Genomic DNA, 57,671 nt, shown 5'->3' with positions numbered 1-57,671 from the left:
AAGCGCTGGTCAACACCTATCAGGCATTTGGTCTCGGCAAGCCTACCGGACTGGGATTAACCGGCGAGAGCGTGGGCTACTTTCCGCTGCATCGCGAGCGCTGGGCGGACATTGAACGTGCAACCTTCTCCTTTGGTTACGGCCTGCGCGTGACGCCGCTGCAGATTGCGCGCGAATATGCCACGCTGGGCTCGTTTGGCGTTTATCGTCCGCTGTCGATAACCAAAGTCACGCCACCGGTGCTGGGCAAACAGGTAGCCAATCCGCAGATTGTACAGACCGTGGTGCATATGCTGGAGAGTGACGTGCTGCCGGGCGGCACCGGTATCAAGGCTGCGGTACCAGGTTATCGCCTGGCGACCAAAACCGGTACCGCAGAGAAGATGGGCAGCAGCGGCAAATATGATGGCGGTTACGTGAACTATACCGCCGGGATCGCGCCAGCCAGCCACCCGGAGGTGGCGCTGGTAGTGATGATCAACCATCCGACCGCGGGCGATCACTTCGGCGGCTCGGTGGCCGCGCCCATCTTCGGCAATATTATGGGACCGGTGCTGAAGCACATGAACATTGCGCCGGATGCGCTTTACAGCAAGCCACCGTCAGATAAATCCTAGCTAAATCAAAATGTAACCAGCAGGCTGCGCTGTTCATACCTGGTTGCATTTCGCTGAATACGGTTGCGTTTAGCCGCTGTTATTTCGCAGGGTGCTGCGCGACGATAGCGATCCCAGAGGTATGATTGGTGTGAAGATCGGCTGCTGCGGCAGCGATACCTGCACTGCAGGTATAACCCTGTTCGGTTGCACCGACCCACGCAGACGCGTGGGTTTTTTTATCTTTTTTTCCTGCGGCCCCGCGTCGCTGTTTGTCAGGGACTCCGCTTTAATTCTGCTCTGTACTTGTCGCCGCCCGGCAAATCCTGCAAGGTAATTACCATTTTTGACCTTGCTAAGGAGCTGGCATGCTATTTACCCTTTTGCGCACTCTCTGTCGCCTGCTATGGCGCGTGGAGCTGCGCGGCGATCTTACGGCGCTGCATAAAGAGAAAGTGCTGATCGCGCCTAATCATATGTCCTTTCTGGATGGCGTGCTGGTGGCGCTGTTTTTACCGATCAGGCCGGTATTTGCGGTCTATTCTGCTATCAGCACCCGCTGGTATATGCGCCTGCTGAAACCGATTATCGACTTTGTCCCGCTCGATCCCACTAAGCCGATGTCAATCAAACATCTGGTTCGCATGATTAATACCGGCCGCCCGGTGGTGATTTTTCCGGAAGGTCGTATCACCGTGACCGGGTCGCTGATGAAGATCTACAGCGGTGCCGGCTTTGTGGCGGCGAAATCGGGCGCGACGGTGGTGCCGATGCGCATTGAGGGAGCGGAGTACACGCCGTTTGGCCGTCTTGGCGGGGTGTTTAAGCGCCGCCTGTTTCCCCGGATTACGCTGAGCGTGCTGCCAGCGACCCATATTCCGATGCCGGAGGCGAAACGCGCCCGCGACCGGCGCGTGCTGGCAGGTGAACACCTGCACCATATTATGATGGAAGCGCGCATGGCGGTGCGCCCGCGCGAAACGCTCTACGAAGCTTTTCTCAGCGCGCGTACCCGCTACGGACTGACCAAAGCCTGTATTGAAGATGTAAATTTTCAGCCGGACAGCTACACCGGCCTGCTGAAAAAGGCGCTCGGGGTGGGACGTATTCTTGAGCGCTATAGCCAGCAGGGAGAATATATTGGTCTGCTGCTGCCTAATGCTACCGTGACCGCTGCAGCGATCCTCGGTGCATCCATGCGCGGGCGCGTTCCGGCCATGCTGAACTATACGGCTGGCGTCAGCGGCATGCGTGCCGCGCTGACCGCCTCGCAGGTAAAAACCGTGTTTACCTCACGCCAGTTTCTGGAAAAAGGCAACCTGTGGCATCTGCCGCAGGGGCTGACTGAAGTCGAATGGATTTACCTCGAAGATCTTAAAGAGACGGTAACGCTGCAGGATAAGCTGTGGATCCTTGGCCATCTGCTGCTGCCGCGCCGGGCACAGCTGGCGCAGCAGCCGGAAGAGGCGGCGATGGTGCTGTTTACTTCTGGTTCGGAAGGCCATCCTAAAGGGGTGGTGCATTCTCATAAGAGCCTGCTGGCTAACGTGGAGCAGATCCGCACCGTGGCCGACTTTACGCCGCGCGATCGCTTTATGTCAGCGCTGCCGCTGTTTCACGCCTTCGGCCTGACGGTGGGGCTCTTCACGCCGCTGCTCACCGGGGCGCAGGTTTTCCTCTATCCCAGTCCGCTGCACTATCGCATCGTGCCGGAGCTGGTTTATGACCGCAACTGCACCGTTCTGTTCGGTACGTCAACGTTTCTGGGTAACTACGCGCGCTTCGCCAGCCCCTATGATTTTGCCCGTTTGCGCTACGTGGTAGCCGGTGCGGAGAAGCTGCAGGAAGGCACGCGCCAGCTCTATATGGAGAAATACGGTATTCGTATTCTTGAGGGCTATGGCGTCACCGAGTGCGCGCCGGTTGTGGCGATCAACGTGCCGATGGCTGCCCGCACGCATACCGTTGGCCGTCTGCTGCCCGGCATGGATTCCCGTCTGATTTCAGTGCCGGGCATTGAGCAGGGTGGCCGGCTGCAGCTGCGCGGCCCGAATATCATGAATGGTTATCTGCGTGTTGACGCGCCCGGCGTGCTGGAACCGCCCGTGGCGGACAACGGCGAAGGTGTAATGGAGGCGGGCTGGTATGATACCGGTGATATTGTCAGTTTCGATGAAGGCGGTTTTTGTCAGATTCAGGGCCGGGCGAAGCGCTTTGCCAAGATAGCCGGTGAGATGGTGTCGCTGGAGAGCGTTGAACAGATTGCGCTGAAAGCCTCCGGTGAAAAACAGCATGCCGCCTCGCTGCGTCCGGACGGTAATCGCGGCGAAGCGCTGGTGCTATTTACCACCGACAGCGAGCTGACGCGCGAGCAGCTGCTGCAGGCGGCGCGTGAAACCGGTGCGCCAGAGCTGGCGGTGCCGCGCGATATCCGCGTCATGAAACAGCTGCCGATGCTCGGCAGCGGTAAGCCAGACTACGTCAGCCTGAAGCAGCTGGCTGAAGAGGAGAGAGCATGAGCCAGCATGGGGAGGCCCGCGCTCCGCTGCTGTCGCGCGGTATGATTGCCGTGATCGTGGCGCAGTTTTTTTCCGCTTTTGGTGATAACGCGCTGCTGTTTGCCACGCTGGCAGTGCTGAAAAATCAGTTCTACCCCGACTGGAGCCAGCCGGTCCTGCAGATGCTGTTTGTCGCCACCTATATTCTGCTGGCGCCGTTTGTCGGGCAGATGGCCGACAGCTTCGCCAAAGGACGGGTGATGATGCTGGCGAATAGCCTGAAGCTGCTGGGGGCGCTGACCATCTGCTTCGGCTTCAATCCGTTTCTCGGCTATACGCTGGTGGGCATCGGCGCGGCCGCTTACTCGCCAGCGAAGTATGGCATTCTGACGGAAATCACCAGCGGTGAACGTCTGGTGAAAGCCAACGGGCTGATGGAGGCATCGACCATCGCGGCCATTCTGCTCGGTTCGGTAGCGGGCGGGATACTGGCGGACTGGCATCTGCTGATGGCGCTGGCCGCCTGTGCGCTGACCTACGCGCTGGCGGTCGTCGCCAATCTCTTCATTCCCCGCCTCAGTGCGGCGCGTCCCGGTCAGAGCTGGCATGCGCTCAGGATGCTGCGCAGCTTCAGCGGTGCAGCACGCCAGCTGTGGCATAACGGCGAGACGCGTTTTTCCCTGCTGGGTACCAGTCTGTTCTGGGGAGCAGGGGTCACGCTGCGTTTCCTGCTGGTGCTCTGGGTGCCGGTGGCCTTAGGCATTACCGATAACAAAACGCCCACCATGCTCAACGCCATGGTAGCGATAGGAATTGTACTGGGCGCGGCGGCGGCGGCTAAGCTGGTGACGCTGCAGACGGTGCGGCGCTGTATGCCGGCAGGGGTGCTGATAGGAGTGATGGTGGTGCTGTTTTCGCTGCAAACCACGCTGCTGAACGCTTATCTCCTGCTGATGGCGATCGGCGCCCTGGGCGGTTTTTTTGTGGTGCCGCTCAACGCACTGCTGCAGGAGCGCGGTAAGGCGAGCGTGGGTTCAGGTAATGCAATTGCCGTGCAGAACCTCGGCGAGAATAGCGCCATGCTGCTGATGCTGGGTCTCTATACCCTGGCGATTAAGCTCGGTGCCCCGGCGATTGCCACCGGCACAGGCTTTGGCATAGCATTTGCCGCCGCAATCGCGCTGCTGTGGTGGAAATCGCGTCCCGTATCCCCGTAGGGGCCGCATTTATGCGGTCCTGGTGCATTCAAAGGGCGTCATTAATGACGCCCCTGCGAATTCCCATCGCATGATTCAAAATTCCCGTAGGGGGTCGTATTCATGCGGCCCTGGTGCATTCAAAGGGCGTCATTAATGACGCCCCTGCGAATTCCCATCGCATGATTCAACATTCCCGTAGGGTCGCATTTATGCGACCCTGGCATATGTATCGATGCACCTGCGTTTATACGATTTCACCGCAATCAAAAAGGGCGTCATTAATGACGCCCTTGCGTTAATCTCCGCCGTATTCATATAACCCTGAAAAATTACGGTGCGGGATAGGTATACTGCCGGTGGATGGTTTCCAGCGCTTCCAGCACATCGGCGTTCAGCGTCAGATTAAAACTCTCCACATTCGTTTTCAGCTGCTCCAGCGTGGTCGCGCCCAGCAGGGTACTGGCAACGAACGGCTGCTGGCGCACATAGGCGAGGGCCATTTGCGATGGATCCAGATTATGCTGCTTTGCCAGGTCGACATAGGCGGCGATCGCCTGTTGCGACTGCTCACTGCTGTAACGGGTAAAGCGGCTGAACAGCGTGTTGCGGGCGCCAGCGGGCTTCGCGCCATTCAGGTACTTGCCGCTCAGAGTACCAAATGCGAGGCTTGAGTAAGCCAGCAGCTCCACGCCTTCATGCTGACTAATCTCGGCCAGCCCAACCTCAAAGCTGCGGTTCAGCAGACTGTAAGGGTTCTGAATCGTCACAATCCGCGGCAGCTCATGTTTTTCAGCCAGCTGCAGATAGCGCATTACGCCCCAGGCGGTCTCATTCGAAACGCCAATGTAGCGGATCTTACCGGCGCGCACCTGTTCGGTCAGCGCTTCCAGCGTCTCCAGCAGGGTCACGGTCGCGGTACTTTCGCTGTACTCGTAGCCGAGCTTGCCAAAGTAGTTAGTCTGGCGCTGCGGCCAGTGCAGCTGATAAAGATCGAGGTAGTCGGTATTCAGACGCTTCAGGCTGGCATCCAGCGCTTCGCGAATGTTTTTGCGATCGAGCGCCTGATGCGGGCGGATCAGCGCGTCGCTGCCGCGAACCGGCCCGGCGACTTTGCTGGCGAGGATCACTTTATCGCGGCTGCCGCGCTTTTTCAGCCAGCTGCCAATGTATTGTTCAGTTAATCCCTGGGTTTCAGGACGCGGCGGAACCGGGTACATCTCTGCGGTATCGATCAGATTGATGCCCTGGCTCACAGCGTAATCGAGTTGTTCGTGGGCGTCGGCTTCGCTGTTTTGCTCACCAAACGTCATCGTGCCTAGCCCCAGTTGACTGACTTCCAGCGTACTATGGGGGATACGGTGATAATGCATTGCCGGCTTCCTTTTTTCATTATGAAACGGAATGTTCTGTCCTTTCGGACTATAGCCTGTCTGACACAGAGGAAGGAAGAGGGGAAACTCCGGGAAATCGCCTGCACGGAGGAAAACGCCGTGCAGGCGGGTAATCTGGCACTTAACGTTCAATGATGGTGGAAACTTCATCACCGTTGATCTGCATAACGTGACCCTGCCGATCGGTGTACTCAACCAGGCCGGTCTCTTTATCGATCGAGGGCTTGCCCTCGGTCATAATCATCTGGCCATCTTTTGTTGCCATCACATAGTCACTACTGCAACCGCTCAGCACTGACGCTGCCAGCAGTAAACCCGCTACACCCGCTAACCCTTTCATTATCCGCTCCCTGAGCTGCTCCAACTGCAAAAGTGTAGTAATAAATGCTTTTACCTGACGAAGTAATCGCATGATTCTTAAAAAAGCGAGAGATAGCGTGCATTAGCTTGACAAGCAGGCACGTTTCCTGCTGGTTGCTCAGCACACTGAAGAGTGTAACGTTAGCTGGCGGACGCTGGCAAAACCAGACGTCGGAAAATGTGCGGTATAAGAGAGCGTGTAGTGAATTACAGTAAAAAATGGCGCGCCAGCAGCGCAGCCGTAAAGTGCTTTTTAAGATAGAAGCCGCGCGGCAGCGTCATAATGCGTTCACCATGCTCACCTACGGCTTCCGTCAGCGCCCGGTTGTTGGCTGCTTTGGGACGGATTTGCAGCCAGGCGCCGTGGCGGGCGGTAATACGCTCGACCTGCCCCAGCACAATCATATCCATCAGCTCCTCCCAGTCGGCGCGCAGCTGCTGCTCCTCTTCTGCGTCTGGCTGCCAGAGCAGGGGCGTACCCACCCGACGCTCAGCCAGTGGGATCGTGCGCTCGCCCTCAACCGGGATCCACAATACCCGCGCCAGCTTATGGCGCACATGGCTTGACGCCCAGGTCACGCCGCTGTTACCCGTCAGCGGCGCCACACAGACAAAGGTGGTCTCCAGTGGCCTGCCCTGAGCATCAACCGGAATGGTTTTAAGCTCGATATCCAAATGCGCAAAATCCTGCTCCGCTTTACTGCCGGCGCTGGCACCCAGGTGCAGCTCCAGCAGCATGCCGACCCAGCCTTTATCGCGTTTAAGATTATCAGGTACCGGCAGGTTAAGCCGGGCTGCCAGGGTTTCCAGCCGCTCTCCGGCCAGCTGATGCGCACGCTGCAGCAACTCTTCTTCACTTATCGGGGAACCGGGCAAAGGATCGTGAAATGTCATGATCAATATCTGAGTTGGTTAAAAAATAATCAGTTTGCGGGCGGGCAGGTTGTCCACATCGCCTCTTTCTGAACGGGCGTCATAATAGCATGATTCACACTGCTTTTTTGAATGACTGCAGCAGCAGGTACGGTTCAGAGAGACAGTTTATCCCGATTTGTCCGCCACAATAAACAGGATATCAGTGTAAGTTATCCACAGATAAATGGGATAAGCCCGTCCTGAGCCGATCCCTGTTTCTATTTACAGGGCCTGCTGAACCGCAATGCGCGATTTTTTTGCATCATCTGACCAGGTTTAGGGCATTCCTTGTGGATAAAAACAACGGCGGTTGTTTTTTAATCACACGTCTCTCTTTGTCTGACCCGCGCTAAAAAAAGCCTTTCGGACTGACACCATTTTTTTAATTAAGTTATTAATTATAATCATATATTTATCAGGATAAGAATCCTCTGTTTTGCGCTGGCGTTAAACTGTCTGCAGTTAATTACCGCGTTCTGCACAAAGCTATCCACAGAAAAAGTGCATAAGATCGCACAACAGGCAGGGTAACTGTTTATAAGTTAAGTCATCTCTGTGGGTTAACTCTTTTTTATTCTGCGGAGGTCCGGCTTATCCAGTGGTTTACCGCCTGTAAGGAGTGTGAAACAATCAGACCATTCAAATTAAGCTTTGAGGTAGTCCAGTGATCGATGATGATGGCTACCGCCCGAATGTTGGTATCGTAATCTGCAACAGGCAGGGGCAAGTGTTATGGGCCAGGCGCTTTGGACAGCACTCCTGGCAGTTTCCTCAGGGAGGCATCAATCCGGGTGAAACCGCAGAGCAGGCGATGTATCGCGAACTGTTCGAAGAAGTGGGTTTACACCGCAAAGATGTTCGAATACTTGCTTCAACCCGTAACTGGTTACGTTACAAGTTGCCTAAACGTTTGGTGCGTTGGGATACAAAGCCGGTCTGTATCGGCCAGAAACAGAAGTGGTTTCTTCTGCAGTTGATGTGTAATGACGCGGATATCAATGTGCAACACAGCAGCACACCCGAGTTTGATGGCTGGCGCTGGGTGAGCTTCTGGTATCCGGTACGTCAGGTGGTCTCCTTCAAGCGCGATGTTTACCGGCGCGTCATGAAAGAGTTTGCTGGCGTGGTAATGTCGATGCAGGAGAGTGTGGGGCAGCGCAATAACCCTGTTGCCCACCGTCGTAAAAGAGGATAGGCCACGCCCCTTATGCTCACTCAGTTGCGCGAAATAGTAGAAAAAGTGGCGGGTGCACCGCGTCTGAATGAAGCACTCGACATTCTGGTTAACGAAATCTGCCTGGCGATGGAGACCGAGGTCTGCTCGGTTTACCTCGCCGATCACGATCGACACTGCTACTACCTGATGGCGACCCGCGGTCTGAAAAAACCGCGCGGCCGTACGATCGCACTGGCGTTTGATGAAGGCATTGTCGGCCTGGTTGGCCGGCTTGCTGAACCCATTAACCTGGCCGATGCGCAGAGTCACCCCAGCTTTAAATATATTCCTGCCGTAAAAGAAGAGCGTTATCGCTCTTTCCTTGGTGTACCTATTATCAGTCGTCGCCAGCTACTGGGCGTGCTGGTGGTGCAGCAGCGCGAACACCGTCAGTTTGATGAGAGTGAAGAGTCATTTCTGGTGACGCTCGCCACGCAAATGGCGGGGCTGCTCTCACAGTCACAGCTCGGCCAGCTATTTGGCCAGTTCCGGCAAACCCGTGTTAAAGCGATTGCCGCCTCTCCGGGCGTGGCGGTGGCGATCGGCTGGGTGGATGAAACACAGCCGCTGCTGGATCAGGTTTCTGCCGCATCAACTTGATCCCCAGCGCGAGCGCGAGCGGCTGGTGGTGGCGATGGGGGAAGCGGGCAATGAATTCCGCCGTTTCAGTAAACGCTTTGCGGCCGGCGTGCAGAAAGAGAGCGCGGCAATCTTCGATCTCTACTCGCATCTGCTGACCGATGCGCGGCTGAAAAAAGATCTGTTTGCGGAGATCGAGCGCGGATCGGTGGCTGAGTGGGCGGTAAAAACCGTGATCGAAAAGTTTGCGGCGCAGTTTGCCAGCCTGCAGGATCACTATCTGCGCGAACGGGCTGGCGATCTGCGGGTGCTGGGGCAGCGGCTGCTGTTTCATCTTGATGATACGCTGGTGGGAACCAACGCCTGGCCGGAGCGCTTTGTGCTGGTGGCCGATGAGCTGACGGCCACGACGCTGGCCGAGCTGCCGCATGAGCGGCTGGCAGGCGTGGTCGTGCGCGACGGCGCCGCTAACTCACATGCGGCGATCCTGACGCGGGCGATGGGGATCCCGACCGTGATGGGTGCCGATATCCTGCCGGTGCAGCTCAACAAGCGGCAGCTGATCGTTGATGGCTATCGCGGGGAAGTCCTGATCGATCCTGAGCCGGTGCTGGTACAGGAGTATCAGCGTTTGATCAGCGAAGAGAACGCGCTGAGCAAAATGGCGGAAGGCGTGGTGGATCAGCCCGGTGAGTTGAAAAGCGGGGAGCGGGTGCAGGTCATGCTCAATGCCGGTCTTAGCCCGGAGCATGAGCAGGCGCTGGACAGCTGGGTCGATGGCATCGGCCTTTATCGTACTGAGATCCCGTTTATGCTGCAAAGCGGCTTCCCGTCAGAAGAGGAGCAGGTGGCGCAGTACCAGGGCATGCTGCAGCTGTTTTACGATAAGCCGGTCACGCTGCGCACGCTGGACGTCGGCGCGGACAAACAGCTGCCCTATATGCCAATCAGCGAAGAGAATCCGTGTCTTGGCTGGCGCGGTATTCGCCTGACGCTCGATCAGCCGGAGATCTTCCTGGTCCAGGTGCGGGCCATGCTGCGCGCTAACGTCGCCTCCGGAAACCTCAATATTCTGCTGCCGATGATCAGCCATATTGATGAGATCGATGACGCGCGCCGGCTGATCGATCGCGCCGGACGTGAAGTGGAAGAGGTACTGGGCTATCCCATTCCCCGGCCGCGTATCGGCGTTATGATCGAAGTGCCCTCAATGCTGTTTATGATCCCGCATCTGGCCAGCCGCGTTGATTTTATCTCGGTCGGCACCAACGATCTGACGCAGTATCTGCTGGCGGTGGATCGCAACAACACCCGGGTCGCAAACCTCTACGATCCGCTGCATCCCGCCATGCTGCGCGCGCTGCATACCATTGCGCGTGAAGCCCGGGAAGCCAAACTTGAGCTCTGCCTGTGTGGTGAAATGGCGGGCGATCCCATGTGTGTCGCGCTGCTGGTCGGGCTTGGCTATCATCATCTCAGCATGAACGGCAAAAATATTCCGCGGGTGAAGTACCTGTTGCGACATCTGGATCGGGAGGAAGTACAGAAGCTAAGCCAGCAGGGCATTGCAGCGCATACCGCTTCGGAAGTGCGTCATCTGGTTGCGGCATTTATGGAGCGTCGCGGTCTGGGTGGACTGATTCGCGGCGGTCGTTAACGGTTTACATTTCTGCGGAAACTGTGAAAAGCGGCTGTGCTATGATGCGCAGCCTTTTATTGTCTGGCCCTTTAGCCACGCCCGCGTTGGGCAGAAAAATCGATGGTGAATAATGAATAACGGCTACATTTCATTTCCCCAATTCGATCCGGTGATCTTCTCAATCGGACCGATTTCGCTTCACTGGTACGGCCTGATGTATCTGGTGGGCTTTGTTTTTGCCATGTGGCTTGCGGTGCGCCGCGCCAACAAGCCCGGTAGCGGCTGGACGAAAGACGAAGTGGAAAACCTGCTTTATGCCGGATTCCTCGGCGTCTTTCTCGGTGGTCGTATCGGCTATGTGCTGTTTTACAATCTGCCGCTGTTTCTGGAAAACCCGCTCTACCTGTTCAAGGTCTGGGATGGCGGCATGTCCTTCCACGGTGGCCTTATCGGCGTGATTGTGGTCATGCTGATTTTTGCCCGTCGCACGAAACGTACCTTCTTCCAGGTGTCTGACTTCATTGCGCCGCTGATCCCGTTTGGTCTTGGCGCGGGTCGCCTCGGTAACTTTATCAATGGCGAACTGTGGGGCCGCGTGGCGCCCGATTTTAAATTCGCGATGCTCTTTCCGGGATCGCGCAGTGAAGATCTCGCGCTAGCGGTGAATAACCCGCAGTATCAGCAGCTGCTGAATACCTATGGCGTACTGCCCCGTCACGCCTCCCAGCTCTATGAGCTGTGTCTGGAAGGCGTAGTGCTGTTTCTTATTCTCAACCTGTTTATTCGCAAACCGCGTCCAATGGGCAGTGTCTCCGGACTGTTCCTGATTGGTTACGGCGCGTTTCGCATTATTGTCGAGTTTTTCCGTCAGCCGGATGCGCAGCTGGGGCTGTTTGAAGGCGGTATCAGCATGGGGCAGATCCTCTCTGTGCCGATGATTCTGGCGGGCATTATCATGATGGTCTGGGCGTATCGTCGTCGTCCGCAGCAACAAACCCGAGAGGTAAAATGAAACAGTATCTGGAACTGATGCAGCATGTGCTGAATGAAGGCGCAGAAAAGGCCGACCGTACCGGTACCGGCACGCTTTCCATTTTTGGCCACCAGATGCGTTTCAATCTGCAGGAAGGCTTCCCGCTGGTCACCACCAAAAAAGTGCACCTGCGCTCTATCATTCACGAGCTGCTGTGGTTCCTGAAAGGGGAAACCAACATTCAGTATCTGAAAGAGAACAAGGTCACCATCTGGGATGAGTGGGCGGATGAAAACGGAGATTTAGGTCCGGTCTACGGCAAGCAGTGGCGCAGCTGGGGCAGCGCCTCTGGCGCAGAGATCGATCAGATAAGCAGAGTCATTGAGCAGCTGAAACGCGATCCGGACTCACGCCGCATTATTGTCTCAGCCTGGAACGTGGGCGAGCTGGATCAGATGGCGCTGGCTCCGTGCCACGCCTTTTTCCAGTTCTACGTCGCGAACGGCAAACTCTCCTGCCAGCTCTATCAGCGTTCGTGCGATATCTTCCTCGGCCTGCCGTTTAATATCGCCAGCTATGCGCTGCTGGTGCATATGGTCGCGCAGCAGTGCGATCTGGAAGTGGGTGATTTTGTCTGGACCGGTGGCGATACCCACCTTTACAGCAACCATCTGGAGCAGGCTTGCCTGCAGCTGACGCGCGAACCACGTCCGCTGCCGAAGCTGGTGATTAAGCGTAAGCCAGCCTCAATTTTCGACTATCAGTTCGAGGATTTTGAGGTAGAAGGCTACGATCCCCATCCTGCCATCAAGGCCCCTGTGGCAGTCTGATCTGCTCCCGAACGCCCCTGAGCCCTGCCGCTGTGCAGGGCTTTTTTTGCCTGTCCGGCCACGCTTTTCTGACGCTGCCGCACAAAAAAATGGTTCTCTCTGTAGCGGATGAAGCACGTCTGTGAGCCCCTCCTGACCGCACAACTGTCACGCTTGTAGCGCTGCTGCGCTGACGGCAGAGTGACGTCATGAACAGAGATAATCATCACGGATTTACCCTGCCGGAACTGCTGATCGTCATGCTCATCACAGGCGTACTGAGCGGCGGGGTGATACAGGGGTGGCAGCGCTGGCAGCAGCAGCAGCAGCTGCGCGAAAGTGTGCTGCAGCTGCAGGCGTTTTTGCTGCAGCTGCGTGCGCATGCGGGCTGGCATAATCGCGAGCTAAAGCTCTGGCTGCAGCCGGGTCAGGGGGGCTGTCTCGGTACCGGCCCCGTACCGCCTGCAGGCTGCACGACGCCCTCGCGCTGGTGGTTCACGCCACCGTATGCAGGCATACACCTCAGCGCACTGACGGGCGAACCCGGTTTTTACGGGCGCAGAGACGTAGCGCGCGCCGGTAGCGTGGAAATAACGAGCGCTGCCGGGCGCTGGCGCGCAATCATCTCTGCCCGCGCGCGTGTTCGTCTCTGCCAGCCGGAAGCAGCGACGTGCGGGTAGCTCAGGCCGGGTTCAGCCTGCTGGAAACGCTGATTGCGCTGGCGATAAGCGCCATGCTGATGCTTAGCCTGGGGCGTTTTCTGCCGCTGCTGCTGGAACAGAATCTGCGGCTGCAGCAGCGGGTACAGCTGCAGCAGGAGCTGGAGCAGATAGCCGGCATGCTGGAAAAAGCGCTGCGCCGGGCGGGCTACTGCCGGGGAACCTGCAGCGGTGCGCCACTGACGCTGGCAAACAGCGGCAGCTGTGTGCTGCTGCGCTGGGATGAGAACAGCAACGGTCGCTGGGAGGGAGCGGGGCATAGCGACAGTGATTACTACGGCTATCGTCTGCGTAGCGGGCAGCTGGAGATGCAGCGCGGCGTTGAGGCGTGTCATGGTAGCGGCTGGGAGCGCATCACCGATCCCGCATTTATGCTGCTGGAACGGTTTCAGGTCAGCCGTCAGCAGCGCTACCTGCGGCTGGAGCTGGCGGCACGTGCAGGTCAGCAGCAGGTCACGCTGGTACGCGTTATCGAAGGCATCAATCTATGAACCAGCGGGGCAACAGTACGCTCGGCATGGTCATGATGCTGCTGCTGCTGGGAGGCGTAACGCTGCATGCGACCCGCCAGCAGCTGAGCCGCAGCATGGTGCTGGTTGCCGATACGCAGCACTACTTTCAGCATCACAGCCAGGCGCAGGCGGCGCTACGCTGGGGAGTGCAGCAGCAGTGGTCGCCGGCTGAAGGCTGGCAGTGTCAGCAGTGGACAACCGCGCAGTGGCAGAGCTGTCTGCTGCGCAGGGAGGAAGGGCATGGCTTGTTATCCGCGCGCCAGGCAGGCAGCGCACTCTGGCTCTACCGCTGGGTTGAACTTCGTGGAACGCGCGTGCTGGCCTTGCCGCACGGCTGGATTGACTTCTGCCCGCTGGCCGCGCCGGAGGCGTGTCCGGGAGAGGCAGTTACAGCGGGGATTTAGCCTCGCCGAGGCGCTGGTGGGCATGCTGCTGCTGGCGCTGAGCATCTCGACGCTGCTGCACTATCAGCGTGCGCTGACGCTGGGGTTCAGCCAGCAGTGGCAGCAGCGACAGGCGTGGCAGGTTGCGCAGCAGGCGTTGCTGGGTCATGACACAGCGGGCTGGCACACGCAGCGCCAGCAGCAGATTCTGCCAGGTAGCTGCACGCTGGAGCGGGTGACCGTGACCAGCCCGCATCAGCGCACAGCGATGCTGGCACGGCTGAAATGTCACGAAGATGACCAGATTAATAGGCATCTCCGCCGTTTAAGGGTAGAGTGACCAGGCTGTAGGGTACTGCTTTGTTAAAGGAGAATTATGTTCCGGGTTTACCACTCCAATCAGCTCGATCTGTTGAAAAATCTGGCAGGCATCCTGATTGAAAACCAGCCTCTCGCCGATCCTTTTGCGGCTGAACAGGTGCTGGTACAGAGCCCGGGAATGGCGCAGTGGCTGCAGATGGAGCTGGCAAACAGCTTTGGCATTGCCGCAAATATCGATTTCCCACTGCCTGCCACCTTTATCTGGAGCATGTTTGTGAAGGTGCTGCCGGGGATCCCGGAAGAGAGCGCCTTTACTAAAGCCAACATGAGCTGGAAGCTGATGCAGCGCCTGCCGGTGCTGCTGGAGCAGGAAACGTTTCAGTCGCTGCGGCTCTATCTGCAGGATGACGACGACAAGCGTAAGCTCTACCAGCTCAGCACCCGCGTCGCCGACCTCTTTGACCAGTATCTGGTCTATCGTGCTGACTGGCTCAACAGCTGGGAGCGTGGTGCACTGATTGAGGGACTGGGTGACGCTCAGCAGTGGCAGGCAGCGCTCTGGCGCGATCTGGTCAGCTTTACGGAAAGCCTCGGTCAGCCGATGTGGCACCGTGCCAATCTGTACGCCCGCTTTATTGAAACGCTGGAACGGGCTGAAAGCACGCCGCCTGGCCTGCCGCCGCGCGTATTTATCTGCGGTATCTCCGCGCTGCCGCCAGTCTACCTGCAGGCGCTTGAAGCGCTGGGCCGCCATATCGATATTCATCTGCTGTTTACTAATCCCTGCCGCCACTACTGGGGGGATATTCAGGATTACGCGTTTCTGGCAAAGCTGCAGAGCCGTCAGCGCCGCCGTCTGCATTCAGAGGAGACGCTGCCGCTGTTTCGCGAACCTGAAGCCGCCTCCACGCTGTTTAACAGCAGCGGTGAACAGCAGCTGACAAACCCGCTGCTCGCCTCCTGGGGAAAGCTGGGACGCGACAACCTGTTTCTGCTCAGCCAGATGGAGTCAGCCGCCAACGATATCGATGCATTTGTCGATCTGCCTGATGACACGCTGCTACACAACCTGCAGGCTGACCTGCTGAATCTTGACGATCGCGCGGTGATTGGTCTGAGTGCCGGAGAGCTGATGAACAGCGCAGAGAAGCGCCCTCTCGATCCGGCCGATCGCTCCATCACGCTGCAGATCTGTCACAGCGCACAGCGTGAAGTGGAGGTGCTGCAGGATCACCTGCTGGCGATGATGGAGGCCGATCCTGAGCTTAAGCCGCGCGATATCATCGTTATGGTGGCAGACATCGATAGCTATGCGCCCTTTATTCAGGCGGCATTTGCCAGCGCACCGCCGGATCGCTATCTGCCATTTGCCATTTCTGACCGTCGTGCCAGTCAGGCTCATCCGGCCATTCTGGCGCTGCTGAGCCTGCTGACGCTGCCGGAGAGTCGCTTCGCCTCAGAGGAGATCCTTGCGCTGCTGGAAGTGCCGGCGCTGGCGCAGCGTTTTTCCGTGGATGAGAGCGGGTTGCGTCTGCTGCGCCGCTGGGTCATGGAGTCCGGTATTCGCTGGGGGCTGGACGATGCCAGCATTGAAGCGCTGTCGCTGCCGGTTACCGGCCAGCACACCTGGCGTTTTGGCCTGCAGCGTATGCTGCTGGGCTATGCGCTTGAGAGCCGCAACGGTGACTGGCAGGGGATCCTGCCTTACGATGAGTCAAGCGGTCTGATCGCAGAGCTGGCGGGACATCTGGCCGAGCTGCTGATGCGGCTTGATACCTGGCGCAGCCGGCTGGCCGGTGAGCGCACGCTGGCGGAGTGGCTGCCGCTGTGCCGTGAGCTGATTGACAGCTTTTTCAGCGGAGATGCCGAAAGCGAGGCGGCGCTGCTGCTGGTAGAGACGCAGTGGAAAGAGATCATTGAACAGGGTATGGGATCTGCTTATCAGCAGCCGGTGCCGGTGACGCTGCTGCGCGATGAGCTGCGCTCACGTCTCGATCAGCAGCGCATCAGCCAGCGTTTTCTGGCAGGTCCGGTAAACTTCTGTACGCTGATGCCGATGCGCTCAATTCCCTTCAAAATCGTCTGCCTGCTGGGTATGAATGATGGCGTCTACCCGCGCACGCTGGCACCGGTAGGGTTTGACCTGATGCAGCAGCAGACGCGCAAAGGCGACCGCAGCCGGCGTGATGACGATCGCTATCTGTTCCTTGAGGCCCTGATTTCAGCCCAGCAGCAGCTCTATATCAGCTATATCGGCCGGGCGATTCAGGATAACACCGAGCGCTATCCCTCAGTGCTGGTCACGGAACTGCTTGATTATCTGGGACAGAGTTTCTGCCTGCCGGGCGATGAGCAGTGCGAGCCGGACATCAGTGAACAGCATGTACGTGAGCACTTACAAACGTTGCACAGCCGCATGCCATTTGCCGCAGAGAATTTTGCGCCTGACACTCACCGGCAGAGCTTTGCTGCCGAATGGCTGCCGGCGGCTACCGGCCGCGGCGTGGCACAGCCCGACTTCGTGCAGCCGCTGGCGGTGAAAACGCAGGAGATTGTGACGCTGGAGCAGCTGCTGCGCTTCTGGCGTCATCCGGTTCGCGCCTGGTTTCAGCAGCGTCTTGGCGTCTCATTCTGGACAGAAGAGAGTGAGTTGCCCGATAGCGAGCCCTTTGCACCTGATAGCCTTGAGCGCTATCAGTTAAACGCGCAGCTGCTCAATGCGCTGGTGAACGGCGAGGATCCGCAGCAGCTCTATGCGCATCATCGCGCAGCAGGTAACCTGCCTTATGGCGCCTTTGGTGAACTTTTCTGGCAGAGCCAGACCGAAGAGATGCAGGAGGTTGCGGCGGAAGTCGCCGGAGAGCGCCTGCCGGCAGAGAGTCAGGAGGTAAATCTGCAGCTCGATACCGTGCGGCTGACCGGCTGGCTGACGCAGGTGCAGGCTGATGGCCTGCTGCGCTGGCGGCCTGGCGTGCTGAACATGAATGACGGACTGCAGCTGTGGCTGGAGCATCTGGTCTACTGTGCGCTGGGCGGCAGCGGCGTAAGCCGGATGTATGGCCGTAAACAGAGTTGCTGGCGCTTTCATGCCGTAGCCGCCGACCGGGCGCAGTCGCTGCTGGCAGAGTATGCCGCCGCCTGCGAGCAGGGGCTGGCGCAGCCGCTGCTGCTGTTAAACAAAAGCGGCGGCGCCTGGCTGGAGGCGAGCTTCGATCGCAAAAGCGGCCAGCTGCTGGAAGATGACGCCACGCAGAAAAAGGCGCTGAATAAGCTGCTGCAGGCGTGGCAGGGCGGCTATCAGGTGCAGGGGGAGGGCAGCGATCCTTATCTCCAGCGCCTGAATCGCACGCTGAATGAGGAGATGCTGCAGGCGATTATCGCTGCAGCACGGCAGTGGTATCTGCCGGTACGTCTCGCCCATCAGGATGATAAATAGCTGCTAAGCGTCGCGCTTACGCCAGAATAATATGTTGATAAACCTGCGCGGAAAACCAGCCGCAGGGCAGAGTAAGATTAAGGGGTTTACATGCGGATTTACGCACGCTGTATCGGCGCGCTGCTGTCAGGCGCGCTGGCGCTGAATGTTTTTGCCGATACCGGACAGGGCTGGCAGCCGGTTAATGACATTATCCGCAAAAGCGATCGCGATCCGCGCAGCTATCAGGCGATTACCCTGAACAACGGTATGACGGTGCTGCTGGTTTCAGACGCTGAGGCCCCGAAGTCGCTGGCGGCGCTGACGCTGCCGATTGGCTCGCTGGACGATCCCGACCAGCAGCCCGGGCTGGCGCACTATCTGGAGCATATGGTGCTGATGGGCTCAAAACGTTATCCCCAGCCCGACAATCTTGCGGAATTTCTTAAAATGCACGGCGGCAGTCACAACGCCAGCACCGCCTCTTACCGCACCGCATTCTATCTGGAAGTGGAGAACGATGCGCTGCAGCCTGCGGCAGATCGCCTGGCGGATGCGATTGCGGAGCCGCTGCTCGATCCGGTTAACGCCGATCGCGAACGTCACGCCGTCAACGCAGAGCTGACGATGGCGCGCTCGCGGGACGGGCTGCGCATGGCGCAGGTCAGTGCTGAGACGCTGAATCCGCAGCATCCGGGTTCGCGTTTCTCCGGAGGCAACCTGGAGACGCTGAGTGATAAACCGGGCAGCAAACTGCAGCAGGCGCTGCGCGACTTCTACCGTACCCACTATTCTGCCAGCCTGATGAAAGCAGTAATTTACAGCAATAAACCGCTCTCTGAGATGGCGCAGATGGCCGCCGCCACCTTTGGGCGCGTCGCGGCACATCCGGCTAGCGTGCCGGAGATAGATGTACCGGTGGTCACCGGAGCGCAGAAAGGCATCATTATTCACTACGTGCCGGCTCAGCCGCGTAAACAGCTGAAGATTGAGTTTCGGATCGCGAACAACAGCGCCGATTTCCGCAGCAAAACCGATACGCTGATTGGCTATCTGCTGGGTAACCGCAGCGCCAATACGCTGAATGACTGGCTGCAGAAGCAGGGACTGGCCGATGGCGTGACCGCAGGGGCCGATCCGGTCACCGAGCGCAGCAGCGGCGTCTTTGCTATTTCTGTGTCGCTGACGGATAAAGGGCTGACGCAACGCGATGAAGTCGTGGCCGCCATTTTCAGCTACCTCGATATGCTGCGCCGCAACGGCATTGATAAGCGCTATTTTGACGAGGTATCGCATGTGCTGGCGCTTGATTACCGCTATCCGTCAATTACCCGTGATATGGACTACATTCAGTGGCTGGCCGACACCATGCTGCGTGTGCCGGTCGCGCACACGCTGGATGCGCCTTACCTTGCCGATCGCTTCGATCCTGCAGCGGTAGCGGCACGCCTTGGTGAGATGACGCCGCAAAATGCCCGCATCTGGTATATCAGCCCGCAGGAGCCGCACAATCAGCAGGCCTACTTTGTTAATGCGCCGTATCAGGTTGATAAAATCAGCGCCGCGCAGTACAGCGACTGGCAGCAGCGTGCAGCGCATATCACGCTCTCTTTGCCCGCGCTCAATCCCTATATTCCCACTGACTTTTCACTGATTGCACGCGACGGGAAAAACTACACGCATCCGATTGTGCTCAGTAATGACGCGGCAATGCGTATTTTATGGATGCCGGGCCGGTTCTATCCTGACGAGCCAAAAGCGGCGATTACCCTGGCGCTACGCAATAAGGCAGCGATCGGCGACGCGCGTCAGCAGGTGCTGTTTGGTCTGAATGATTATCTCTCCAGCCAGGCGCTGGATGAGCTCAACTCCCAGGCGTCGGTGGGTGGCATCAGTTTCTCCGTGGGAGAAGATGATGGCCTGGTGTTTAACGCCAGCGGATTTACCCAGCGTTTGCCGCAGCTGCTGCAGGAGCTGGTCGCCGGTTACAGCAGCTTCCGTCCGGATGAAGCGCAGCTCGCTCAGGCTAAATCCTGGTATCGCGACCGTCTGGATGCGGCTGAAAAAGGCAAAGCGTTTGAACAGGCGATCCAGCCGATGCAGATGCTGTCGCAGCTGCCCTATACCCAGCGCGACGAACGCCGCCGGTTGCTGCCGGAGATCACGCTGCAGGAGGTGATCGCCTGGCGTGACGCGCTGCTGCATCAGTCGACACCAGAGATGCTGGCGGTGGGTAATCTCTCAGCAAAAGAGACGGAAGCGCTTGGCGTGGCCCTGAAAGCGCAGCTGCAGAGCAGCGGAGAGGCACCGTGGCGCAGTGACTATGTTGTGGTGGATAAACCGATCAAGGCGAACCTGCAGCAGGCGGGAAGCAGCAGCGATTCCGCGCTGGCGGCGCTCTATGTGCCTGTCGGGTATGATGAATATCAGAGCATGGCTGCCAGTACGCTGCTGAGTCAGATTATCCAGCCGTGGTTTTATAACCAGCTGCGCACGGAAGAGCAGCTGGGCTATGCCGTCTTTACCTATCAGATGCCGATAGGCCGCCAGTGGGGCATCGGTTTTCTGCTGCAGAGCAACAGCCGGCAGCCCGCGTTCCTGCTGCAGCGCTTCCAGGCATTCTATCCGCAGGCAGAACAGCGGCTGCGCAGCATGAAGCCCGAGACCTTTGCGCAGTACCAGCAGGCGATGATCAATGAGCTGAAACAGCGTCCTCAGACGCTGGAGGAGGAAGCCAATCGCTACAGTCGTGACTTCAGCCGTCAGAACTATGCGTTCGATACGCGAGAGAAAGTGATTGCGCAGGTGCAGCAGCTGACGCCGGCGCAGCTGGCCACTTTCTTCCGGCAGGCGATCCGGCAGCAGGGAATGGCGATGATTTCCCAGATCAGCGGTACGCAGGAGAGCGCACCGCAGGCAGATTACGCAGCGCTGCCTGGCTTTACCACCTGGGCGGCGCTGGCGCAGCTGCAGCAGTCGCTGCCGGTTAAGAGTGATACGCCATGAGTCAGCGTGCTGAATCCCTCAATCCGCTGACGCTGCCGCTGCGCGGCGAGCGCCTGATTGAGGCCTCTGCCGGTACGGGTAAAACCTTTACCATCGGCCTGCTTTATCTGCGCCTGCTGCTGGGTCTGGGCGAAGAGAACGCTTACAGCCGTCCGCTCTCGGTAGAAGAGATTCTGGTGGTGACGTTCACCGAAGCGGCGACGGCAGAGCTGCGCGGTCGTATCCGCGCGAATATCCACGCGCTGCGGCTCGCCTGTATTCGCGGCGTCAGCAGCGATGCGATGCTGACCGCACTGCTGCAGGCGATCCCGCAGCGGGAAGAGGCCGCCTCGCTGCTGCTGGCGGCGGAAAGACAGATGGATGAAGCCGCTATTTTCACCATCCACGGCTTCTGCCAGCGTATGCTCAATCTTAACGCGTTTGAGTCCGGCATGCTGTTTGAACAGCAGCTGATTGAAGATGAGCATCCGCTCCTGCGTCAGGCAACGGCTGATTTCTGGCGGCGTCACTGCTATCCGCTGACGCTGGATATCGCGCGCGTGATTGTCACCGAATGGCTGGGGCCGGAACAGCTGCTGGCTACCCTGCGCCCGTGGCTGCAGGGAGAGTCGCCCTCGCTGCGGCTGCCGCCGGATGACCAGGAGACGCTTGCGTCGCGGCATGCACGTAATATGGCGCGCATCGCGGAGATCAAAGCGCAGTGGCGAACGCTGGGTGATGACGTGCAGACGCTGGTTGAGCAGTCGGGCGTGGATAAGCGCAGCTACAGCAGCAAACATCTGCCCGCCTGGGTCAGTAAAGTGAGCCAGTGGGCCCATAGCGACAGCAGTGATTACCAGGTTCCGCCCGAGCTGGCACGCTTCGGGCAGCGGATACTGGATGAGAAAACCAAAAAAGGCGACGCCCCGCGGCACGCGCTGTTCAGCGCAATTGACGCGTTTCTGGCTGAACCGCTGTCGCTGCGTGATGTGGTCATTGCTCGGGCGCTGACCGAAGTGCGTGAGGCGGTGCATAAACAGAAGCGGCTGCAGGCGCTGCTGGGCTTTGACGATCTGCTGAGCCGGCTTGATGATGCGCTGCAGCAGGCGGGCGGCGCGCAGCTGGCGCAGCTGATCCGGCAGCGCTACCCGGTGGCGCTGATCGATGAATTTCAGGATACCGATCCGCAGCAGTACCGGATTTTCCGTACGCTCTATATGCATCAGCCTGAACATGCGCTACTGCTGATAGGCGATCCCAAACAGGCGATCTACGCTTTCCGCGGGGCGGATATTTTTACCTATATCCGGGCGCGTAATGAAATTGCGGCGCACTATACGCTGGACACTAACTGGCGCTCGTCACCCGCGATGGTAGAGAGCGTAAACCAGCTTTTCTCGCGCTTGCCGGCTCCCTTTCTGTTTGCTGAAATTCCGTTTTTGCCGGTGCAGTTTGCGCCGCCTAACCAGGCGCTGTCGCTAAAGGCAGAGGGCAGAGAGCAGCCCGCGCTGCGCTTCTGGCTGCAGCCCGGCAGCGGTGCCAGCGTCAGCGAATATCAGCAGCAAATGGCAAAGCAGTGCGCAATGGATATCAGCCGCTGGCTGCAGGCGGGGCAGCAGGGCGAGGCGATGCTGGGAAAAGGGCCGGCGCTGCGGCCCGTACAGGCATCGGATATCACGGTGCTGGTGCGCAGCCGCAACGAAGCGAATCAGATCCGCGAAGCGCTGGCGCAGCTCGCGATCCCCTCAGTCTATCTCTCTAACCGCGACAGCGTTTACACGACACCGGAAGCGCGCGAGCTGCTCTGGCTGCTGCGCGCTATTCTGGCTCCGGAACAGGAGCGGATGCTGCGTACGGCGCTGGCGACTTCGCTATTTGCGCTGGATGCGGCTCAGCTGGATGCGCTCGATCGCGATGCGCGCGGCTGGGACACGCTGGTAGATACCTTTGCGCGCTGGCAGCGCCTCTGGCATCAGCGTGGGGTGTTGCCAATGCTGCGGGAAATTATGCTGGAGCGCCAGCTGGCCGAAAATATGCTGGCGTCGGAAAATGGCGAGCGCCGCCTGACCGATCTGCTGCATCTGGGGGAGCTGCTGCAGGAAGCGGCATCGCAGCTTGACAGCCCGCATGCGCTGGTACGTTATCTGGCACAGCAGATAGCGCGGCCCGACAGTCAGTCGGCCAGCCAGCAGCTGCGACTGGAGAGCGACCGCCATCTGGTGCAGATCGTCACCATCCATAAATCGAAAGGGCTGCAGTATCCGCTGGTCTGGCTGCCGTTTGCAGCCGGATTCCGTGAAGCAGATATTGCGCTTTACCACGACCGCGATAACTTCAGCGCGGTGCTGGATTTGCAGGGCGATGAGCAGAGCCTGGCGCTGGCGGAACAGGAGCGACTGGCAGAAGATCTTCGCCTGCTTTATGTTGCGCTGACGCGCTCTGTGTATCACTGCAGCATCGGCGTGGCGCCGCTGTTTCGCGGCGCGCGCAAAAAAGAGGGCGAGAGCGACCTGCATAAAAGTGCGCTGGGCTATCTGCTGCAGCGCGGCGAAGCGGCGACGGCAGAGCAGCTCGGCGCGCTGCTGGAAGCGCTGAACGGCGAAGGGTGCGAGGTGGTGATGGCCGATCGTGCTGAAGCCGCACGCTGGCAGGTGCAGGCTGGCGTACGCGACGATCTGCATGCACGCGCGATATCGCGCCAGCTGGCTGAATCGTGGCGCGTGACCAGCTATTCAGGTCTGCAGCAGCACAGCGCGCATCGCCTGCTGGAGGTGGTGCCCCACTTCGACCTGGAAGCGGCGGGTGAAGAGCAGCAGGCGGCGACCGAAGAGGTTGTGCTGACGCCACATCATTTTCCGCGCGGTGCCGCACCGGGTACGTTTCTGCATGAGCTGTTTGAGTCGATCGACTTTACCCAGCCGCCAGGGACGGAGCTGCTGGAGCAGCATCTGCAGCAGAACGGCTACCCGCTGCACTGGCAGCCGGTGCTGAGCAGCTGGATTGAGCGGGTTGTGACTACGCCGCTTAATGCGCAGCAGATCCGGCTGGCTGACGTGGCCGCACGCGACCGCCTGATTGAGATGGAGTTTTATCTGCCTATCAGCGCTCTGCTTACCGCTCCCGCGCTGGACCGGCTGATGCGCCAGCATGACCCGCTCTCTGCGCAGGCGCCCGCACTTAACTTCAGTCAGGTGCAGGGCATGCTCAAAGGCTTTATCGACCTGGTGTTTCGCCGGGACGGAAAATATTACCTGCTGGATTATAAATCCAACTGGCTGGGGGAGAGTCATGAAGCCTATACCCCGGATGCCATGGCACAGGCGATGATTGACCATCGCTACGATTTGCAGTATCAGCTCTATACGCTGGCGCTGCACCGGTTTCTGCAGCACCGGCTGCCCGATTACGACTATGAGCAGCATATGGGCGGCGTGTTTTATCTGTTTTTGCGCGGTATGGATGGCAGTTCGCCTGATAATGGCGTCTTTTTCACCCGTCCTGCCGCTGAATTTGTCACACAACTTGATAGCCTGTTTCGCGGGCAGGGAGAGGATGCATGAGCGATATCACTACGCTATTAAAGCAGGCAACAGAGCTGCGGCTGCTGCGCCCGCTGGACGTGCAGTTTGCTCAGCTGATAGCCACCAGCGATGAACCCGCCCGCTTACTGGCTGCTGCCTGTCTCAGCGCTGAAGCCGGAGAAGGGCATGTCTGCCTGCCGCTGGCCCAGCTTAACCGCGAGCAGCTGTTTCGCGGCCGTCATCCCGAACTGGCGCAGGCGATCTGGCAGGCAGCAGGCGATCCGCACGACTGGCACAGCCTGCTGGCGGGCTGGGATGCGCTCAGCTCCCGCGATCGCGCGGCCCCTGTTGTACTGAGCGACGACCGGCTCTATCTGCATCGCTTATGGCATCATGAAGGTGACGTGGCGCGCTTTTTCCATCCTCAGGCTGCGCCGCAGCCGTTTGCCCCGGAGCAGGTACGCAGCGTGCTGGATGCGCTGTTTGGCACCGCGCCGGATGACTGGCAGAAGATTGCCGCTGCTGTCGCATTAACGCAGAAGACCGCGGTGATTTCCGGCGGGCCGGGCACCGGCAAAACCACCACCGTGGCAAAACTGCTGGCGGCGCTGATCCGCCTGAGCGACGGCGCGCTGCGCATTCAGCTGGCGGCCCCAACCGGCAAAGCGGCGGCGCGCCTGACGGAGTCACTGGGAAAAGCGCTGCAGCAGCTGGCGGTCAGCGAGCAGGAGCGCCAGCGCTTTCCGGAGGAGGCCACCACGCTGCATCGCCTGCTGGGCGCACAGCCTGAAACGCAGCGTTTGCGTTACCATGCCGGTAATCCGCTGCATCTCGATGTGCTGGTGGTGGATGAAGCTTCCATGGTGGATCTCGGCATGATGGCCAGCCTGATTGCCGCGCTGCCATCGCAGGCGCGGGTAATTTTTCTCGGCGACCGCGACCAGCTTGCCTCCGTAGAGGCGGGAGCAGTACTGGGCGATATCTGTCGCTGTGCGGAGGCGGGCTACAGTCCGGTGCGCGCCACGCAGCTGACGCTGATGACCGGCTGTGAGATCGGCGGCAGTAATGAAACCGCAGCACCCGCGGTGCGCGATGCGATCTGCCTGCTGCGTAAAAGCTACCGTTTTGATGCCAGCTCCGGCATCGGCCAGCTGGCAGCAGCCGTTAACGCCGGTGATGCGCAGGCGGTGGAGCGCGCCTTTCAGAGCAATTTCAGTGATATTGCGCGTGCGCCGCTAAACAGCGGTGAAGCGTATCAGCGAATGCTGAATGAGATTGCTGCTGGTTATCGGGACTTTCTGCAGCAGGTAGCTGAGGATGCCGCGCCGGCTGATATCCTCGCCTCTTTCGGCCGCTATCAGCTGCTGTGCGCGCTGCGCGAAGGGCCGTTTGGCGTGGAAGGACTCAATCAGCGTATTGAGCAGAAGCTGATACAGCTGCAGCTGATCCGTCGCCCCGCAGGCGGCAGCCGCTGGTATCCGGGACGGCCGGTAATGGTCACGCGCAATGACAGCGCGCTGGGCCTGTTTAACGGCGATATCGGTATCACGCTGACAGACGAGGAGGGCGTGCTGAAGGTCTTCTTCCCGCTGCCGGACGGGACCATCAAAGCGGTCCAGCCGAGCCGACTGCCGGCACACGATACCGCCTGGGCCATGACGGTGCACAAGTCGCAGGGTTCGGAGTTTGAGCACACCGCGCTGGTGATGCCGGCCCAGTTTTTACCGGTGCTGACGCGGGAGTTAATTTATACCGCGATTACGCGTGCCCGCAGGCAGCTGACGCTCTACAGTGATGAAAACATTTTCCGTCGCGCAGTCCAGCTGCGCACGCAGCGCCGCAGCGGCCTGCTGTCACGGCTTGGCGCGACGTCTGACGCGTAAAGCTTCGTACAGGATAATCGCGCCCCTACGTGCTCCTGTAGGGGCCGCATTAATGCGGCCCTGGGGGGAAAATAACGCGGCCCGGAATTTCCCGTGCGGCCAGGGCGCCATAAATGGCGCCCCTACAGGATCACGCAGGGGCCGCATTTATGCGGCCCTGGAATACGTGGCTTATTTTAAATCTGCCATCAGCACCTTTGAGCGACGCTGATAGTTATACATCTGCTGCTTGCTCTCTGGCAGCGACTCAATATCTACTGGCGTAAAGCCCCGCTCCTGAAACCAGTGAATGCTGCGGGTGGTGAGCACAAACAGCTTTTTTAGCCCCATCTGCCGCGCCTGTAGCGCCACGCGATCCAGCAGCAGCTCGCCGCGTGATGAGCTGCGATAGTCGGGATGTACTGCCACACACGCCATTTCGCCAATCTGCTCATCCGGGAACGGGTAGAGCGCGGCACAGGCGATGGTCATATTATCGCGCTGGATGATGGTAAACTTATCGATCTCCATCTCCAGCTGTTCACGCGAGCGCCGTACCAGAATACCCTGCTGCTCCAGCGGACGGATCAGTTCCAGGATGCCGCCAATATCGTTGATGTTGGCGCGCCGGATCTGCTCGGCAGATTCCATAACAATCTGTGTACCGATACCGTCGCGTGAGAAGAGCTCCTGCAGCAGTGCGCCATCCTCCTGATAGCTGATCAGATGGCTGCGGCGCACGCCGCTGCGACACGCTTTCACCGCGCCGCGCAGAAAGCGCACCGTACCGGACAGAAAATCGCCGTCGCTCTCCATCTCATCAATGCGCGTCTGCGCATCACCGGGAAACAGCTCTGAAATAATTGTGCCAGCGCGATCGGTCACGCCCTGCTCGGAGCAGAAGCCAATCATCTTCTCTGCCTTGAGCTTGATGGCGAGCTGCGTGGCAACCTCTTCTGAGGTGAGATTAAAGCTTTCGCCGGTTACAGAGACGGCGACCGGGCCGAGCAGTACAATCGCGTTATTATCCAGCTGGCGGTGAATCGCCTCTTCATCAATACGGCGAATGCGTCCGCTGTGACAGTAGTCAACGCCATCATCCACGCCCAGCGGCTGGGCAATGATAAAGTTACCGCTGACGACATTAATATGCGCGCCCTGCAGCGGCGTGTTGTTAAGGCTCATCGACAAACGCGCCGTAATATCAAGCTGCAGACGGCCCGCCGCCTGCTTTACCAGCTCCAGCGATTGCGCATCGGTCACGCGGGTGTGTTTGTGATAGAGAGGCTCCAGCTGCTGCTGCGCCATGCTGGCATCAATCTGCGGACGTGCGCCATAGACCACCACCAGACGGATGCCCAGGCTATGCAGCAGGCCAATATCGTTAACGATACTGGAGAAGTTTTCATGCTCAATGGCTTCGCCGCCCAGCATGATGACAAACGTCTTGTTGCGATGGGCATTAATATAGGGAACGGTATGGCGAAAACCCTGAACCAGCTCGGTACTGCGTTCCTTCACGGTGCACCCTCTGTGAATGGTTATTCGTAATTAGTGTATTTTTATTCTGTTTTTCGCCGTATTGCAAGCGTTGCGCCTGACGTTACTTTACGATTTTTCAGATGCATCCGTTGATAACAGCCTGCATTATCTGGCTTTTCCGACGAGACAAGCGTTGCCAGATTGGATAAAGTTTTCGCTTTCTGAGCGTCGGCTGACGCAGATTTATCCATAACACAGTAGTTGGAGTGGCATGTCCCAGGCTTTTTCCCGAAGACGGTTATTACAAGGTGCCGGTGCGCTATGGCTACTTAGCGTAACGCGTACCGGGCTGGCAGCGAGTCAGCACATTGTTGCGGTACGCATCTGGCCTTCATCAACGTACTCCCGCGTCACGCTGGAGTCGAATATCCCGCTGCACTACAAGCAGTTTGCGTTGAGCAACCCTGAACGCCTGGTCATTGATATCAAAAATCTGCATATCAATCCGGCGCTGAAAGGCATCAATAAGCTGGTGCGCACAGACGATCCCTTTATCAAAACGGCCCGGGTCGGGCAGTTTGATCCGCACACGGTGCGGATTGTGCTGGAGCTGAAGCGTAACGTCGCACCAAAAACCTTTACCCTGGCGCCCGTGGCCGGTATCAAAAACCGGCTGGTGGTGGATCTGTATCCCAGTCAGGCATCGCACGCCGACGATCCGCTGCTGGCGCTGCTCAACGATTACAACAAAGGCGATCTGGAGCGCGATCAGCCTGCGCAGGCACCGTTGCCGGGTAAGGCGGGGCGCGATCGTCCGATCATTATCATGATCGATCCCGGACACGGCGGCGAAGATCCCGGTGCGCACGGCAAATACAAAACGCGTGAAAAGGATATTGTGCTGAAGATTGGTCGCTACCTGCGGGCATTGATCGATAAAGAGCACAATATGAAAGCCTACATGACGCGTAACGAAGATGTGTTTATTCCACTGCGCGTGCGGGTGGCAAAAGCGCGCAAGCAGCGTGCCGATCTGTTTGTTTCGATTCATGCCGATGCGTTTACCAGCCGGGCAGCGCGTGGCTCTTCGGTATTCGCGCTCTCCACGCGCGGCGCGACCTCTGCCGCAGCCCGTTTCCTGGCACAGACGCAGAACGAAGCCGATCTGATTGGCGGCGTCAGCATGAGCGGCGATCGCTATCTCGACCACACGATGTTCGATATGGTGCAGCGTCAGACCATCAGTGACAGCCTGAAATTTGGCAAAGAGGTACTGGCGCGCATGGGGCACATCAATCATCTGCATAAGCGTACGGTTGATCAGGCGGGTTTTGCCGTGCTGAAAGCGCCCGATATCCCGTCAATTCTGGTTGAGACGGCGTTTATCAGTAACGTGGAGGAGGAGCGCAAGCTGCGAACCGCACGCTATCAGCATCAGGTGGCCGAAGCGATTTTTCACGGTATCAAAGCCTATTTTGATAAAGGCGGCGTGCTGGCACGGCGGTAAGGGCAGGGCGGCAGCAATGCCGCTTTTTTCCGGCGGCAGAAACAAAAAAACACCCGTTAAGGTGTTTTATGTTTCTTCATCAAAAGAATTGGTTGCGGGGGCCGGATTCGAACCGACGACCTTCGGGTTATGAGCCCGACGAGCTACCAGGCTGCTCCACCCCGCGTCCGTCTGTCGCACTGAGCGACGTTTCACATTGTATTCTTCTTAAGACAATTGGTTGCGGAGGCCGGATTTGAACCGACGACCTTCGGGTTATGAGCCCGACGAGCTACCAGGCTGCTCCACCCCGCGTCCGTCTGTCGCCTGAGCGACACTTCATATTGTCTCTTCATTAAGAAGAATTGGTTGCGGGGGCCGGATTTGAACCGACGACCTTCGGGTTATGAGCCCGACGAGCTACCAGGCTGCTCCACCCCGCGTCCGTGGATGCGCACTATACACCTGGCGCGTGACGATGCAACCCCTTTTTGCGCTTAACGGGTGAAATCCATAAGCAGTTGCTGAATAATGTCGCATCCGGATGAAAAAACGTACAGATGTGAAGGCGATGGCGGGTGGCAGATTTCATTATGACCAGGGCTTTGCTATCGTCGCCGGGCGAACAACCGACAACAAGAGAGAGTCATGAACGGACACCGGGTAAAGTATGCACTCACTGGCGCATTTCTGGCGCTATTAGCGGGTTGTAGCTCAAAGCCGACCGATCGCGGTCAGCAATATATTGATGGCAAGCTGGAGCAACCGCTCGGGCTGGTTAATGAGCCTAATGCCAAAGGGCGTCCGGTTAACGGGCAGGATTTTGGCCTGCAGGTGCAGCAGATTCAGTCCGCTTCCTCGCGTCTGTTCAGCCGTAATAATGACACCTACAGCGCTATCCAGAACTGGCTGCTTTCGGGTGCAGATACGCGTCAGCTGCGTCAGTTCGGCCTGAATGCGTTTCAGATGGAAGGCACCGACAATTATGGCAACGTGCAGTTTACCGGTTACTACACGCCGGTAGTGGAAGCGCGTTACACCCGGCAGGGCGAGTTTCAGTATCCTATTTACCGCATGCCGCCGCGCCCACGCGGGGCGAAGCTGCCGAGCCGCGCCGGCATTTATAGCGGCGCGCTCGATGAGCGCTACGTTATCGCCTGGAGCAACTCGCTGATCGACAACTTTATGATGGATGTGCAGGGCAGCGGCTACGTCGATTTTGGGGACGGACGTCCGCTGCGCTTCTTTGGCTACGGCGGTAAAAATGGCTGGGCTTATCACAGCATTGGTAAAGAGCTGATCGATCGCGGTGAAGTCAAACGCGAAGATATGTCGATGCAGGCCATCCGGCAGTGGGCTGAGGAGCATTCACCGCAGGAAGTGCGTGATGTGCTGGAGACCAACCAGTCCTTTGTCTTCTTTAAACCTGAAGAGTACGTGCCGGTGCGGGGTGCCAGCGCAGTTCCGCTGATTGCCAAAGCATCGGTTGCCTCTGACCGCTCTCTGATCCCGGCGGGCACGGCACTGCTGGCGGAAGTGCCGCAGCTGAATGCAAAAGGTAAGTTCAACGGTAAGTATGAAATGCGTCTGATGGTGGCGCTGGACGTCGGTGGCGCAATCAAAGGCCAGCACTTTGATATCTATCAGGGCGTAGGCCCGGACGCCGCACATCTGGCCGGCTTCTATAACCACTACGGCCGCGTCTGGGTACTGAAGACGGCTCCCGGTGCCGGACAGCCGCTGTTCAGCACTGCGCAAAACGGCAATAACGGTTCACTGCTGACCGGTGCAAATTGATACACTGACAGCCAGCTCTCTGCAGGAGAGTACATTATCGGGTGCGCCACGCGGCGCACCGCATTCCGGAGTAAAGGTCAGATATGAAAGTGGTAAGCGACGCCTGGCGACAGCGCTTTGGCGGAACGGCGCGTCTTTATGGACAGGAGGCGCTGCAGCAGTTTGCAGAGGCGCATTTCTGCGTAATTGGTATTGGCGGCGTAGGCTCCTGGGCCGCTGAAGCGCTGGCGCGTACCGGCATCGGACACATTACGCTGATCGATATGGATGATGTCTGTATTACCAATACCAACCGGCAGATCCATGCGCAGCAGGGCAATGTCGGTCAGGCAAAAACGGAGGTCATGGCCGCCCGCATCCGCGCCATCAATCCGGAGTGCGTTGTCACCTGCATTGACGACTTTATCACGCCGCAAAACACCGCCGAATTGCTCTCAGCCGGGTTTGACTATGTGATTGATGCCATCGACAGCGTGCGGCCGAAAGCGGCGCTGATTGCCTGGTGCCGGCGTAATAAAGTCCCGCTTATTACCACCGGCGGGGCAGGCGGACAGATCGATCCCACGCAGATTCAGGTCAGCGATTTGGCGAAAACCATCCAGGATCCGCTGGCGGCTAAACTGCGCGAGCGCCTGAAAAGTGATTTTGGCGTGGTAAAAAACAGTAAGGGCAAACTGGGCATCGACTGCGTGTTTTCCACTGAAGCGCTGATCTATCCGCAGCCCGACGGCAGCGTATGCGCCTCGCGCAGCACGGCAGAAGGCCCGAAGCGGATGGATTGCGCTGCAGGCTTCGGGGCGGCAACCATGGTGACCGCCACGTTTGGATTTATCGCCGTATCGCACGCGCTGAAGAAGTTTCAGGCGCGCAGGGCGCGTCAGGCTGCCTGACGCGCCGCGCGCATTACCGCCTCTGCCAGCGCCTGCAGACCGCTGCTGCGTGACGCGCTCAGCTGCGCGCGCAGTCCCAGCGTATCAAACAGCGCCAGCGGATCCTGGGCCAGCAGCTGTGCCGGGGTTTTTCCTTCGGTGGCGGTCAGCAGCACGGCCAGCAGGCCACGCACAATCCGCCCCTCGCTGTCGCCATAAAAATGCAGCGTGCCGTCAGGCAGCTGCTGGCTGCTGAGCCAGACGCGGTTTTCGCAGCCGCTCAGCTCGATCTCCGCACACTTCAGTTCTTCCGGCAGCGCCGGCAGCTGACGGCTGAGCTGAATCAGCTGCCGGTAGCGATCCTCCCACTGCTGAAAGCGGGCAAACGTGTCGGTCAGCCCCTGAGCGGTGATCGTATGGCCAAAGGGGTGGGGAGCGAGCAGGGTTGTCATGAGATTATTCACCTAAAAGGTTCACGGCGCAGTGCATGGCGCGCACCAGCGCATCCACATCCTGCAGGTTATTATAAGGCGCGAACGAGACGCGCAGCGTACCGCTGACGCCCAGAGCTGCCATCAGCGGCTGCGCGCAGTGCTGCCCGGCACGCAGCGCAATGCCCTGTTCAGCCAGCAGCGTGACGATATCGCTGTGATGGATCCCCGCAATATCAAAGGCAAGCAGGCTGGAAGAGCCGCAGCGGAAGCTGCGAAAGCCGGGCAGCGTGCTTAGCTGCTCTTCGGCCAGGCAGGCGAGCTGCTGACTCCACATCTCCGCTTTTTCCTGATGATGGTGCGACAGCCAGTTCAGCGCCGCGCTGAGGCCCACCACACCCGCCACGTTGGGCGTTCCGGCCTCAAAGCGCCACGGTACCGGCTGCGGCGTAAATCCGCTGAAGTCAACCTGCGTCAGCATTTTGCCGCCGCCCTGCCACGGCTGCATCGACTCCAGCAACTCTGCTTTGCCATACAGCACGCCAATGCCCATCGGACCATAAAGTTTGTGGCCGGAAAACGCATAGAAGTCGATATCCAGCGCCTGCACGTCAGGCGGGCAGTGCACCACGCCCTGCGCGCCATCCACCATGACCTTTGCACCCGCCTCATGCGCCAGCGCGATAGCCTGCGCCAGATCCGGACAGCCGCCGGTGACGTTTGACATCTGGCTCACGGCCAGCAGGCGGGTGCGCGTGTTGATCAGTTCCGGCAGCAGGTCAATGTCGGGTCGGCGATCGGCTCCCAGCGGCCATTTCACTACCGTGGCGCCGCTTGCCTGAGCCACCATCAGCCACGGCACCAGGTTAGCGTGATGCTCCGCCTCGCTGACGATGATTTCATCACCCGGCTGCAGGCGCGGTGCCAGCCAGCTGTACGCCACCAGATTGATCGCCTCAGTGGTGCCGCGCGTCCAGACAATCTGCCGATCGTCAGCGGCATTCAGCCACTGTGCGACCACGCCGCGCGCCTGTTCATACTGTGCCGTCAGCGCACGCGCCGCAGCAAACTGGCTGCGGTGCACGGTGCCGGCACTGAGCGAATAGAACTGTGCGGTGGCATCAATGACCGCCTGCGGCTTGAGCGCCGTGGCGGCGCTGTCAAGATAGACGCCGGCATCATTTAGCGCAGGAAACTGCTGACGAAAAGCGCCAGGAGAGAAGATGGTCATATCGGGCCCACTCCGGTGATTTAGGGCCAGCCGTAACAGCAGGCTGCAGGCTGGCAAAGCTGTAAAAGCGCGTTATGCTCATTATGGCAAGGTTTGAACCGAAACCCGCATAACCCGTTCGCCATTTTCAGCCGTGCTTTCAGGCTGATGGCGCAATGTCGTGGCTGCGGGCGGTTTAATGCAATCAATCTGCAAGGAGATAGAAGATGAACAAACTTACCGCAGTGCTGGCTGTCTGCACCATGGCATTTACCCTGGCGGCCTGTTCCAGCAACTATGTTATGCACACGAACGATGGCCGCACGATTGTCGCTGACGGCAAGCCAAAAGTTGATGATGATACCGGTATGATCAGCTATAAAGATGCCAATGGCAATGAGCAGCAGATTAACCGCTCTGATGTGAAAGAGATGGTTGAGATGGGGCAGTAAAATTACGAAAAAAAAGCACCGCAATTTGCGGTGCTACATAAAATCACTTTGGACAGACAGGGTAAATCTCAGGAATTAAAAGTTTGATCTGCAAGATTCAGATCAAAAAATGCAAACACAACATCACGACCACAAGCCAAAAGCTCTCCAAAAGTCTGCGATCTCTCGCACGTTTTCAGAAAACTTTTCGTTCCGGCTCTGGAAGTGCGGCAACTATAGGTATTTGCTGGAGCTTCCTCAACGGACAAATTATAATGTCTCGGATTAAAAAATCTAATAGCTGACGACGTTGTATAAGTTGCAGTTTTACACTATGAATCCATCTGTGGAAAACCATGTCTAAACGCCTTCCGCCGCTCAATGCTTTACGTGTTTTTGACGCGGCTGCCCGCTATCTGAGCTTTACCAAAGCCGCTGAAGAGCTGTTTGTGACCCAGGCGGCGGTGAGCCATCAGATCAAGTCGCTTGAGGATTTTCTCGGGCTCAAGCTGTTCCGCCGCCGCAACCGCTCGCTGCTGCTGACGGAAGAGGGGCAGAGTTACTATCTCGATATCAAAGAGATTTTTTCAGCGCTTAACGATGCGACCCGCAAGCTGCAGGCGCGCAGCGCTAAAGGGGCGCTCACGGTCAGCCTGCTGCCGAGCTTTGCGATTCAGTGGCTGGTTCCGCGTCTCTCCAGCTTTAATATGGCTTATCCGGGAATCGACGTGCGTATTCAGGCGGTAGACCGTGAAGAGGAGAAGCTGGCAGACGATGTTGACGTCGCTATCTTCTATGGCCGGGGCAACTGGCCAGGCCTGCGGGTGGATAAGCTCTACGCTGAATATCTGCTGCCGGTCTGCTCACCGCTGCTGCTCTCCGGCGATAATCCGCTGAAATCGCCCGCCGATCTGGCGCACTTTACGCTGCTGCATGATGCGTCGCGTCGTGACTGGCAGGCCTACACCCGCCAGCTGGGACTGCAGCATATCAATGTGCAACAGGGGCCTATTTTCAGCCACAGTGCCATGGTACTGCAGGCAGCGATCCACGGGCAGGGTGTGGCGCTGGCGAACAACGTGATGGCAGAGAGTGAGATCGAAGCAGGGCGCCTGGTCTGCCCGTTCAATGATGTGCTGGTAAGTAAAAACGCTTTTTATCTGGTTTGTCATGACAGTCAGGCAGAACTGGGTAAAATAGCCGCCTTTCGTCAGTGGATTCTGGAAAAAGCCGCTACCGAACAGGAAAAATTCCGTTTTCGCTACGATCACTAAGTTACCGTTCGCTGCACAGTGATGTGCGGCGGGACCATGAGGATAGATCGATGTCCAGTCGTGCCATGTTTATATTTGCAGCCATCAGCGGCTTCGTGCTGGTGGCGTTTGGTGCGTTTGGCGCGCACGTATTAAGTAAATCGCTGGGGCCATCTGAAATGGCGTGGATCCATACCGGCCTGGAGTATCAGGCTTACCACACGCTGGCGGTAATGGGACTGGGTGCCGCGATGCTGCGACGCGCTAATATCTGGTTTTACTGGAGCAGCGCAGCGATGGCGCTGGGTACCGTTCTTTTCAGCGGCAGTCTCTATTGCCTGGCGCTGTCGCACCTGCAGTTCTGGGTGTTTGTTACGCCGGCGGGAGGATTTTGCTTCCTGATCGGCTGGTTTTTGATGTTGATTGGCGCGCTGCGTCTGAAAACAAAGGCAGAACGCCATGAATAAAGTATTACTCTATTGTCGTCCCGGGTTTGAAAAAGAGTGCGCGGCAGAAATCAGCGCTAAAGCAGCAGAGCGGGAAATTTACGGCTTTCCGCGGGTAAAAGAAGAAGCGGGCTACGTGCTGTTTGAGTGCTATCAGCCAGAAGATGCAGAGAAGCTGCTGCGCTCGCTACCGTTTGCTGAACTGATTTTTGCCCGGCAGATGCTGGTGGTTGGCGAGCTGCTGCGCGATTTACCTCCCGAAGATCGCATTACTCCCATTACCGGCATGCTGACCGGAGTGGTGGAGAAAGGGGGAGAGCTGCGGGTCGAGGTTCCGGATACCAACGAAGCCAAAGAGCTGACTAAATTTTGCCGCAAGCTGACGGTGCCGCTGCGCGCCAGCCTGCGTGCCAGCAATATCCTGCTCAATTATGAGAGTCCTAAGCGGCCGGTGGTGCACGTGTTTTTTATCGCTCCGGGCACCTGCTATGTAGGTTATTCGCTGCCGGAAAATAATTCGCCATTCTATATGGGGATCCCGCGACTGAAGTTTCCTTCTGACGCTCCCAGCCGCTCAACGCTCAAACTGGAAGAGGCGTTTCATGTGTTTGTGCCGGCCGATGAGTGGGACGAACGCCTGGGAAGCGGCATGTATGCGGTCGATCTGGGCGCCTGCCCGGGCGGCTGGACCTATCAGCTGGTGAAGCGCAGCATGTGGGTCTACGCGGTTGATAACGGCCCGATGGCACCGAGCCTGATGGATACCGGACAGGTTACCCACTGTCGTGAGGATGGTTTTAAGTTTCGCCCGCCGCGCAGCAATATCAGCTGGCTGGTATGCGATATGGTAGAAAAACCGGTGCGCGTGGCCACGTTAATGACTGAGTGGCTGGTAAACGGCTGGTGTCGTGAAGCGATTTTCAACCTCAAGCTGCCGATGAAAAAGCGCTATGAAGAGGTCACGCAGAATCTGGCGATGATGGATGAAGCGTTAAAAGCGCAGGGTATCAACGCCCAGATTCAGGCGCGTCAGCTGTATCACGATCGTGAAGAGGTAACGGTACACGTCCGGCGTATCTGGGCTGCTGCAGGCGGTCGCCGCGACGAACGCTGAGCTGTCAGCAACGGGCGCCATTAATGGCGCCCCTACGATAATTGTAGGGGACGCATTTATGCGTCCCTGACGCATTTATGCGTCCCTGACGCATTTATGCGTCCCTGACGTATTTATGCGTCCCTGGCGTACCGCGATTTATCCTGCCTGATAGCGCAGCGTATTAAGGTTGCCCTGCAGCACTAAATCGCGTTTCAGCGTGGCAACCTGGCGGCAGATCGTGGCTGTTTCATGCTGGGCGTGTAATTTACTCTGCCACTTTGCCGGCACCTGATCCCACTGCTGATAAATCGCCTCCAGTGAACCAAACTGCGCCAGCAGCTCGCGTGCGCTTTTCGGGCCGATACCGGAGACGCCCGGAATTTTACTGCTGCTGATGCCGCATAAACCCCAGTAATCCGGCAGCTGTTCCGGGGCAACGCCAAATTCCTGTGCGATAAACGGCACATCAAGCCAGCGCTTCTGAAAATAGTCGCGAATGCGGATAGCGGGCGCCAGCAGCTGACAATATCCCTTATCGGTGGAAACGATGGTGGCCTGATGCCCGGCATCCGCCATTTTCACTGCCAGGGTAGCGGCCAGATCGTCTGCTTCATCGTCCCCGGCGATCCAGCAGCTGACGCCTGCGGTGCGAAAAGCCTCCTGCAGCAGCGGCAGCTCCTGTTGCAGATCCTCTGGCATTGGCGGTCGCCCCGCTTTGTAATCCGGCAGCAGCGCATGACGCCAGCCGGGCTGGCGATCCGGACTGTCAAATACCGCCACCGCGTGGGTCGGGCGTGTATGACCAAGCAGCTGATGCAGCGCCGCAACACAGGCGTCACGGCAGGGAGAGCCCTGAACGGCATGCAGGCGCCGGATGAGATTCAGCGCATCAATAATTAATAAATGTAGTGCCATAAAAGCGATAAGCGGCAGCCCGCAGGCTGCCTTCCTGAAGGGTTATTTGATGATTTCGTAGCAGGGGATATAGGCACTGCCCGGTAGTTTCATACGCTGCTGCGCCACAAAGCCCTGCAGCAGCTCATCCATCCGATGCATCAGATCGGCGTCGCCGCGCAGCTGATAAGGGCCGCGTTCACGGATCTCCCGGATACCGATTTCTTTTACGTTTCCGGCCACGATCCCGGAGAAGGCGCGGCGCAAATCAGCCGCCAGTTTTTCCGCCGGCTGATTCGGAAACAGGTTGAGATTTGCCATGTTTTCGTGGGTCGGCAGGAAAGGCACCTGCAGATCCGGCGCAATACGGATAGACCAGTTAAAGCTGTAAGCGTCACCGGTTTCGCGACGATGCTCTTTTACCTGCGGCATCGCTTTTTTCATCTGGCGCGCCACTTCAGCGGCATCATCAATAATGATCGTATAGTGTTTGCGCGCCTGCTCGCCCAGCGTATTGACGATGAAATCATCGAGCACGCGGAAATAGTCAGCGCTCTCTTTAGGGCCGGTGAGGATCAGCGGCAGCACCTGCTCGCTGTTTTGCGGATTCATCAGAATACCAAGCAGATAAAGGAACTCTTCGGCGGTGCCGACGCCACCCGGGAAGATCACGATGCCATGCGCGATGCGGACAAAGGCCTCAAGGCGTTTTTCGATATCGGGCATAATGATGAGTTCGTTAACCAGCGGGTTAGGCGGTTCAGCGGCGATAATGGAAGGCTCAGTCAGGCCGATAAAGCGGCTGTCATGATAGCGCTGCTGCGCATGACCTACCGCCGCGCCTTTCATTGGCGCTTCCATTACGCCAGGGCCACAGCCGGTGCAGATATTCAGCTCGCGCAGCCCCATCTGGGTGCCAACATTACGGCAATACTGGTACTCCACCGCGTTGATAGAGTGTCCGCCCCAGCAAACCACGGTATTAGGATACTCCCCGACGTGCAGCGCGCGCGCGTTACGCAGTATCGAGAAAACCTGATTGGTGATATGCGCAGAGTCGTCAGCCTGACCCGCGAGGCGCTCTGGCAGAGCAAGCTGGCCGTTAACAAACAGAATATCGCGCAGCACGGCAAACAGGTTGGCCTGCAGTGAGCGGATGATACGCCCATCCACAAATGCCTCTTCCGGCGGATTGATCAGCTCCAGCTTAACGCCGCGCTCGCGGCGCAGGACGTTAATAGCGAAATTTTCAAAACGCGAGAGCAGCTCATGACTGCTGTCTGTCTGGCTGCCGGAGTTAAGCACTGCAAGGGAACAGTTACGAAAAAGCTGGTAGAGATCGCTGCTGGCGGTCTGCTTCAGCATGTCGACTTCCAGCTGTGAGAGCAGATCCATCGAGCCAAGCGGGCTGATATGTGTAATCAAAAGAACTCCTTTACACGCCATAGCGTGACTGATGACACTGCGCTTAACCTGCTGAGCGCAGTGACGAAAATCCCTGGTCGCATACGCTTTACGCTTAACGCCGCAGACAGATTAACGCTCCCGGTTATGATTGCTCAAGAGGAACCGCGCATCCCTGCTACGGCCTGCGAGGTGCCTCGCACTCTGTTACTGGCGTGCCAGACGCGAAAAGCCGGGCGTGAAGGGAACATTGCTGCGCCACGGGTTGATATCCAGACCGCCGCGGCGGGTGTAGCGCGCATAAACGGTTAACGCCTCTGGCTGGCAGAAACGCTGCACGTCATTAAAAATGCGCTCCACGCACTGCTCATGAAACTCATTGTGCTGGCGGAAAGAGATCAGATAGCGCAGCAGCGCCTCGCGGTCGATACGCGGGCCTTTATAACGAATCATCACCGATCCCCAGTCGGGCTGGTTGGTGATCAGACAGTTAGATTTCAGCAGGTGGCTTACCAGCGTCTCATCTACGATTTCATTGCCCGCGGCGTGCGCAAGGTGTCCGGCATCAAAACCATAATCGCTGATGCTGATATCCTGCTCATCGATAACGCTGCCGCTGAACTGTCCGATAGGCTGGCTTTCCAGCTCGCTCAGGCGAAACAGCGCCACGCTGACGTTGCCGCTGGCGCAGGCGCGCAGATCGCGTTCCAGCGTCTGACGCACGTCGCCCCAGTCCGCAAAGCGGGTCTGATTAAAGCTGTTCAGGTAGAGCTTAAAGCTTTTCGACTCAATCAGATTTACGCTGTCAGCATCCAGCACCACTTCGCCAATCGCGACCTGCGGGACACCTTTACTGTTTAGCCATGAAAGCTCATACAGGGTCCAGATATCTGCGCCGTGAAACGGCAGATTATGCGGAAAAAGATTGAGCGGTTCCCGGTTCAGACTGCGCGGCACAGATTGCAGCAGCGTGTTATCGTACTCATCTACATAGGCGACAGATTTGCCCAGGGTCAGGCCGCTTAAGGCCGGGTTTGGGTGTTCAGAAGACATAATGGTTACCACAAGGTGAATCAAAGTGGCTAAGTGTAACCGATCACCAGCGAGAAGATGAATGATGCAGCCCACCGCCAGCGCACTGTGTGCGTTTACCACCCGTTATATCGATCTCTGGCAGCAGCAGCAGGGACACTATCCTGCCAGTAGCGATCTGGCAGGGATCCCTTCGCCCTGTATCATCAATACCGTTGATGACCGCGTTCTCTGGCAGCCGCAGCCTTTTTCGCCATCGTCAGGGCTGGATGCGGTGGAGCGGGCGCTGGATATTCAGCTCCAGCCTGATATCACTGCGTTTTACACTACCCAGTTTGCCGGCGATATGCATGCCCGCCTGCAGCAGCGCAGGTTAACGCTGCTGCAGGTATGGAGCGAAGAGGACTTTATCCGGCTGCAGGAGAATCTGATTGGTCATCTGATTATGAAACGGCGTCTGAAACAGAGTCCGACGCTGTTTATTGCTACTACTGATTCAGAGCAGGAGATGGTGGCGGTGTGTAATCTTACCGGTGAGGTCATTCTGGAGGAGCCTGGACGTAACAAACGTGAAATTCTTTCACCTTCTGTCCGGACATTTCTCGATGTTATACAACCTGTTATCGTTTCGATGGAGTGATAACCGAAGCGCTATGTAAGAGATCTCTTACAAAATCTGTGCGAGATCGACATTTTGTGAGTGAACCTTTCAGAAAAGCTAAATGTAAAGATATTGTGAATCATAGAGTTATGGTATCAGTCTGAAAATTGAGACAATACTTGATCGATTAATGGCTCATGCTTACTTGTTATTGTGGCGATTTTTGAGAGAATACCCACCGTTAGCAGGACGCTATGGACAGAGCGACGTTCAGGAGAATGTCAGCCAGGAGGCGGGAACGTAACGGAGTTTACGTCACAGGGAAGGCTTCAGGACGGAGCAGGACACTCAGGAATGAGTAAGGGACACCTCCAGGATGGAGAATGTGAGCCGTGCGGAGCAGGGCGAGCCAGGATGCTAAGGATGCTGTCATGAAGACAGGCAATGGAAAGCGCAGGAAGAGTTGTCACGGATGAGCAGGGAGCACTGCGGTGGCGGGAATGCTGCACAACGAACCGGGAGCACTGTTATTAACAGTGCTCCCTTTTTTTATGCGCTTTTTACGCCACCGGTGACGAGTGATATGCTTGCCGCCCATTATTTCACGGAGGCAACCTATGTCGACGCACACTATTACGCAGCGACTGCAGCAGGTCGAAGCAGTCATGCGCGAACACGATTACTGGCAGCAGAGCGCTCCTGACGCGGCCGCGTTTAACAGCGACCAGCCTTTCTGCCTTGATACTATGGCTCCGCTGGAGTGGCTGCAGTGGGTATTGATCCCGCGTATGTCAGCCCTGATCGCCTCCGGCGCGCCAATGCCTGCCGGTTTCGCCGTCGCGCCCTATTACGAAGTTGCTCTGACTCCGGTCACTCCCGGCTATACCGCTCTGCTGATCGCGCTGCGTGAGCTTGACGCGCTGTTTGCGGAGCCAGCACGCTGATGCTGGAGATTATCTATCAGGATGAGTGGCTGGTAGCAGTAAACAAGCCTGCCGGCTGGCTGGTGCACCGCAGCTGGCTCGATCGCAAAGAGAAAGTGGTGGTGATGCAGACGGTGCGCGATCAGATTGGTCAGCACGTCTTTACCGCGCACCGGCTCGATCGCCCGACCTCTGGCGTACTGCTGATGGGCTTATCGAGCGAGGCGGGCCGTTTACTGGCGCAGCAGTTTGAGCAGCATCAGATACAAAAAACCTATCACGCCGTACTGCGCGGCTGGCTGGATGGCGCGGCTACGCTCGACTATCCGCTGCTGGAAGAGCTGGATAAAATTGCGGATAAATTTTCTGCTGAACCGCGTGCACCGCAGCCTGCGGTCACGGATTATCAGGCGCTGGCGCAGACAGAAATGCCGGTGGCAATCGGTAAATACAGCAGCGCCCGCTACACCCTGGTGGAGATGTCGCCGCGCACCGGGCGTAAGCATCAGCTGCGCCGCCATATGGCGCACCTGCGCCACCCGATTATTGGCGACAGCGCCCACGGCGATCTGCGCCAGAATCGTGGCGCAGCGGCGCATTTCGGGCTCGATCGTTTAATGCTGCACGCCAGCGCACTCTCGCTGACGCATCCCTTTACCGGAGAGCCGCTGGTGATCCGCGCCGGACTGGATCCGATATGGCAGCAGATGCTGCAGCAGTTCGGCTGGCAGGATCGGTTACCGGACGTTCCCAGGGTTGAGTTTGACGCTGAGGCAGTTCAGGATAAGCCAACAGCGTAAAGGAGCAGCAAGATGGCAAAAATTGGCATTTTTACAGGCACGGTTTACGGCAATGCACTGCTGGTGGCCGAAGAGGCGCAGCCGGTGCTGCAGGCGCAGGGACATGAAGTAGAGGTCTTTGAGGATCCGACGCTGGCGGAGTGGCAGGCGTACAGCAGCGACGTCGTGCTGATTGTAACCTCAACCACCGGGCAGGGCGATCTGCCGGATAATATTGCCCGTCTCCATGCGCAAATCCATGATGAGCTCGGCTATCAGCCAGCGCTGCGCTATGGTGTGATTGCGCTGGGTGACAGCAGCTATCAGCACTTCTGCGGCGCAGGAAAAACCTTTGATGCCACGCTCCAGGCGCAGCAGGCGCAGCGTATTGGTGATGTGCTGATGGTGGATGCCGTTGAGCATCCGGAGCCTGAAAGCGTGACGACGCCGTGGGTGGAGAGCTGGGGTAAGCAGCTGTAGTGACCCGGGCCGCCCTGTATGGCGGCCCGGTATTAACGGTGCAGCCCGGTATCAGGTTACCGGTGCCGGATTAAATACCGCCAGCTGGTTGCGGATCCCCCAGCGATCGGACCAGGTCTGCTGACGACCGCTGGCGATCTCCAGAATCAACTCAAACAGACGCCAGCCTACCTGCTCAATACTCTCTTCACCGGTGGCGATAGTGCCGGCGTTGATATCCATCAGATCATGCCAGCGCCGGGCCAGCGCGCTGCGCGTCGCCATCTTAATCACCGGAATAGCCGCGAGGCCATAGGGCGTGCCGCGCCCGGTGGTAAACACCTGCAGCGTAATGCCGGAAGCCATCTGCTGCGTACCGCAGACAAAGTCACTGGCAGGGGTAGCGGCGTAAATCAGTCCGCGCTGCGTAGGGCGCTGTCCCGGCGACAGCACTTCAGCAATCGGGCTGCGCCCCGATTTTGCAATCGATCCCAGCGCTTTCTCCACCACGTTTGCCAGTCCGCCTTTTTTATTGCCGGGTGAGGGGTTAGCGCTGCGATCGGTCTGTCCCTGATGCAGATAGTCGTCATACCACGCCATCTCTTCCAGCAGCCGTTTACCCACCGCTTCATTAACCACGCGCGGCGTCAGCAGATGAATAGCGTCGCGCACCTCCGTCACTTCAGAAAACATGACTGTGGCGCCGCAGCGCACCAGCAGATCGGAGGCGAAGCCCACCGCCGGGTTAGCCGTTACGCCGGAAAAGGCGTCACTGCCGCCGCACTGGGTGCCTACTACCAGTTCAGACGCCGGGCAGGGTTCCCGGCGGCGCAGATTAAGCTTTTTCAGATGACGTTCAGCGACCTGCAGGATCTCATCCACCATGGCGCCAAAGCCGACGTGACGCTCATCCTGCAGACGCACAATATCGTTATCATCCAGCGAGATCGCCTGTACATCAGGCGTACCGGTCAGCAGCCGCTCCGGCTGGAGCTTTTCACAGCCGAGGCTGACAATCATTACCTCGCCACCAAAATTGGGATTCAGCGCAAGATTATGAATGGTGCGGATCGGCACGACGGCAGCCGGGGCGTTGATCGCCACGCCGCAGCCATACAGATGATTCAGCGCGACCACGCCATCCACGTTGGGATAGCGCGGCAGCAGATCGCGTTCAATAAGCTGCACAACATAGTCCACGACGCCCGCCACACAGTGGACGCTGGTGGTAATGCCAAGCAGGTTGCGGGTTCCCACGCTGCCGTCTGCATTGCGATAACCATCAAAGGTATAGCCTTCCAGCGGCGGCAGTTCAGGCGGTACGTTGGTTGCCAGCGGCAGGCTGCTGAGCGGCGGCGCCTCGGGCAGGGCTACCAGCGACTCATCTATCCAGCTGCCGCGCGCAATAGAGCGCAGCGCCGTGCCGATCACTTCGCCATAGCGCAGAATCGGTGCATCCTGAGCGATATCCTCCAGCGCAACTTTGTGCCCCTGGGGCACATGCTCCGTCAGCTGCAGCCCGTCGGCAAAGCGTGTACCCGCGGGCAGGCCCTGATCGTTGACGACAATCGCAACGTTATCCGCTTCATGAACTTTTATATAGAGTGGTTTTTCTGTAACGGGTCGGTTCATTGCTCACCTTCCGGGTAGCCGCACTGTGCATAGCAGTGCGATAAATAGTGGTTCTGGTCACGTCATCAAAGTCAGCCAGCTCCAGTATAAGCAGCACGCGCCCGCCAGCGCATTGTGCAACTGTCCGGCTTTTAGCCCCTTTCTCTCCGCACTTTGGTGGTTTTAACCAAAAGCAAGTGAAGGTGCTCACAAAGCGCTCTTTGTCTGTCTGTTTTTTGTACAATTATGGCGCTGCGATCGGCGTTTCGTGAGCCATCACGCAGCAGGATGTGCATATGCCACAAATTCTTTTTTGTTTTGACTGAATTGTCGGGCTTTCTTCCAGTGTTTCAGCCGCGGGCTGTTTTTATACTGATTTCCGTTCTTAGAGGTTTGGTTACCTGTCACGACGCATCAACGTTCGCCATAACAACAATCGCCGTGTTTAACCCGACATCATTCTGATACCCAACGCGATGTGTATGCAGTCAGAGTGAATGTAGCGTTCGCTATATTTCAGGAGTGCATCATGAATAGTTACAGCCAGACGGCAGAGGCGGTGCAGAAACGTACCAACGCCCGCTACTGGATCGTGGTGATGTTATTTATCGTCACCTCATTCAACTACGGCGACCGCGCCACCATTTCCATTGCCGGATCGGCGATGTCCAAAGATATCGGTCTCGACTCTGTCGGGCTGGGCTATATCTTTTCCGCCTTCTCATGGGCCTATGTGATCGGACAGATCCCGGGTGGATGGCTGCTGGATCGCTTTGGATCCAAGCGTGTCTACTTCTGGAGTATTTTCCTCTGGTCGCTGTTTACTCTGCTGCAGGGCTTTGTTGATCTCTTCAGCGGCTTTGGCATTGTGATTTCACTGTTCCTGCTGCGCTTTTTGGTCGGTCTGGCTGAAGCGCCTTCCTTCCCTGGTAACAGCCGTATTGTCGCGGCCTGGTTCCCGGCACAGGAGCGCGGAACGGCGGTCGCCATCTTTAACTCTGCACAATACTTCGCCACGGTGATCTTCGCGCCCATCATGGGCTGGCTGGTCTCTGAAGTTGGCTGGGCGCACGTGTTCTGGTTTATGGGCGGGCTGGGCATCATCCTGAGCTTTATCTGGCTCAAAGTGATGCACGATCCCAACAACCACCCCGGCGTGAATAAGGCGGAGCTGGAGTACATGGAGCAGGGCGGCGCGCTGATCAATATGGATGCGAAAAAAGCCGATCGCAAAGTCAGCCGCGGTGAAAAGTGGGATCAGATCAAACAGCTGCTCTCTACCCGCATGATGTGGGGCATCTATCTTGGCCAGTATTGCGTCAACGCGCTGACCTACTTCTTTATTACCTGGTTTCCGGTCTATCTGGTACAGGCACGCGGCATGTCGATTCTGAAAGCGGGCTTTATCGCCTCCGTTCCGGCGATTTGCGGCTTCCTCGGCGGCGTGCTGGGCGGCGTGATCTCCGACTATTTGATGCGCAAAACCGGCTCACTCAATATTGCCCGTAAAACGCCAATCGTTATCGGCATGCTGCTCTCCATCAGCATGGTGATGTGTAACTACACCGAAACCGAATGGGTTGTGGTGCTGTTCATGGCGCTGGCGTTCTTCGGAAAAGGCATTGGTGCGCTGGGCTGGGCGGTGATGGCCGACACGGCACCGAAAGAGATCAGTGGCCTGAGCGGTGGTCTGTTCAATATGTTCGGCAACTTCTCCGGTATCGTTACGCCTATCGCGATTGGTTACATCATCGCCACCAGCGGATCGTTTGAGGGCGCGCTGGTATATGTCGGGATCCACGCTTTTGTCGCCGCCTTTAGTTTTCTGTTTATTACCGGTGACATTAAACGCGTTGAGCTGAAACCGTATAAGGAGCCGAAATGAGTACGCAAAGTACGCCTGTCATCACTGACATGCAGGTGATCCCGGTTGCCGGTTACGACAGTATGCTGCTTAACATTGGCGGCGCGCATAACGCCTGCTTCACGCGCAATATTGTGGTGCTGACCGACAGCGCCGGTCATACCGGACTGGGCGAGGCGCCGGGCGGCGATACAATTTATCAGACGCTGCTGGCGGCAGTACCCCAGGTCAAAGGGCAGCAGATTGCGCGTATGAACCGGCTGGTGCAGCAGGTGCATAAGGGCAATCAGTCAGCGGATTTTGACACTTTTGGCAATGGCGCCTGGACCTTCGAACTGCGCGTAAACGCAGTAGCCGCGCTGGAGGCGGCGCTGCTGGATCTGCTGGGGCAGCATCTGGGCGTACCGGTGGCAGAGCTGCTCGGACCGGGCCAGCAGCGCGATGAGGTCACCGTGCTCGGCTATCTGTTTTATATCGGCGATCGTCATAAAACCGATCTGCCGTATCGCAGCGGTGATGCCGCCAGCCACGACTGGTACCGGCTGCGGCATGAGGAGGCGCTGACGCCGGAGGCGGTGGTGCGTCTGGCAGAGGCGGCGCAGGATAAATATGGTTTCAAAGATTTCAAACTCAAAGGCGGCGTGCTGCCGGGTGAAGAGGAGATCGCCTCGGCGGTGGCGCTGAAGCAGCGCTTCCCGGAGGCGCGCATTACCGTCGACCCTAATGGCGCCTGGCATCTGGATGAGGCGATCGGACTCTGTAAAGGCCTGCAGGATGTGCTGAGCTATGCAGAAGATCCCTGCGGCGCGGAACAGGGTTACTCCGGCCGTGAAGTGATGGCGGAGTTTCGCCGCGCCACCGGGCTGCCGGTTGCCACCAATATGATCGCAACCAACTGGCGTGAAATGAACCACGCCGTGATGCTCAACGCGGTCGATATTCCGCTGGCCGATCCTCACTTCTGGACCCTGAGCGGCGCAGTGCGCGTGGCGCAGCTCTGCGACGAATGGGGACTCACCTGGGGCTGCCACTCCAATAACCATTTCGATATCTCGCTGGCGATGTTCACCCACGTGGGTGCTGCCGCCCCGGGCAAGCCAACCGCGATTGACACGCACTGGATCTGGCAGGAGGGCGATCAGCGCCTGACGCGCGAGCCGCTGCAGATCCGCAACGGCAAAATTGCCGTGCCGGATAAACCGGGGCTGGGTATTGAGCTGGATCGGGATCGCCTGCAGCAGGCGCACGAACTCTATAAGTCACTGCCAGCCGGCGCGCGCAACGACGCCACCGCGATGCAGTATCTGGTACCCGGCTGGTCATTTGATCGCAAGCGTCCGGCATTTGGGCGCCGTCCTACATAAGGAGCAGGAAATGAGTCAGACCCCTAAAATCGTCGCTATGCAGGTTATTCCGGTTGCCGGACACGACAGCATGCTGCTCAACCTGAGCGGGGCGCACGCGCCATTTTTTACCCGCAATATTGTGATCATTAAAGATAACGCCGGGCATACCGGCGTGGGCGAGATACCGGGCGGAGAAAAGATCCGTCAGACGCTGGAGGATGCCGCCGCGCTGGTGATCGAAAAAACCGTCGGCGAATATAAAAATATTCTCAACCTGGTGCGGAGCACCTTTGCTGACCGCGATGCTGGCGGGCGCGGCAGCCAGACGTTTGACCTGCGCACGACTATCCATGTGGTAACCGGTATCGAAGCGGCGCTGCTCGATTTACTCGGGCAGCATCTGGGCGTAAACGTCGCGTCGCTGCTGGGCGATGGCCAGCAGCGCGACCGCGTGGAGATGCTTGGCTACCTCTTCTATATTGGCGATCGCCGCAAGACCTCGCTCGCCTACCAGAGCCAGGAGCGCGATCCGTGCGACTGGTATCGCCTGCGCCATGAAGAGGCGCTGACGCCAGATGCGGTCGTGCGACTGGCAGAGGCCGCGTATGAGAAATATGGCTTCAACGATTTCAAACTCAAAGGCGGCGTGCTGCGCGGCGGCGGAGAGGCTGAGGCGGTTACCGCACTCGCCAGACGCTTTCCGGAAGCGCGCATCACGCTCGATCCCAACGGCGCCTGGTCGCTGAATGAGGCCATCCTGCTGGGCAAACAGCTGAAGGGCGTGCTCGCCTATGCAGAAGATCCCTGTGGCGCGGAGCAGGGCTACTCCGGCCGCGAGGTGATGGCGGAGTTCCGCCGCGCCACCGGGCTGCCAACCGCAACCAATATGATCGCCACCGACTGGCGGCAGATGGGCCACACGCTATCGCTGCAGTCGGTGGATATTCCGCTGGCCGATCCGCATTTCTGGACCATGCAGGGTTCCGTGCGCGTGGCGCAGATGTGCCACGACTTTGGCCTCACCTGGGGTTCGCACTCCAATAACCATTTTGATATTTCGCTGGCGATGTTTACCCACGTTGCCGCCGCCGCGCCGGGCGCGATTACCGCTATCGACACCCACTGGATCTGGCAGGAGGGTAATCAGCGCCTGACCAAAGAGCCGTTTGTCATCAAAGGCGGCATGGTGCAGGTACCGCAGAAGCCGGGGCTTGGCGTGGAGCTGGATATGGACCAGGTGATGCAGGCAAACGCGCTGTATCAGAAACATGGGCTGGGCGCGCGTGACGACGCTCAGGCGATGCAGTTCCTGGTACCGGACTGGACTTTTGATAATAAGCGTCCCTGCCTGGTGCGCTAACGCTTCAGGCTCCCTGAAAGGGAGCCTGCCGTCATATACAGGAGTAAACAGAATGAGTAATGCCTGGCCAAATACATTTCGCCGCCGCCTGCTGGCAGGAGAGACCCTGATAGGCAGCTGGTGCGCCCTTGCCAGTCCGCTGACTACTGAAGTGCTGGGGCTGGCAGGCTTCGACTGGCTGGTGCTGGACGGTGAACATGCGCCCAACGACATCACCACGTTTGTACCGCAGCTGATGGCGCTGAAAGGCAGCAGCAGCGCTGCGGTCGTGCGTCCGCCGTGCAATGAGCCGGTGATCATTAAACGCCTGCTCGATATCGGCTTCTATAACTTCCTGATCCCCTTTGTGGAGACGGAAGAGGAGGCGCGCCGCGCCGTTGCCTCAACCCGCTACCCGCCAGCGGGCATCCGCGGCGTGTCAGTTTCGCACCGCAGCAATATGTACGGCACGCTGCCGGACTATAACGCCACGATTAACGACAACATCACGCTGATGGTGCAGATCGAAACGCAGCAGGCGGTAGATAACATCGATGCGATCGCCGCCGTTGACGGCGTGGACGGGATTTTTGTCGGTCCGGGCGATCTCTCAGCCGCGCTGGGCTACCTGGGCCAGCCTGCGCATCCTGAGGTGCTGAAAGTTATTCAGTACCTGTTTGAACGCGCCAAAGCCGCAGGCAAGCCGTGCGGCATTCTGGCACCGGTAGAAGCGGACGCGCGGCGCTATCTGGAATGGGGTGCCACCTTTGTTGCCGTCGGCAGCGATCTCGGGGTTTTCCGCAACGCCACGCAGGCGCTGTGCAACAAATTTAAACTGTAACGCAGAAAGGGGAAGGCAATGAAAATTGGATTTATCGGCCTCGGTATTATGGGCAAACCGATGAGTAAAAACCTGGTCAAAGCGGGTTACACGCTGGTGGTGCGCGATCACAACGCAGGCAATGAGGCAGAACTGGCCGAACTGGGCGCGACGATAGCAAAAACGCCCAAAGAGGTGGCAGAACAGGTGGATGTGGTGATCACTATGGTACCTAACTCGCCGCAGGTGCAGGAAGTCTGCCTGGGCGCGGGCGGCATCATTGAAGGTGCAAAACCTGGCCTGATTGTGATTGATATGAGTTCTATTGCCCCGCTGGCCAGTCGTGAGATCCACGACGCGCTGGCAGAAAAAGGGATCCGTATGCTTGATGCGCCGGTCAGCGGCGGTGAGCCAAAAGCGATCGAGGGCACACTGTCGGTGATGGTGGGTGGCGATAAAGCGATCTTCGACCAATGCTTTGAGATTATGAAAGCGATGGCAGGCTCGGTGGTGCATACCGGTGATATCGGCGCCGGTAACGTGACCAAGCTGGCAAATCAGGTGATTGTGGCGCTGAACATCGCAGCGATGTCTGAAGCGCTCTCGCTGGCAACCAAGGCGGGCGTGAATCCGGAGCTGGTTTATCAGGCGATCCGCGGCGGCCTGGCGGGCAGCACCGTGCTTGATGCCAAAGCACCCATGGTGCTGGATCGCAACTTCAAACCCGGTTTCCGTATCGACCTGCATATCAAGGATTTAGCCAATGCGCTGGATACGTCACACGGCATTGGCGCGCATCTGCCGCTGACGGCCGCGGTGATGGAGATGATGCAGGCGCTGAAAACCAGCGGTCAGGGCTCCGCCGACCACAGCGCGCTGGCTTGCTATTATGAGAAGTTAGCGCAGGTTGAGATCGCCCGGTAAAGCCGCTCTCCGGCGTCTGCGGAGGCCGGAGAACAGGCTGCGTGAGCAAAGCAGCATACCGTTACGTTACCCATCGCGCCTGGATTGCCTATGAAAATTGTCATCGCACCCGATTCATATAAAGAGAGTCTGTCTGCCCTGGATGTGGCTGCCGCAATTGAAGCGGGTTTCCGCGAGGTTTTCCCGGCCGCCGAGTATGTCAAAATCCCGGTTGCCGACGGTGGTGAGGGCACCGTTGAGGCCATGGTGGCCGCCACCAGCGGTACGCTTGTCCGGCTAACCGCCACCGGCCCGCTGGGCGAGCCCGTGGCGGCGTTTTATGGCCTGTCGGGGGATGAGCGCACCGCGTTTATTGAGATGGCTGCCGCCAGCGGCCTGGAACTTGTGCCGGTGGCGCAGCGCAATGCGCTGATCACCACGTCGTGGGGCACCGGTGAGCTGATCAAAAACGCGCTCGATCGCGGCGTAGAGCACATCATCATTGGCATAGGCGGCAGCGCCACCAATGATGGCGGTGCCGGAATGATACAGGCGCTGGGCGCCCGGCTGCTGGACAGCGCCGGCTGCGATCTGGCGCCTGGCGGCGCGGCGCTGGCGCAGCTGGCGCAGATCGATATCAGCGGAGTGGATGCGCGTATTAAAGCGTGCCGCTTTGAGGTCGCCTGCGATGTCACCAATCCGCTGACCGGGGAAAAAGGCGCTTCGGCGGTGTTTGGCCCACAGAAGGGCGCCACTCCGGCACAAATCGCGCAGCTGGATCGGGCGCTGGCCCACTACGCTTCGCTTATTCAGCGCGATCTGGATATCGACGTGCTGCATATTGCGGGCGGCGGCGCGGCGGGCGGTATGGGTGCGGCGCTGCACGCATTCTGTCAGGCTGAGCTGCGCAGCGGCATTGAGATTGTGACGGAGGCGCTCGGGCTGGCGGAGCAGGTCAAAGATGCCGATCTGGTGATCACGGGGGAAGGGCGCATCGACAGTCAGTCTGTGAATGGCAAGGTGCCAATCGGCGTGGCGCGGGTTGCCAAACAGTTTAATAAGCCGGTGATTGGTATTGCCGGTAGCCTGACCTCTGACGTGGGGGTTGTACACGCTCACGGCCTTGATGCGGTCTACAGCGTACTGTTCAGTATCTGTTCTCTGGAAGAGGCGCTGGCCAGTGCGGAACAGAATGTGCGCATGACGGCGCGTAACGTTGCGGCAGCCATCAGGATAGGCAAAGGGTTGTAGGCCGGACCGCGATGCGCGGCGGCCCGGCGGCTAAGGCCGGTATGGGCGTCGCCATAAAGATCGTTCTGACACGCCATTTTACGCCAGCGCCAGCCGCTTACGCGCCTCGCGCGCAACGTTGGCCATCTCATCATTCAGCTCCAGCAGTTCCGGCTCCAGCGCGGCAATATCACTCGCCTGGTGCAGGCTGCCTTCCAGCTGCTGGCAGAGCTGTTTCAGGCGCGGGACACCGCTGTAACTGGCGCTGCCGTGCAGCTTGTGAATAATTTCACGCAGCCCGTTTACGTCACCTTCAGCCATACAATGCGCCACGCGCGCCTCCACCTCAGGCAGGAAATCGAGCAGCATCTGTAGCAGATCGCGCGCCAGCGCCGGTTTGCCGGCCGCCTGACGCAGCGCCAGTGACCAGTCAAGCGAGACGGCAACCCCCATCGCGGGCGGCTGAGAGGCGGGCGCAACCGGCAGATAGCGCTGCAGCAGCTGAGCCAGGCGGGTTTCATCAATCGGTTTTGCCAGATAGTCATTCATGCCGGCGGCAATCAGCTGCTCGCGCTCGCCATCCAGCGCGTGCGCCGTTACCGCAACGATTGGCGTGCTGGCGTGCAGCGGCAGGCGCCGGATAATCTCGCTGGCCTGAATACCGTCGATATCGGGCATCTGTATATCCATCAGGATCACATCCAGCCGCTGCTGCTGCGCGGCATGGATGGCCTGCTCTGCGTTGTCACACAGAATGATATTTTCAACCTGCTCTTCCAGCAGCGCGCCGATAAGCCGGAGGTTAGCCGGATTGTCATCCACCGCCATCACCGTCAGCGGCTGACGCGGCAGCGGGGAGATCAGACGGTGCTGACGGCTGCCGATATCCAGCAGCAGCGGGATAAAGCGCGTCAGCGAAACCGGTTTTGCGATACAGCCGGCAATGCCCCGCGCACGCAGATCGTCGGCAAACAGCATCATCTCGCTCGGCAGCGCCAGCAGTACGGCATCCGCGCGATCGCACAGCTGCTGGATCTCCGTATCGGTCAGCGTTGCCGGGTGCGGCTTAGCGACCGGCATTCCCACCAGCAGCAGAGGATAGTGGCGTTCCGGCAGCGCAGCCAGGCTGGGATAATACTCTACCCTGAGCGGGGTGATACTGAGCATCTCCTGCACCACGCGCGCTACCGCCGGATGGGGCTCGACATAGGCCAGCGTTGTGGCGTGCAGGTCATCCAGCACGCGCGGAATGGTAGGGGCATTCGGGTTAAGATTGAGCCGGACGCGCACCCGAAAAACCGACCCCCGATCGGGCTGGCTGTGAAAAGCGATTTCGCCGCCCATCTCCTGCACCAGCTTCTGGGTGATCACCAGCCCAAGCCCCGTGCCGCCGTGTCGGCGGGTAATGCTGGCATCCGCCTGGCGAAACGCCTGAAACAGCTGCGGCTGCTGCATTTCCGGAATGCCGATACCGGTGTCATGCACCTGGATCTCCAGTTCCGCCTGCGTGGCGCTGAGATGCTGCAGCTCAACGCGCAGGTCGATATGCCCCTGCTCGGTAAACTTGATGGCGTTACCTATCAGGTTGATCAGGATCTGCTGCAGCCGCAGCGGATCGCCGATAACGTTGTCAGGCACGCTGTTTTGCAGGCAGACGGTGATCTCCAGCCCTTTCTCATGCGCGGAGGGCGCCAGCAGCACCAGCGTCTCATCCAGCGTGGCGCGCAGCGGAAAAGGAATAGATTCCAGCACCAGCTTGCCCGATTCCAGACGCGAGAAATCCAGCACATCGTTGATAATACTCAGCAGATTATTGGCGGAGCGCTCAATCGTACTCATATAGTCGCGCTGGCTGGTGCTCAGGCTGGTTTTCAGCATCTGGCGGCTGAAGCCGATCACGCCGTTGAGCGGCGTACGCAGCTCGTGAGACATGTTTGCCAGAAACTCAGATTTAATGCGGGCCGCCTCCTGAGCGCGTTTCTTCGCCAGATCCAGCTCGACGTTCTGAATCTCCAGCTGCTCCAGCGTTTCGCGCAGATCCCAGGTGGCCTGGTCAATATTTTGCTGCATCTCTTCATGGTAGGCGGTCAGCGACATCGCCATCGCGTTGATACCGTTTTTAAGCATGCTGAGCTCGCCCAGCATATAGCCTTCCACCCGGCTGTCGAGCTGGCCGCGCCGGATGCGATCCACGGTGGCTACCATATTGCGTATCGGGCCGGTCACATCGCGCATCAGACGATAGGCGAACAGCATGGCGAGGCAGAGGCAGAACAGCAGCAGCAGCGTTGCGACAAATACCTCTTTATACTGCGCCAGCCGTACCGACTGCAGATCCAGCTCAATGGCGACATAGCCAGGGGATTACCGTCGGGTTTGGTCTGTTCATCCGGCTGCTCATCAGCGGAGTAGCGTTCAGATATAATCGGCGTGCGCAGCACCAGCAGGTTACCCTGGCGTTCATGCGTTACGCCCTCGCGCAGCTGCGTCATATCCTCTTTTTGCAGCAGCGCCAGGTTCTGCTTACTGTTGGATGTGGCGTAAACGCGATTCTGGTTGTCGAAAACCGTAATGGCACGGACAATATCGGAATGGCGCCGGTGCAGCAGGCTGACCAGCTCGTGGATCGCAGCGCGATCGTGCCAGCTCATCCCATACTCACTGGATACCGCCAGAGGTTCGATAATATTTGCGCCGGCGTCAAAAACCTGGCGCTGCAGTTCGTTATAGCGGTGGACGACAAAAAAGGTGCTGAGCAGCAGACCAATCAGCAGCGTTGGCGCCAGTATTAAAATCATCATCCGCGCCCGCAGGCTGTATTTGGTCATCACGATGCCCTGGCGATTGCCGTGTTCCTGTGCACGCGTCGTGGCGGGCGGCACAACCTGATTAAAAGAGAATACGATTACTATGGCGCAATTTTACGCCGCAAAACAGCGGCCGACGACAAAGCAGCGGATCGCCGTCACGGTCGATGAGCTCGATCCGTTCGGCCAGGGCGTGGCACGCTATCAGGGGAAAACCCTGTTTATCAGTGGTGCGCTGCCGGGCGAACAGGCAGAGGTTACGCTGCTGGAAGATAAACGGCAGTTTGCCCGCGGTAAAGCGATAAAGATCGCACAGCCCAGTCCGCAGCGGGAAATACCGCGCTGCCGCCATTTTGGCGTCTGCGGTGGCTGCCAGCAGCAGCACGCTGCCGTTGCACTGCAGGAGAGCAGCAAGGCGCACGCGCTGAGCCGTCTGCTGAGCCGTGACGCCGCTTCTCCGGTGGCCGTTGAGGAGATTATCCGCGGGAATAGCTGGGGCTATCGCCGGCGCGCCCGGCTCGGACTGCAGTGGCAGCCGAAGCAGCAGCGGCTGGTGATGGGATTTCGCCAGGCGGCCAGTCATGCGCTGGTGCCCCTGCAGCAGTGCCCTGTTTTGGTGCCCGAACTTGAAGCGTTGCTGCAGCCGCTGCACCACTGCCTGAGCGCGCTGCAGGGGGTAAGGCGGCTGGGGCATGCAGAGCTGGTGCTGGCAGACAACGGCCCGCTGATGGTGCTGCGTCATCTCGACGCGCTTTCTGCGCGCGATCGCGCAGACCTGGAACGCTTTTCGCATCAGCACTCGCTGATGCTGTATCTGGCTGACGGCAGCGATGAGCTGCAGGCGATTAACAGCAGCATGCCTTACTACCGCTCGCAGGATTTAACGCTAACCTTTAGTCCACAGGACTTTATTCAGGTTAACGATCGCGTTAATCAGCAGATGGTGGCAACAGCGCTGGCGTGGCTCGATCTGCAACCCGATGACAGCCTGCTGGATCTTTTCTGCGGCATGGGGAATTTCACCCTGCCGGCAGGGAAATCTGTACAAAATGTTGTAGGTGTGGAGGGGGTTGCAGCATTAGTTAAGCAGGCAGAGTATAATGCTGCGCTTAACAATCTAAGCAATGTACGCTTTTTCCAGCATAATCTGGAAGAGGATGTTTCGCGTCAGCCGTGGGCGGCGCAGGGATTTAATAAGGTGTTACTGGATCCGGCGCGAGCCGGGGCGGCGGGCGTGATGTCGCATATTGTTAAACTTGCGCCAGAACGCGTGGTCTATGTTTCCTGTAACCCGGTGACACTTGCGCGCGACAGTCAGGTACTGCTGTCCGCGGGCTACCATCTGGAAAGGGTCGCGATGCTGGATATGTTCCCACATACCAGTCATCTCGAATCCATGGTGTTGTTCAGCAAAACATAAGCGACAGTTATGTCGCTGTGGCAGGAGAGGATATGGTTGCGGTCAGAAGTGCGCATTTAAATACGGCAGGGGAGTTTGCCCTCGATCAGTGGATTGCCAGCCTGACGATTAGCAATCCTCAATCCTGTGAGCGACTGGCAGAGACCTGGCGCTACTGTGAAGCCGAAACGCGCGAGCACCCCGATCAGACTCTGCTGCTGTGGCGCGGTATTGAGATGGTGGAAATCCTCACTATGCTCAGTATGGATTGCGATAGCCTGTGCGCGGCGCTGCTGTTTCCGCTGGCCAACGCAGAGGTGGTCAGTGAGGAGAAGCTGGAGCAGGCGTTTGGCAAAGGGATTGTCTCCCTGGTGCACGGCGTACGCGACATGGATGCCATTCGCCAGCTGAAAGCGATTCATAATGACTCTATGGCTTCAGCCCAGGTGGACAATGTCCGCCGTATGCTGCTCGCGATGGTGGAAGATTTCCGCTGCGTGGTCATCAAGCTGGCCGAGCGGATTGCGCATCTGCGTGAGATGAAAGATGCGCCAGAAGATGAACGCGTGCTGGCGGCAAAAGAGAGCACGAACATCTATGCGCCGCTGGCTAACCGGCTCGGTATCGGCCAGCTGAAGTGGGAGCTCGAAGATTACTGCTTCCGCTATCTGCATCCGGATGAATATAAACGCATCGCGAAGCTGCTGCATGAGCGGCGCATCGATCGTGAACAATATATCGATAACTTTGTGACCAATCTGCGTCAGGAGATGCAGAAAGAGGGCGTGCGGGCAGAAGTCTACGGGCGGCCGAAACATATCTACAGCATCTGGCGCAAGATGCAGAAAAAGTCGCTGGCGTTTGATGAACTGTTCGACGTGCGCGCGGTACGCATCGTGGCAGAGCGTTTGCAGGACTGTTATGGCGCACTCGGTACGGTGCACACCCTCTACCGGCATCTGCCGAGCGAATTTGACGATTATGTCGCCAACCCTAAGCCCAATGGCTATCAGTCCATTCATACCGTGGTGCTGGGGCCGCAGGGCAAAACCGTTGAGATTCAGATCCGCACCCGTCAGATGCATGAAGATGCCGAACTTGGCGTGGCGGCGCACTGGAAATATAAAGAGGGCCCGGGCGTCAGCAACTCGCGCGGGGCTGCCGGACACGAAGAGCGTATCGCCTGGCTGCGCAAGCTGATTACCTGGCAGGAAGAGATGGCGGATTCCGGTGAAATGCTGGAGGAGGTTCGCAGTCAGGTCTTCGACGATCGCGTTTACGTCTTTACGCCAAAAGGCGATGTGGTGGATCTGCCCGCCGGCTCCACGCCGCTCGACTTTGCCTATCACATTCACAGCGATATTGGCCATCGCTGTATCGGGGCGAAGATCAGCGGCCGCATTGTGCCTTTTACCTATCAGCTGCAGATGGGCGATCAGATCGAGATCATCACCCAGAAGCAGCCCAATCCAAGCCGCGACTGGCTCAACCCGAATCTGGGCTACATCACGACCAGCCGCGGGCGCTCCAAGGTACACGCCTGGTTCCGTAAGCAGGATCGCGATAAAAATATCGTGGCGGGCCGCCAGATCCTCGATAACGAGCTGAGCCAGCTCGATATCAGCATGCGCGAGGCGGAGAAGATTTTGCTGCCGCGCTACAACGTTGGCTCGCAGGATGAGCTGCTCGCAATGATTGGCGGCGGCGATATTCGTCTCAATCAGATGATCAACTTCCTGCAGGCAAAGCTCAATAAGCCGAGCGCTGAAGAGGAAGATCGTGAAGCGCTGCGTCAGCTGACGCAGAAGTCGCATCACGCCTCAAATGCCCGTAAAGAGAGCGGTCGCGTGGTGGTGGAGGGGGTGG

At 58.3% G+C, this 57,671-nt stretch carries 43 protein-coding genes, 3 tRNA genes and 2 pseudogenes (1 of these 48 running past the window's edge); 34 read left to right on the top strand and 14 right to left on the bottom strand.

All coding sequences use genetic code 11. From position 1 onward, the window contains the following. The 3 genes from HA43_RS11560 to lplT form a co-directional block, all read left to right on the top strand. Window positions 1–617, top strand: the 3' end of a protein-coding gene (locus HA43_RS11560) for a penicillin-binding transpeptidase domain-containing protein (RefSeq protein WP_039379981.1). Its footprint begins 1,114 nt before the window's first position; the window shows 617 of its 1,731 coding nt (coding positions 1,115–1,731); its start codon lies off the left edge, out of view; it ends in the stop codon at window positions 615–617. A 347-nt stretch (window positions 618–964) separates the two neighbouring features. Next, the gene (aas, locus tag HA43_RS11555; protein WP_094111703.1) at window positions 965–3,115 is read left to right on the top strand and encodes a bifunctional acyl-ACP--phospholipid O-acyltransferase/long-chain-fatty-acid--ACP ligase; all 2,151 of its coding nucleotides are present in this window, start codon (window positions 965–967) and stop codon (window positions 3,113–3,115) included. Further along, the gene (gene lplT / locus HA43_RS11550) at window positions 3,112–4,311 is read left to right on the top strand and encodes a lysophospholipid transporter LplT (RefSeq protein ID WP_094111702.1); all 1,200 of its coding nucleotides are present in this window, start codon (window positions 3,112–3,114) and stop codon (window positions 4,309–4,311) included. The genes aas and lplT overlap by 4 nt, the downstream gene beginning before the upstream one ends. Window positions 4,312–4,622: 311 nt before the next feature. Here the strand turns inward: lplT and HA43_RS11545 are convergent, their stop codons facing one another. From HA43_RS11545 to mutH, 3 genes are all read right to left on the bottom strand, one after another. After that, window positions 4,623–5,663, bottom strand: coding sequence for an NADP(H)-dependent aldo-keto reductase (locus HA43_RS11545; RefSeq protein WP_039379975.1), 1,041 nt, complete (start codon window positions 5,661–5,663; stop codon window positions 4,623–4,625). 142 nt (window positions 5,664–5,805) lie between these two features. Beyond that, entirely contained in the window at window positions 5,806–6,024 is a 219-nt protein-coding gene (locus HA43_RS11540; protein ID WP_039379973.1) for a YgdI/YgdR family lipoprotein, read from the bottom strand. Window positions 6,025–6,251: 227 nt separating this feature from the next. Continuing rightward, on the bottom strand, window positions 6,252–6,938 hold the full coding sequence (gene mutH / locus HA43_RS11535; RefSeq protein ID WP_094111701.1) for a DNA mismatch repair endonuclease MutH: 687 nt from the start codon (window positions 6,936–6,938) through the stop codon (window positions 6,252–6,254). Window positions 6,939–7,623: 685 nt separating this feature from the next. On the opposite strand from mutH, the gene rppH reads away from it, so the two are divergent. The 12 genes and pseudogenes from rppH to recD all read left to right on the top strand — a co-directional run bounded on the left by rppH (window position 7,624) and on the right by recD (window position 25,914). Then, window positions 7,624–8,154: an RNA pyrophosphohydrolase gene (gene rppH / locus HA43_RS11530; protein WP_039379969.1), complete on the top strand. Its 531-nt coding sequence runs from the start codon at window positions 7,624–7,626 to the stop codon at window positions 8,152–8,154. 12 nt (window positions 8,155–8,166) lie between these two features. Further along, window positions 8,167–10,411, top strand: a pseudogene (ptsP, locus tag HA43_RS11525) (phosphoenolpyruvate--protein phosphotransferase). A 112-nt stretch (window positions 10,412–10,523) separates the two neighbouring features. Further along, entirely contained in the window at window positions 10,524–11,405 is an 882-nt protein-coding gene (gene lgt / locus HA43_RS11520; protein WP_039379964.1) for a prolipoprotein diacylglyceryl transferase, read from the top strand. Beyond that, on the top strand, window positions 11,402–12,196 hold the full coding sequence (thyA, locus tag HA43_RS11515) for a thymidylate synthase (protein ID WP_039379962.1): 795 nt from the start codon (window positions 11,402–11,404) through the stop codon (window positions 12,194–12,196). Before lgt ends, thyA begins: the two co-directional genes overlap by 4 nt. 188 nt (window positions 12,197–12,384) lie before the next feature. Beyond that, the gene (locus HA43_RS11510; protein WP_094111700.1) at window positions 12,385–12,855 is read left to right on the top strand and encodes a prepilin-type N-terminal cleavage/methylation domain-containing protein; all 471 of its coding nucleotides are present in this window, start codon (window positions 12,385–12,387) and stop codon (window positions 12,853–12,855) included. Continuing rightward, window positions 12,846–13,385 carry a prepilin peptidase-dependent protein gene (locus tag HA43_RS11505; RefSeq protein WP_039379955.1) on the top strand — a complete coding sequence of 180 codons (540 nt, stop codon included), beginning with the start codon at window positions 12,846–12,848 and terminating at the stop codon, window positions 13,383–13,385. Before HA43_RS11510 ends, HA43_RS11505 begins: the two co-directional genes overlap by 10 nt. Next, complete coding sequence (locus HA43_RS11500) at window positions 13,382–13,810, top strand: DUF2509 family protein (protein ID WP_094111699.1); 429 nt, start codon at window positions 13,382–13,384, stop codon at window positions 13,808–13,810. The genes HA43_RS11505 and HA43_RS11500 overlap by 4 nt, the downstream gene beginning before the upstream one ends. Window positions 13,811–13,832: 22 nt before the next feature. Further along, complete coding sequence (locus HA43_RS18710; protein WP_128083810.1) at window positions 13,833–14,129, top strand: prepilin-type N-terminal cleavage/methylation domain-containing protein; 297 nt, start codon at window positions 13,833–13,835, stop codon at window positions 14,127–14,129. Between the two features lie 36 nt (window positions 14,130–14,165). Next, a complete protein-coding gene (gene recC / locus HA43_RS11490; protein ID WP_094111697.1) occupies window positions 14,166–17,546 on the top strand; it encodes an exodeoxyribonuclease V subunit gamma in 3,381 nt (1,126 codons plus the stop codon). 90 nt (window positions 17,547–17,636) lie between these two features. Continuing rightward, the gene (gene ptrA / locus HA43_RS11485; RefSeq protein ID WP_094111696.1) at window positions 17,637–20,531 is read left to right on the top strand and encodes a pitrilysin; all 2,895 of its coding nucleotides are present in this window, start codon (window positions 17,637–17,639) and stop codon (window positions 20,529–20,531) included. After that, window positions 20,528–24,070 (top strand): exodeoxyribonuclease V subunit beta, encoded by a 3,543-nt coding sequence (gene recB, locus HA43_RS11480; protein ID WP_039379945.1) that lies wholly within the window; start codon window positions 20,528–20,530, stop codon window positions 24,068–24,070. The genes ptrA and recB overlap by 4 nt, the downstream gene beginning before the upstream one ends. Beyond that, the gene (recD, locus tag HA43_RS11475) at window positions 24,067–25,914 is read left to right on the top strand and encodes an exodeoxyribonuclease V subunit alpha (RefSeq protein WP_094111695.1); all 1,848 of its coding nucleotides are present in this window, start codon (window positions 24,067–24,069) and stop codon (window positions 25,912–25,914) included. The genes recB and recD overlap by 4 nt, the downstream gene beginning before the upstream one ends. Before the next feature lie 171 nt (window positions 25,915–26,085). On the opposite strand, the gene argA is transcribed toward recD, so the two are convergent. Further along, window positions 26,086–27,414, bottom strand: a complete 1,329-nt coding sequence (argA, locus tag HA43_RS11470; protein ID WP_094111694.1) for an amino-acid N-acetyltransferase — start codon at window positions 27,412–27,414, stop codon at window positions 26,086–26,088. Window positions 27,415–27,646: 232 nt separating this feature from the next. Here argA and amiC point away from each other — a divergent pair, with 232 nt between their 5' ends. Then, window positions 27,647–28,882 carry an N-acetylmuramoyl-L-alanine amidase AmiC gene (gene amiC / locus HA43_RS11465; RefSeq protein WP_039379939.1) on the top strand — a complete coding sequence of 412 codons (1,236 nt, stop codon included), beginning with the start codon at window positions 27,647–27,649 and terminating at the stop codon, window positions 28,880–28,882. An 89-nt stretch (window positions 28,883–28,971) separates the two neighbouring features. Here the strand turns inward: amiC and HA43_RS11460 are convergent. The 3 genes from HA43_RS11460 to HA43_RS11450 form a co-directional block, all read right to left on the bottom strand. After that, window positions 28,972–29,048, bottom strand: a tRNA-Met gene (locus HA43_RS11460). A 51-nt stretch (window positions 29,049–29,099) separates the two neighbouring features. Next, window positions 29,100–29,176: transfer RNA gene (locus HA43_RS11455), tRNA-Met, on the bottom strand. Between the two features lie 51 nt (window positions 29,177–29,227). Beyond that, window positions 29,228–29,304, bottom strand: a tRNA-Met gene (locus HA43_RS11450). Window positions 29,305–29,509: 205 nt separating this feature from the next. On the opposite strand from HA43_RS11450, the gene mltA reads away from it, so the two are divergent. After that, the gene (gene mltA / locus HA43_RS11445; protein ID WP_071668551.1) at window positions 29,510–30,658 is read left to right on the top strand and encodes a murein transglycosylase A; all 1,149 of its coding nucleotides are present in this window, start codon (window positions 29,510–29,512) and stop codon (window positions 30,656–30,658) included. Window positions 30,659–30,741: 83 nt separating this feature from the next. Beyond that, the gene (gene tcdA / locus HA43_RS11440) at window positions 30,742–31,548 is read left to right on the top strand and encodes a tRNA cyclic N6-threonylcarbamoyladenosine(37) synthase TcdA (RefSeq protein ID WP_094111693.1); all 807 of its coding nucleotides are present in this window, start codon (window positions 30,742–30,744) and stop codon (window positions 31,546–31,548) included. On the opposite strand, the gene csdE is transcribed toward tcdA, so the two are convergent. Then, window positions 31,536–31,979 carry a cysteine desulfurase sulfur acceptor subunit CsdE gene (gene csdE, locus HA43_RS11435; protein WP_039379933.1) on the bottom strand — a complete coding sequence of 148 codons (444 nt, stop codon included), beginning with the start codon at window positions 31,977–31,979 and terminating at the stop codon, window positions 31,536–31,538. The two genes, tcdA and csdE, sit on opposite strands and share 13 nt — an antisense overlap. 4 nt (window positions 31,980–31,983) lie before the next feature. Continuing rightward, on the bottom strand, window positions 31,984–33,189 hold the full coding sequence (gene csdA, locus HA43_RS11430; RefSeq protein WP_094111692.1) for a cysteine desulfurase CsdA: 1,206 nt from the start codon (window positions 33,187–33,189) through the stop codon (window positions 31,984–31,986). A 206-nt stretch (window positions 33,190–33,395) separates the two neighbouring features. Here csdA and HA43_RS11425 point away from each other — a divergent pair, with 206 nt between their 5' ends. From HA43_RS11425 to rlmM, 4 genes are all read left to right on the top strand, one after another. Then, window positions 33,396–33,620, top strand: a complete 225-nt coding sequence (locus HA43_RS11425; protein WP_039379928.1) for a YgdI/YgdR family lipoprotein — start codon at window positions 33,396–33,398, stop codon at window positions 33,618–33,620. A 335-nt stretch (window positions 33,621–33,955) separates the two neighbouring features. Beyond that, window positions 33,956–34,873 (top strand): transcriptional regulator GcvA, encoded by a 918-nt coding sequence (locus tag HA43_RS11420; RefSeq protein WP_039379926.1) that lies wholly within the window; start codon window positions 33,956–33,958, stop codon window positions 34,871–34,873. A gap of 50 nt (window positions 34,874–34,923) precedes the next feature. After that, the gene (locus HA43_RS11415) at window positions 34,924–35,319 is read left to right on the top strand and encodes a DUF423 domain-containing protein (protein WP_039379923.1); all 396 of its coding nucleotides are present in this window, start codon (window positions 34,924–34,926) and stop codon (window positions 35,317–35,319) included. After that, window positions 35,312–36,412 carry a 23S rRNA (cytidine(2498)-2'-O)-methyltransferase RlmM gene (rlmM, locus tag HA43_RS11410; protein WP_039379921.1) on the top strand — a complete coding sequence of 367 codons (1,101 nt, stop codon included), beginning with the start codon at window positions 35,312–35,314 and terminating at the stop codon, window positions 36,410–36,412. Before HA43_RS11415 ends, rlmM begins: the two co-directional genes overlap by 8 nt. A gap of 138 nt (window positions 36,413–36,550) precedes the next feature. On the opposite strand, the gene xni is transcribed toward rlmM, so the two are convergent. The 3 genes from xni to queF form a co-directional block, all read right to left on the bottom strand. Beyond that, complete coding sequence (gene xni, locus HA43_RS11405; RefSeq protein ID WP_094111691.1) at window positions 36,551–37,309, bottom strand: flap endonuclease Xni; 759 nt, start codon at window positions 37,307–37,309, stop codon at window positions 36,551–36,553. Between the two features lie 42 nt (window positions 37,310–37,351). Beyond that, window positions 37,352–38,713 carry a nucleotide 5'-monophosphate nucleosidase PpnN gene (ppnN, locus tag HA43_RS11400; protein WP_039379917.1) on the bottom strand — a complete coding sequence of 454 codons (1,362 nt, stop codon included), beginning with the start codon at window positions 38,711–38,713 and terminating at the stop codon, window positions 37,352–37,354. 186 nt (window positions 38,714–38,899) lie between these two features. Then, the gene (queF, locus tag HA43_RS11395) at window positions 38,900–39,745 is read right to left on the bottom strand and encodes an NADPH-dependent 7-cyano-7-deazaguanine reductase QueF (RefSeq protein WP_094111690.1); all 846 of its coding nucleotides are present in this window, start codon (window positions 39,743–39,745) and stop codon (window positions 38,900–38,902) included. A 61-nt stretch (window positions 39,746–39,806) separates the two neighbouring features. Between queF and syd the strand changes: the two genes are divergently transcribed. The 4 genes from syd to HA43_RS11375 all read left to right on the top strand — a co-directional run bounded on the left by syd (window position 39,807) and on the right by HA43_RS11375 (window position 42,507). Next, the gene (gene syd, locus HA43_RS11390) at window positions 39,807–40,364 is read left to right on the top strand and encodes a SecY-interacting protein (RefSeq protein ID WP_094111689.1); all 558 of its coding nucleotides are present in this window, start codon (window positions 39,807–39,809) and stop codon (window positions 40,362–40,364) included. Window positions 40,365–40,942: 578 nt separating this feature from the next. Next, window positions 40,943–41,269, top strand: a complete 327-nt coding sequence (locus HA43_RS11385) for a YqcC family protein (protein ID WP_039379911.1) — start codon at window positions 40,943–40,945, stop codon at window positions 41,267–41,269. Then, window positions 41,269–42,048 carry a tRNA pseudouridine(65) synthase TruC gene (truC, locus tag HA43_RS11380; protein WP_039379909.1) on the top strand — a complete coding sequence of 260 codons (780 nt, stop codon included), beginning with the start codon at window positions 41,269–41,271 and terminating at the stop codon, window positions 42,046–42,048. Before HA43_RS11385 ends, truC begins: the two co-directional genes overlap by 1 nt. A gap of 12 nt (window positions 42,049–42,060) precedes the next feature. Continuing rightward, window positions 42,061–42,507, top strand: a complete 447-nt coding sequence (locus HA43_RS11375; RefSeq protein WP_071668546.1) for a flavodoxin — start codon at window positions 42,061–42,063, stop codon at window positions 42,505–42,507. Window positions 42,508–42,558: 51 nt separating this feature from the next. On the opposite strand, the gene garD is transcribed toward HA43_RS11375, so the two are convergent. After that, entirely contained in the window at window positions 42,559–44,118 is a 1,560-nt protein-coding gene (gene garD / locus HA43_RS11370; protein ID WP_039379905.1) for a galactarate dehydratase, read from the bottom strand. A gap of 508 nt (window positions 44,119–44,626) precedes the next feature. Here garD and HA43_RS11365 point away from each other — a divergent pair. The 6 genes from HA43_RS11365 to HA43_RS11340 all read left to right on the top strand — a co-directional run bounded on the left by HA43_RS11365 (window position 44,627) and on the right by HA43_RS11340 (window position 51,620). Next, entirely contained in the window at window positions 44,627–45,982 is a 1,356-nt protein-coding gene (locus HA43_RS11365) for an MFS transporter (protein WP_039379902.1), read from the top strand. Then, the gene (locus HA43_RS11360) at window positions 45,979–47,325 is read left to right on the top strand and encodes an enolase C-terminal domain-like protein (RefSeq protein WP_039379900.1); all 1,347 of its coding nucleotides are present in this window, start codon (window positions 45,979–45,981) and stop codon (window positions 47,323–47,325) included. Before HA43_RS11365 ends, HA43_RS11360 begins: the two co-directional genes overlap by 4 nt. A gap of 10 nt (window positions 47,326–47,335) precedes the next feature. Then, entirely contained in the window at window positions 47,336–48,667 is a 1,332-nt protein-coding gene (gene gudD / locus HA43_RS11355) for a glucarate dehydratase (RefSeq protein WP_094111688.1), read from the top strand. Window positions 48,668–48,719: 52 nt separating this feature from the next. Further along, a complete protein-coding gene (gene garL, locus HA43_RS11350; protein WP_039379896.1) occupies window positions 48,720–49,487 on the top strand; it encodes a 2-dehydro-3-deoxyglucarate aldolase in 768 nt (255 codons plus the stop codon). Window positions 49,488–49,505: 18 nt separating this feature from the next. Beyond that, window positions 49,506–50,390 (top strand): 2-hydroxy-3-oxopropionate reductase, encoded by an 885-nt coding sequence (gene garR, locus HA43_RS11345; RefSeq protein ID WP_071668545.1) that lies wholly within the window; start codon window positions 49,506–49,508, stop codon window positions 50,388–50,390. A gap of 90 nt (window positions 50,391–50,480) precedes the next feature. Beyond that, window positions 50,481–51,620, top strand: coding sequence for a glycerate kinase (locus HA43_RS11340; RefSeq protein WP_094111687.1), 1,140 nt, complete (start codon window positions 50,481–50,483; stop codon window positions 51,618–51,620). A gap of 78 nt (window positions 51,621–51,698) precedes the next feature. On the opposite strand, the pseudogene barA reads toward HA43_RS11340, so the two are convergent. Beyond that, window positions 51,699–54,427: pseudogene (barA, locus tag HA43_RS11335) on the bottom strand (two-component sensor histidine kinase BarA). A gap of 82 nt (window positions 54,428–54,509) precedes the next feature. On the opposite strand from barA, the gene rlmD reads away from it, so the two are divergent. After that, window positions 54,510–55,826 (top strand): 23S rRNA (uracil(1939)-C(5))-methyltransferase RlmD, encoded by a 1,317-nt coding sequence (rlmD, locus tag HA43_RS11330; RefSeq protein WP_039379887.1) that lies wholly within the window; start codon window positions 54,510–54,512, stop codon window positions 55,824–55,826. Between the two features lie 32 nt (window positions 55,827–55,858). Further along, on the top strand, window positions 55,859–57,671 hold a 1,813-nt coding region (gene relA, locus HA43_RS11325), incomplete at its 3' end, for a GTP diphosphokinase (RefSeq protein WP_094111686.1).

The sequence above is a fragment of the Pantoea eucrina genome (assembly GCF_002095385.1).
GTDB classification, from domain to species: Bacteria; Pseudomonadota; Gammaproteobacteria; order Enterobacterales; family Enterobacteriaceae; genus Pantoea; species Pantoea eucrina.
Note: the sequence above shows the minus strand (reverse complement) of the source record. Positions and strands in the feature narration are given on the sequence as shown.

Excerpts from the sequence above, each read along its gene's own strand:
- aas (WP_094111703.1), top strand. The coding sequence starts at position 965 with ATGCTATTTACCCTTTTGCGCACTCTCTGTCGCCTGCTATGGCGCGTG.
- lplT (WP_094111702.1), top strand. The coding sequence starts at position 3,112 with ATGAGCCAGCATGGGGAGGCCCGCGCTCCGCTGCTGTCGCGCGGTATG.
- HA43_RS11545 (WP_039379975.1), bottom strand. The coding sequence starts at position 5,663 with ATGCATTATCACCGTATCCCCCATAGTACGCTGGAAGTCAGTCAACTG.
- HA43_RS11540 (WP_039379973.1), bottom strand. The coding sequence starts at position 6,024 with ATGAAAGGGTTAGCGGGTGTAGCGGGTTTACTGCTGGCAGCGTCAGTG.
- mutH (WP_094111701.1), bottom strand. The coding sequence starts at position 6,938 with ATGACATTTCACGATCCTTTGCCCGGTTCCCCGATAAGTGAAGAAGAG.
- lgt (WP_039379964.1), top strand. The coding sequence starts at position 10,524 with ATGAATAACGGCTACATTTCATTTCCCCAATTCGATCCGGTGATCTTC.
- thyA (WP_039379962.1), top strand. The coding sequence starts at position 11,402 with ATGAAACAGTATCTGGAACTGATGCAGCATGTGCTGAATGAAGGCGCA.
- HA43_RS11510 (WP_094111700.1), top strand. The coding sequence starts at position 12,385 with ATGAACAGAGATAATCATCACGGATTTACCCTGCCGGAACTGCTGATC.
- HA43_RS11500 (WP_094111699.1), top strand. The coding sequence starts at position 13,382 with ATGAACCAGCGGGGCAACAGTACGCTCGGCATGGTCATGATGCTGCTG.
- HA43_RS18710 (WP_128083810.1), top strand. The coding sequence starts at position 13,833 with ATGCTGCTGCTGGCGCTGAGCATCTCGACGCTGCTGCACTATCAGCGT.
- recC (WP_094111697.1), top strand. The coding sequence starts at position 14,166 with ATGTTCCGGGTTTACCACTCCAATCAGCTCGATCTGTTGAAAAATCTG.
- ptrA (WP_094111696.1), top strand. The coding sequence starts at position 17,637 with ATGCGGATTTACGCACGCTGTATCGGCGCGCTGCTGTCAGGCGCGCTG.
- recB (WP_039379945.1), top strand. The coding sequence starts at position 20,528 with ATGAGTCAGCGTGCTGAATCCCTCAATCCGCTGACGCTGCCGCTGCGC.
- recD (WP_094111695.1), top strand. The coding sequence starts at position 24,067 with ATGAGCGATATCACTACGCTATTAAAGCAGGCAACAGAGCTGCGGCTG.
- amiC (WP_039379939.1), top strand. The coding sequence starts at position 27,647 with ATGTCCCAGGCTTTTTCCCGAAGACGGTTATTACAAGGTGCCGGTGCG.
- mltA (WP_071668551.1), top strand. The coding sequence starts at position 29,510 with ATGAACGGACACCGGGTAAAGTATGCACTCACTGGCGCATTTCTGGCG.
- tcdA (WP_094111693.1), top strand. The coding sequence starts at position 30,742 with ATGAAAGTGGTAAGCGACGCCTGGCGACAGCGCTTTGGCGGAACGGCG.
- csdE (WP_039379933.1), bottom strand. The coding sequence starts at position 31,979 with ATGACAACCCTGCTCGCTCCCCACCCCTTTGGCCATACGATCACCGCT.
- csdA (WP_094111692.1), bottom strand. The coding sequence starts at position 33,189 with ATGACCATCTTCTCTCCTGGCGCTTTTCGTCAGCAGTTTCCTGCGCTA.
- HA43_RS11425 (WP_039379928.1), top strand. The coding sequence starts at position 33,396 with ATGAACAAACTTACCGCAGTGCTGGCTGTCTGCACCATGGCATTTACC.
- HA43_RS11420 (WP_039379926.1), top strand. The coding sequence starts at position 33,956 with ATGTCTAAACGCCTTCCGCCGCTCAATGCTTTACGTGTTTTTGACGCG.
- HA43_RS11415 (WP_039379923.1), top strand. The coding sequence starts at position 34,924 with ATGTCCAGTCGTGCCATGTTTATATTTGCAGCCATCAGCGGCTTCGTG.
- rlmM (WP_039379921.1), top strand. The coding sequence starts at position 35,312 with ATGAATAAAGTATTACTCTATTGTCGTCCCGGGTTTGAAAAAGAGTGC.
- xni (WP_094111691.1), bottom strand. The coding sequence starts at position 37,309 with ATGGCACTACATTTATTAATTATTGATGCGCTGAATCTCATCCGGCGC.
- queF (WP_094111690.1), bottom strand. The coding sequence starts at position 39,745 with ATGTCTTCTGAACACCCAAACCCGGCCTTAAGCGGCCTGACCCTGGGC.
- syd (WP_094111689.1), top strand. The coding sequence starts at position 39,807 with ATGATGCAGCCCACCGCCAGCGCACTGTGTGCGTTTACCACCCGTTAT.
- HA43_RS11385 (WP_039379911.1), top strand. The coding sequence starts at position 40,943 with ATGTCGACGCACACTATTACGCAGCGACTGCAGCAGGTCGAAGCAGTC.
- truC (WP_039379909.1), top strand. The coding sequence starts at position 41,269 with ATGCTGGAGATTATCTATCAGGATGAGTGGCTGGTAGCAGTAAACAAG.
- HA43_RS11375 (WP_071668546.1), top strand. The coding sequence starts at position 42,061 with ATGGCAAAAATTGGCATTTTTACAGGCACGGTTTACGGCAATGCACTG.
- garD (WP_039379905.1), bottom strand. The coding sequence starts at position 44,118 with ATGAACCGACCCGTTACAGAAAAACCACTCTATATAAAAGTTCATGAA.
- HA43_RS11365 (WP_039379902.1), top strand. The coding sequence starts at position 44,627 with ATGAATAGTTACAGCCAGACGGCAGAGGCGGTGCAGAAACGTACCAAC.
- HA43_RS11360 (WP_039379900.1), top strand. The coding sequence starts at position 45,979 with ATGAGTACGCAAAGTACGCCTGTCATCACTGACATGCAGGTGATCCCG.
- gudD (WP_094111688.1), top strand. The coding sequence starts at position 47,336 with ATGAGTCAGACCCCTAAAATCGTCGCTATGCAGGTTATTCCGGTTGCC.
- garL (WP_039379896.1), top strand. The coding sequence starts at position 48,720 with ATGAGTAATGCCTGGCCAAATACATTTCGCCGCCGCCTGCTGGCAGGA.
- garR (WP_071668545.1), top strand. The coding sequence starts at position 49,506 with ATGAAAATTGGATTTATCGGCCTCGGTATTATGGGCAAACCGATGAGT.
- HA43_RS11340 (WP_094111687.1), top strand. The coding sequence starts at position 50,481 with ATGAAAATTGTCATCGCACCCGATTCATATAAAGAGAGTCTGTCTGCC.
- rlmD (WP_039379887.1), top strand. The coding sequence starts at position 54,510 with ATGGCGCAATTTTACGCCGCAAAACAGCGGCCGACGACAAAGCAGCGG.